64 protein-coding genes and 1 riboswitch (1 of these 65 only partly in view) are annotated in these 53,263 nt (G+C 64.3%); of the genes, 24 read left to right on the forward strand and 40 right to left on the reverse strand.

All coding sequences use genetic code 11. The annotated features are described in order from the left end of the window. Positions 1-149 precede the first annotated feature (149 nt). Positions 150-1,343 (forward strand): L,D-transpeptidase family protein, encoded by a 1,194-nt coding sequence (locus BJ6T_RS13190; protein ID WP_039229092.1) that lies wholly within the window; start codon positions 150-152, stop codon positions 1,341-1,343. Between the two features lie 57 nt (positions 1,344-1,400). Here BJ6T_RS13190 and BJ6T_RS13195 read toward each other — a convergent pair whose 3' ends face one another. Both BJ6T_RS13195 and BJ6T_RS13200 read right to left on the reverse strand, forming a co-directional pair. Further along, complete coding sequence (locus BJ6T_RS13195) at positions 1,401-2,363, reverse strand: D-2-hydroxyacid dehydrogenase family protein (RefSeq protein WP_014492867.1); 963 nt, start codon at positions 2,361-2,363, stop codon at positions 1,401-1,403. 133 nt (positions 2,364-2,496) lie between these two features. Further along, positions 2,497-2,712, reverse strand: coding sequence for a hypothetical protein (locus BJ6T_RS13200; RefSeq protein ID WP_014492868.1), 216 nt, complete (start codon positions 2,710-2,712; stop codon positions 2,497-2,499). 236 nt (positions 2,713-2,948) lie between these two features. Here BJ6T_RS13200 and ettA point away from each other — a divergent pair, with 236 nt between their 5' ends. Beyond that, positions 2,949-4,598: an energy-dependent translational throttle protein EttA gene (gene ettA / locus BJ6T_RS13205; RefSeq protein ID WP_014492869.1), complete on the forward strand. Its 1,650-nt coding sequence runs from the start codon at positions 2,949-2,951 to the stop codon at positions 4,596-4,598. A 7-nt stretch (positions 4,599-4,605) separates the two neighbouring features. Continuing rightward, entirely contained in the window at positions 4,606-5,832 is a 1,227-nt protein-coding gene (locus BJ6T_RS13210; RefSeq protein WP_028156295.1) for a lytic murein transglycosylase, read from the forward strand. 99 nt (positions 5,833-5,931) lie between these two features. Here BJ6T_RS13210 and BJ6T_RS13215 read toward each other — a convergent pair whose 3' ends face one another. Beyond that, positions 5,932-6,213, reverse strand: coding sequence for a hypothetical protein (locus BJ6T_RS13215; RefSeq protein WP_014492871.1), 282 nt, complete (start codon positions 6,211-6,213; stop codon positions 5,932-5,934). A gap of 211 nt (positions 6,214-6,424) precedes the next feature. Then, a complete protein-coding gene (locus tag BJ6T_RS13220; RefSeq protein ID WP_014492872.1) occupies positions 6,425-6,751 on the reverse strand; it encodes a hypothetical protein in 327 nt (108 codons plus the stop codon). Between the two features lie 135 nt (positions 6,752-6,886). Here BJ6T_RS13220 and BJ6T_RS48235 point away from each other — a divergent pair, with 135 nt between their 5' ends. The 3 genes from BJ6T_RS48235 (at position 6,887) to bfr (ending at position 8,237) form a co-directional block, all read left to right on the forward strand. After that, positions 6,887-7,183 carry a hypothetical protein gene (locus BJ6T_RS48235; RefSeq protein ID WP_028170644.1) on the forward strand — a complete coding sequence of 99 codons (297 nt, stop codon included), beginning with the start codon at positions 6,887-6,889 and terminating at the stop codon, positions 7,181-7,183. Positions 7,184-7,344: 161 nt separating this feature from the next. Continuing rightward, a complete protein-coding gene (locus tag BJ6T_RS13225) occupies positions 7,345-7,617 on the forward strand; it encodes a (2Fe-2S)-binding protein (protein ID WP_014492873.1) in 273 nt (90 codons plus the stop codon). Between the two features lie 131 nt (positions 7,618-7,748). Continuing rightward, positions 7,749-8,237 (forward strand): bacterioferritin, encoded by a 489-nt coding sequence (gene bfr, locus BJ6T_RS13230; RefSeq protein WP_014492874.1) that lies wholly within the window; start codon positions 7,749-7,751, stop codon positions 8,235-8,237. Positions 8,238-8,434: 197 nt separating this feature from the next. On the opposite strand, the gene BJ6T_RS13235 is transcribed toward bfr, so the two are convergent. Next, a complete protein-coding gene (locus BJ6T_RS13235; protein WP_014492875.1) occupies positions 8,435-9,037 on the reverse strand; it encodes an MSMEG_1061 family FMN-dependent PPOX-type flavoprotein in 603 nt (200 codons plus the stop codon). Between the two features lie 170 nt (positions 9,038-9,207). Here BJ6T_RS13235 and BJ6T_RS42535 point away from each other — a divergent pair, with 170 nt between their 5' ends. After that, positions 9,208-10,644 (forward strand): S8 family peptidase, encoded by a 1,437-nt coding sequence (locus tag BJ6T_RS42535; RefSeq protein ID WP_014492876.1) that lies wholly within the window; start codon positions 9,208-9,210, stop codon positions 10,642-10,644. Between the two features lie 45 nt (positions 10,645-10,689). Beyond that, positions 10,690-10,932: a hypothetical protein gene (locus tag BJ6T_RS13245; protein ID WP_014492877.1), complete on the forward strand. Its 243-nt coding sequence runs from the start codon at positions 10,690-10,692 to the stop codon at positions 10,930-10,932. 5 nt (positions 10,933-10,937) lie between these two features. Here BJ6T_RS13245 and BJ6T_RS13250 read toward each other — a convergent pair whose 3' ends face one another. From BJ6T_RS13250 to BJ6T_RS13260, 3 genes are all read right to left on the reverse strand, one after another. After that, a complete protein-coding gene (locus BJ6T_RS13250) occupies positions 10,938-11,291 on the reverse strand; it encodes a hypothetical protein (protein WP_014492878.1) in 354 nt (117 codons plus the stop codon). A gap of 165 nt (positions 11,292-11,456) precedes the next feature. Then, positions 11,457-11,798: an MmcQ/YjbR family DNA-binding protein gene (locus BJ6T_RS13255; RefSeq protein ID WP_014492879.1), complete on the reverse strand. Its 342-nt coding sequence runs from the start codon at positions 11,796-11,798 to the stop codon at positions 11,457-11,459. 18 nt (positions 11,799-11,816) lie between these two features. Then, positions 11,817-12,878 carry an alpha/beta fold hydrolase gene (locus BJ6T_RS13260; protein WP_014492880.1) on the reverse strand — a complete coding sequence of 354 codons (1,062 nt, stop codon included), beginning with the start codon at positions 12,876-12,878 and terminating at the stop codon, positions 11,817-11,819. A gap of 257 nt (positions 12,879-13,135) precedes the next feature. Here BJ6T_RS13260 and BJ6T_RS13265 point away from each other — a divergent pair, with 257 nt between their 5' ends. Together BJ6T_RS13265 and BJ6T_RS13270 are read left to right on the forward strand one after the other, a co-directional pair. Continuing rightward, entirely contained in the window at positions 13,136-13,402 is a 267-nt protein-coding gene (locus BJ6T_RS13265) for a DUF2277 domain-containing protein (protein WP_014492881.1), read from the forward strand. Between the two features lie 96 nt (positions 13,403-13,498). Beyond that, entirely contained in the window at positions 13,499-13,738 is a 240-nt protein-coding gene (locus BJ6T_RS13270) for a hypothetical protein (RefSeq protein ID WP_014492882.1), read from the forward strand. Here BJ6T_RS13270 and BJ6T_RS13275 read toward each other — a convergent pair. From BJ6T_RS13275 to BJ6T_RS13285, 3 genes are all read right to left on the reverse strand, one after another. Further along, positions 13,735-14,235, reverse strand: coding sequence for a collagen-like protein (locus tag BJ6T_RS13275; RefSeq protein ID WP_014492883.1), 501 nt, complete (start codon positions 14,233-14,235; stop codon positions 13,735-13,737). The genes BJ6T_RS13270 and BJ6T_RS13275 overlap by 4 nt on opposite strands. A gap of 112 nt (positions 14,236-14,347) precedes the next feature. Then, entirely contained in the window at positions 14,348-14,596 is a 249-nt protein-coding gene (locus BJ6T_RS13280; RefSeq protein WP_014492884.1) for a helix-turn-helix domain-containing protein, read from the reverse strand. A gap of 204 nt (positions 14,597-14,800) precedes the next feature. Next, positions 14,801-15,568, reverse strand: a complete 768-nt coding sequence (locus tag BJ6T_RS13285; RefSeq protein ID WP_014492885.1) for an SDR family NAD(P)-dependent oxidoreductase — start codon at positions 15,566-15,568, stop codon at positions 14,801-14,803. A 111-nt stretch (positions 15,569-15,679) separates the two neighbouring features. On the opposite strand from BJ6T_RS13285, the gene BJ6T_RS13290 reads away from it, so the two are divergent. Beyond that, positions 15,680-16,165: a hypothetical protein gene (locus BJ6T_RS13290; RefSeq protein ID WP_014492886.1), complete on the forward strand. Its 486-nt coding sequence runs from the start codon at positions 15,680-15,682 to the stop codon at positions 16,163-16,165. Between the two features lie 121 nt (positions 16,166-16,286). On the opposite strand, the gene BJ6T_RS13295 is transcribed toward BJ6T_RS13290, so the two are convergent. The 4 genes from BJ6T_RS13295 to BJ6T_RS13310 all read right to left on the reverse strand — a co-directional run bounded on the left by BJ6T_RS13295 (position 16,287) and on the right by BJ6T_RS13310 (position 18,336). Beyond that, complete coding sequence (locus BJ6T_RS13295; RefSeq protein ID WP_028170645.1) at positions 16,287-16,925, reverse strand: hypothetical protein; 639 nt, start codon at positions 16,923-16,925, stop codon at positions 16,287-16,289. A gap of 93 nt (positions 16,926-17,018) precedes the next feature. Further along, positions 17,019-17,270, reverse strand: a complete 252-nt coding sequence (locus BJ6T_RS13300; protein WP_014492888.1) for a hypothetical protein — start codon at positions 17,268-17,270, stop codon at positions 17,019-17,021. 238 nt (positions 17,271-17,508) lie between these two features. Then, on the reverse strand, positions 17,509-17,769 hold the full coding sequence (locus BJ6T_RS47140; protein WP_014492889.1) for a hypothetical protein: 261 nt from the start codon (positions 17,767-17,769) through the stop codon (positions 17,509-17,511). Between the two features lie 183 nt (positions 17,770-17,952). Beyond that, positions 17,953-18,336 (reverse strand): RidA family protein, encoded by a 384-nt coding sequence (locus BJ6T_RS13310; protein WP_014492890.1) that lies wholly within the window; start codon positions 18,334-18,336, stop codon positions 17,953-17,955. 505 nt (positions 18,337-18,841) lie between these two features. Between BJ6T_RS13310 and BJ6T_RS13315 the strand changes: the two genes are divergently transcribed. Further along, positions 18,842-19,276 (forward strand): hypothetical protein, encoded by a 435-nt coding sequence (locus BJ6T_RS13315; RefSeq protein WP_028152303.1) that lies wholly within the window; start codon positions 18,842-18,844, stop codon positions 19,274-19,276. A gap of 104 nt (positions 19,277-19,380) precedes the next feature. Here BJ6T_RS13315 and BJ6T_RS13320 read toward each other — a convergent pair whose 3' ends face one another. The 3 genes from BJ6T_RS13320 to BJ6T_RS13330 form a co-directional block, all read right to left on the reverse strand. Beyond that, positions 19,381-20,076 (reverse strand): glutathione S-transferase family protein, encoded by a 696-nt coding sequence (locus tag BJ6T_RS13320; RefSeq protein ID WP_014492892.1) that lies wholly within the window; start codon positions 20,074-20,076, stop codon positions 19,381-19,383. An 11-nt stretch (positions 20,077-20,087) separates the two neighbouring features. Further along, positions 20,088-20,480 carry a hypothetical protein gene (locus tag BJ6T_RS13325; RefSeq protein ID WP_014492893.1) on the reverse strand — a complete coding sequence of 131 codons (393 nt, stop codon included), beginning with the start codon at positions 20,478-20,480 and terminating at the stop codon, positions 20,088-20,090. 207 nt (positions 20,481-20,687) lie between these two features. Next, positions 20,688-21,341, reverse strand: coding sequence for a glutathione S-transferase family protein (locus BJ6T_RS13330; protein ID WP_014492894.1), 654 nt, complete (start codon positions 21,339-21,341; stop codon positions 20,688-20,690). A 166-nt stretch (positions 21,342-21,507) separates the two neighbouring features. On the opposite strand from BJ6T_RS13330, the gene BJ6T_RS13335 reads away from it, so the two are divergent. Continuing rightward, positions 21,508-21,945, forward strand: a complete 438-nt coding sequence (locus BJ6T_RS13335; protein WP_014492895.1) for a VOC family protein — start codon at positions 21,508-21,510, stop codon at positions 21,943-21,945. A 190-nt stretch (positions 21,946-22,135) separates the two neighbouring features. Then, positions 22,136-22,864 carry an SDR family oxidoreductase gene (locus BJ6T_RS13340; protein ID WP_014492896.1) on the forward strand — a complete coding sequence of 243 codons (729 nt, stop codon included), beginning with the start codon at positions 22,136-22,138 and terminating at the stop codon, positions 22,862-22,864. A 112-nt stretch (positions 22,865-22,976) separates the two neighbouring features. Here BJ6T_RS13340 and BJ6T_RS13345 read toward each other — a convergent pair whose 3' ends face one another. Further along, complete coding sequence (locus BJ6T_RS13345) at positions 22,977-23,489, reverse strand: mismatch-specific DNA-glycosylase (RefSeq protein WP_014492897.1); 513 nt, start codon at positions 23,487-23,489, stop codon at positions 22,977-22,979. 111 nt (positions 23,490-23,600) lie between these two features. Between BJ6T_RS13345 and BJ6T_RS43315 the strand changes: the two genes are divergently transcribed. Continuing rightward, positions 23,601-23,819 (forward strand): HTH-like domain-containing protein, encoded by a 219-nt coding sequence (locus BJ6T_RS43315; RefSeq protein WP_080593854.1) that lies wholly within the window; start codon positions 23,601-23,603, stop codon positions 23,817-23,819. Positions 23,820-23,940: 121 nt separating this feature from the next. Here the strand turns inward: BJ6T_RS43315 and BJ6T_RS45515 are convergent, their stop codons facing one another. The 8 genes from BJ6T_RS45515 to BJ6T_RS13385 all read right to left on the reverse strand — a co-directional run bounded on the left by BJ6T_RS45515 (position 23,941) and on the right by BJ6T_RS13385 (position 31,467). Further along, complete coding sequence (locus BJ6T_RS45515; protein ID WP_014492898.1) at positions 23,941-24,495, reverse strand: hypothetical protein; 555 nt, start codon at positions 24,493-24,495, stop codon at positions 23,941-23,943. Positions 24,496-24,618: 123 nt separating this feature from the next. Further along, a complete protein-coding gene (locus BJ6T_RS13355) occupies positions 24,619-25,671 on the reverse strand; it encodes a CBS domain-containing anti-phage protein (RefSeq protein ID WP_225894939.1) in 1,053 nt (350 codons plus the stop codon). A gap of 165 nt (positions 25,672-25,836) precedes the next feature. Continuing rightward, on the reverse strand, positions 25,837-27,735 hold the full coding sequence (gene thiC / locus BJ6T_RS13360) for a phosphomethylpyrimidine synthase ThiC (protein ID WP_014492900.1): 1,899 nt from the start codon (positions 27,733-27,735) through the stop codon (positions 25,837-25,839). Positions 27,736-27,900: 165 nt separating this feature from the next. After that, on the reverse strand, positions 27,901-28,509 hold the full coding sequence (locus BJ6T_RS13365; RefSeq protein WP_014492901.1) for a thiamine phosphate synthase: 609 nt from the start codon (positions 28,507-28,509) through the stop codon (positions 27,901-27,903). Next, positions 28,496-29,278, reverse strand: coding sequence for a thiazole synthase (locus tag BJ6T_RS13370; protein ID WP_014492902.1), 783 nt, complete (start codon positions 29,276-29,278; stop codon positions 28,496-28,498). Before BJ6T_RS13370 ends, BJ6T_RS13365 begins: the two co-directional genes overlap by 14 nt. A gap of 173 nt (positions 29,279-29,451) precedes the next feature. Further along, the gene (gene thiS / locus BJ6T_RS13375) at positions 29,452-29,649 is read right to left on the reverse strand and encodes a sulfur carrier protein ThiS (RefSeq protein ID WP_014492903.1); all 198 of its coding nucleotides are present in this window, start codon (positions 29,647-29,649) and stop codon (positions 29,452-29,454) included. Positions 29,650-29,656: 7 nt separating this feature from the next. Further along, entirely contained in the window at positions 29,657-30,667 is a 1,011-nt protein-coding gene (locus BJ6T_RS13380) for an FAD-dependent oxidoreductase (protein WP_014492904.1), read from the reverse strand. Next, positions 30,655-30,799: riboswitch (TPP riboswitch) on the reverse strand. Its footprint overlaps the gene before it by 13 nt. Before the next feature lie 134 nt (positions 30,800-30,933). After that, positions 30,934-31,467, reverse strand: coding sequence for a lytic transglycosylase domain-containing protein (locus tag BJ6T_RS13385; RefSeq protein ID WP_014492905.1), 534 nt, complete (start codon positions 31,465-31,467; stop codon positions 30,934-30,936). A gap of 229 nt (positions 31,468-31,696) precedes the next feature. Here BJ6T_RS13385 and BJ6T_RS13390 point away from each other — a divergent pair, with 229 nt between their 5' ends. Continuing rightward, positions 31,697-31,897 carry a hypothetical protein gene (locus tag BJ6T_RS13390; RefSeq protein ID WP_014492906.1) on the forward strand — a complete coding sequence of 67 codons (201 nt, stop codon included), beginning with the start codon at positions 31,697-31,699 and terminating at the stop codon, positions 31,895-31,897. 7 nt (positions 31,898-31,904) lie between these two features. Here the strand turns inward: BJ6T_RS13390 and BJ6T_RS13395 are convergent, their stop codons facing one another. Continuing rightward, positions 31,905-33,233 (reverse strand): ATP-binding protein, encoded by a 1,329-nt coding sequence (locus BJ6T_RS13395; protein WP_014492907.1) that lies wholly within the window; start codon positions 33,231-33,233, stop codon positions 31,905-31,907. A gap of 13 nt (positions 33,234-33,246) precedes the next feature. Further along, positions 33,247-34,011 carry a response regulator gene (locus BJ6T_RS13400; RefSeq protein WP_014492908.1) on the reverse strand — a complete coding sequence of 255 codons (765 nt, stop codon included), beginning with the start codon at positions 34,009-34,011 and terminating at the stop codon, positions 33,247-33,249. A 180-nt stretch (positions 34,012-34,191) separates the two neighbouring features. Between BJ6T_RS13400 and BJ6T_RS13405 the strand changes: the two genes are divergently transcribed. Beyond that, positions 34,192-34,779, forward strand: a complete 588-nt coding sequence (locus tag BJ6T_RS13405) for a hypothetical protein (RefSeq protein ID WP_014492909.1) — start codon at positions 34,192-34,194, stop codon at positions 34,777-34,779. 236 nt (positions 34,780-35,015) lie between these two features. Next, a complete protein-coding gene (locus tag BJ6T_RS13410) occupies positions 35,016-35,540 on the forward strand; it encodes a PRC-barrel domain-containing protein (RefSeq protein ID WP_014492910.1) in 525 nt (174 codons plus the stop codon). Positions 35,541-35,646: 106 nt separating this feature from the next. Here the strand turns inward: BJ6T_RS13410 and BJ6T_RS13415 are convergent, their stop codons facing one another. The 8 genes from BJ6T_RS13415 to BJ6T_RS13450 all read right to left on the reverse strand — a co-directional run bounded on the left by BJ6T_RS13415 (position 35,647) and on the right by BJ6T_RS13450 (position 45,223). After that, entirely contained in the window at positions 35,647-36,858 is a 1,212-nt protein-coding gene (locus BJ6T_RS13415; protein ID WP_014492911.1) for an ABC transporter substrate-binding protein, read from the reverse strand. Between the two features lie 288 nt (positions 36,859-37,146). Then, the gene (locus tag BJ6T_RS13420; protein WP_014492912.1) at positions 37,147-37,977 is read right to left on the reverse strand and encodes an ABC transporter permease; all 831 of its coding nucleotides are present in this window, start codon (positions 37,975-37,977) and stop codon (positions 37,147-37,149) included. Then, a complete protein-coding gene (locus tag BJ6T_RS13425; RefSeq protein ID WP_014492913.1) occupies positions 37,974-39,236 on the reverse strand; it encodes an ABC transporter permease in 1,263 nt (420 codons plus the stop codon). Before BJ6T_RS13425 ends, BJ6T_RS13420 begins: the two co-directional genes overlap by 4 nt. Before the next feature lie 34 nt (positions 39,237-39,270). Then, positions 39,271-40,329: an ABC transporter substrate-binding protein gene (locus tag BJ6T_RS13430; RefSeq protein WP_014492914.1), complete on the reverse strand. Its 1,059-nt coding sequence runs from the start codon at positions 40,327-40,329 to the stop codon at positions 39,271-39,273. A 56-nt stretch (positions 40,330-40,385) separates the two neighbouring features. Next, positions 40,386-41,510 carry an ABC transporter ATP-binding protein gene (locus tag BJ6T_RS13435; RefSeq protein ID WP_014492915.1) on the reverse strand — a complete coding sequence of 375 codons (1,125 nt, stop codon included), beginning with the start codon at positions 41,508-41,510 and terminating at the stop codon, positions 40,386-40,388. Positions 41,511-41,630: 120 nt separating this feature from the next. Then, positions 41,631-43,199: a DUF4403 family protein gene (locus BJ6T_RS13440; RefSeq protein WP_014492916.1), complete on the reverse strand. Its 1,569-nt coding sequence runs from the start codon at positions 43,197-43,199 to the stop codon at positions 41,631-41,633. A gap of 136 nt (positions 43,200-43,335) precedes the next feature. Further along, positions 43,336-43,974, reverse strand: coding sequence for a Vgb family protein (locus BJ6T_RS13445; RefSeq protein WP_028170647.1), 639 nt, complete (start codon positions 43,972-43,974; stop codon positions 43,336-43,338). Positions 43,975-44,002: 28 nt separating this feature from the next. After that, on the reverse strand, positions 44,003-45,223 hold the full coding sequence (locus BJ6T_RS13450) for a winged helix-turn-helix domain-containing protein (protein WP_014492918.1): 1,221 nt from the start codon (positions 45,221-45,223) through the stop codon (positions 44,003-44,005). Positions 45,224-45,373: 150 nt separating this feature from the next. Here BJ6T_RS13450 and BJ6T_RS13455 point away from each other — a divergent pair, with 150 nt between their 5' ends. Together BJ6T_RS13455 and BJ6T_RS13460 are read left to right on the forward strand one after the other, a co-directional pair. Then, a complete protein-coding gene (locus tag BJ6T_RS13455) occupies positions 45,374-46,168 on the forward strand; it encodes a DUF899 domain-containing protein (protein WP_014492919.1) in 795 nt (264 codons plus the stop codon). Next, positions 46,161-46,424 carry a hypothetical protein gene (locus BJ6T_RS13460; protein ID WP_014492920.1) on the forward strand — a complete coding sequence of 88 codons (264 nt, stop codon included), beginning with the start codon at positions 46,161-46,163 and terminating at the stop codon, positions 46,422-46,424. The genes BJ6T_RS13455 and BJ6T_RS13460 overlap by 8 nt, the downstream gene beginning before the upstream one ends. Positions 46,425-46,515: 91 nt before the next feature. Here the strand turns inward: BJ6T_RS13460 and BJ6T_RS13465 are convergent, their stop codons facing one another. Both BJ6T_RS13465 and BJ6T_RS13470 read right to left on the reverse strand, forming a co-directional pair. After that, positions 46,516-46,935: a c-type cytochrome gene (locus BJ6T_RS13465; protein ID WP_014492921.1), complete on the reverse strand. Its 420-nt coding sequence runs from the start codon at positions 46,933-46,935 to the stop codon at positions 46,516-46,518. Positions 46,936-47,045: 110 nt separating this feature from the next. Beyond that, entirely contained in the window at positions 47,046-47,753 is a 708-nt protein-coding gene (locus BJ6T_RS13470; RefSeq protein ID WP_014492922.1) for a L,D-transpeptidase, read from the reverse strand. A 275-nt stretch (positions 47,754-48,028) separates the two neighbouring features. Between BJ6T_RS13470 and BJ6T_RS13475 the strand changes: the two genes are divergently transcribed. The 3 genes from BJ6T_RS13475 (at position 48,029) to BJ6T_RS13485 (ending at position 50,621) form a co-directional block, all read left to right on the forward strand. Continuing rightward, positions 48,029-49,081 carry a glycosyltransferase family 4 protein gene (locus BJ6T_RS13475; protein ID WP_014492923.1) on the forward strand — a complete coding sequence of 351 codons (1,053 nt, stop codon included), beginning with the start codon at positions 48,029-48,031 and terminating at the stop codon, positions 49,079-49,081. A 35-nt stretch (positions 49,082-49,116) separates the two neighbouring features. After that, complete coding sequence (locus BJ6T_RS13480; protein WP_014492924.1) at positions 49,117-49,806, forward strand: class I SAM-dependent methyltransferase; 690 nt, start codon at positions 49,117-49,119, stop codon at positions 49,804-49,806. Between the two features lie 155 nt (positions 49,807-49,961). Further along, on the forward strand, positions 49,962-50,621 hold the full coding sequence (locus tag BJ6T_RS13485; protein ID WP_014492925.1) for a hypothetical protein: 660 nt from the start codon (positions 49,962-49,964) through the stop codon (positions 50,619-50,621). 374 nt (positions 50,622-50,995) lie between these two features. On the opposite strand, the gene BJ6T_RS13490 is transcribed toward BJ6T_RS13485, so the two are convergent. Continuing rightward, a complete protein-coding gene (locus BJ6T_RS13490; protein WP_014492926.1) occupies positions 50,996-52,660 on the reverse strand; it encodes an aminotransferase class III-fold pyridoxal phosphate-dependent enzyme in 1,665 nt (554 codons plus the stop codon). Positions 52,661-52,695: 35 nt separating this feature from the next. On the opposite strand from BJ6T_RS13490, the gene asd reads away from it, so the two are divergent. After that, positions 52,696-53,263, forward strand: the 5' portion of a protein-coding gene (gene asd / locus BJ6T_RS13495; protein WP_014492927.1) for an archaetidylserine decarboxylase. It continues 296 nt past the right edge of the window; only the first 568 of its 864 coding nucleotides appear in the window; its start codon is at positions 52,696-52,698; its stop codon lies off the right edge, out of view.

The following is a 53,263-nucleotide window of genomic DNA, read 5'->3' on the forward strand; positions in this document are numbered from 1 at the left end:
CCGTGATGCAACGGGGCAACTGTGTGTACCTGCATCACAAATCGCTAACTCAGGCACAAATCAGCCTGTAATGTCTTGAATGTGCCGCTATCTTCGGTCATCTGGCCGTTAACGGTCCGGATGGGCTCGGGGACTATACAAGAGCGATGATGATCAAACATTTTCTGACGATATGCGCTGCCGCAACAGTCGCTGCGGCGGGAACCTCGCTCGCACAGGCTCAGAGCTATCCGGTCCAGCAGGCGCCGAGCTATGGCGCTCCGGCCGAATATCGCCCCGGCGACCGCACGCCGAATTTCGACTCGCTGGACGATGAAGACGACGCGATGCCGCAGGCGTCGCTGCCGCCGCCCGGTCCGGCCGACGATCCGCGCTACGGCCGCCCGGCTGGCCCTCCGCCGGTCTATTCCGCCGCCCCGCCGCAGGGGCCGGTGATGTCGCCCGATGATCCGCGCTATGGCCGTCCAGCTGGTGCTCCGCCGGTCTATTCGGCGGCGCCGCAGGGTCCCGTGATGTCGCCCGACGATCCCCGCTATGGCCGCCCCGCCGGCCCGCCCGCGGTGATCTATGCCGATCGCCCGGGTCAGGCACCCGGCAGGGACGGCCTGCGTCCGCCGGAGGCCATTGGCGGCCCCGCCGCGACCGGGACGGTCCAGTCCGGTCAGGCGCCCGTCGGTGCCGACGGCCGGCCGATGACGATCGCTTCGCTGCCGCCCGAGGAGCAGCCCGACGCGGCTCCCGCGCAGCTGGCGCCGAACCTGCGCCGCCAGGAGGTCTCGTTCCAGACCAAGGAGCCGGCCGGCACCCTCGTGGTCGATACGCCGAACACCTATCTCTATTACGTGCTCGGAGGCGGCCGTGCGATCCGCTACGGCGTCCGCGTCGGCCGCGACGGCTTCACCTGGACCGGCGTGCAGAAGATCACCCGCAAGGCCGAATGGCCGGATTGGCATCCGCCGACCGAAATGATCGAGCGCCAGCCCTATCTGCCGCGCTTCATGGCCGGCGGCCCCGGCAATCCGCTCGGCGCGCGCGCGATGTATCTCGGCTCGACCGTCTACCGCATCCACGGCACCAACCAGCCTTCGACGATCGGCAAGTTCGTGTCGTCGGGCTGCATCGGCATGCTGAACGAGGACGTCTCCGACCTGTTCGACCGCGTCAAGGTTGGCACCCGTGTGGTGGTGATGCCGGGTGGCCCGCCGCCGGGAACGGCGACTGCCTCCGCTGCGCCGCCGCCGGGCGCCGCCGGTCCGGCTCCGATGGCCGCGCAGGCCGGCCCCGTCCCGGGCACCCAGCCGACGGTGGTGCCGCCGCTGCCCGCGCCGGTCACCGTGCGCTGAGCGCTGCGAGACAATTCAAATCAGTGAAGGGCGTGCCGTCGGCACGCCCTTTTCGTTTCAGGCCAGCTTGCGCGGCAGCTCGCGATCCCGGGTGAAGGCGTCGATCGCCTCGACCATCTGCCCGTAGTGGATGCGTAATCCGTCCTCGGTGGCGTAGCCGAGATGCGGCGTCAGCACGAGATTGTCGAGCTTGCGGAAGGGATGGTCGACCGGCAGCGGCTCGACCGAGAACACGTCGATGCCGGCGCCCGCGATCTTCCGCTGCTGCAAGGCCTCCAGCAGCGCCTGCTCGTCCACGATCGGGCCGCGCGCGGTGTTGACGAGGAAGGCCGTCGGCTTCATCCGCGCGAGATCGGCAGCCCCGACCAGTCCGCGCGAGCGATCGCTCAGCACCACATGGATGGTGACGATGTCGGCCTTGGCGAACAGCTCCTCCTTGGTGGCGTAGCCGACGCCGGCTGCCGCGCACTTCTCCGGCGTGAGGTTCGGGCTCCAGGCGATCACGTTCATGCCGAATGCTTTCGCGATGCCCGCCATCTTGCTGCCGAGCTTGCCGAGCCCGACGACGCCGAGCGTCAGTCCCTCGATCTCGACACCGGCAAAGGTCTGCCAGGGCTCGCCGGCATGCATGCGCGCATTCTCGCGGCCGATGCCGCGGGTCAGTTCGAGGATCAGGCCCATCGTCAGCGGCGCGGTCGGATCGCGGGAGTATTGCGTGCCGCCGACGGCAACGCCTTGCGCCTTCGCCGCCTCCATGTCGATCGAGGCGTTGCGCATGCCGGAGGTCAAAAGCAGCTTCAGCTTCGGCAGCGACGCGAACAGGCTCTTGGGGAACGCCGTGCGCTCGCGCATCGCGCAGATGATCTCGAAATCGGCCAGCGCGCTCGCCGCGGCCTGCTCCGAGGCAAAGGGATGGCTGAACACGGTGACGTCGACGCGGTCGGACAGTTTTTGCCAGTCGGCGACGTCGAGGGCGAGGTTGAAATAGTCGTCGAGAATTGCACAGCGTAGCCGCGTCATCAGCTTTCATCCATGGCGAGAGGTGACGGCGCCAGGCGGGGAGCGCCATCGTCGGAAGCTGGCCATGGTTGCGCGCAATCGCGCCCGCGCGCAAGCAGCTGACGTGTTCAAAAATCCGATAGGAGCGAAGGGGTCAGAGGTCGCGGGGCTTGAGGCGGAGCGGGGTGTCCATGCCGTGCTTGGCGCGCCAGGCGGGGCCGGGACCACGCATGTAGTGCAGCTCGGGGCGGTAAGGGTTGAAAGCGGTGGCGAAGAAGCGCTTCCAGAAGCCCTTGATCTCCGTGACGAGTCCGGAAGCGCTACCGGCTCGTGCCGGAACGGCTATGGAATTGGTCTCGATCAGAGCCATGATGCGGCCTCGCTGTTCTCCCCGCCGCTTCTGCCGCGGGTGGCGTCTTTTTCGGCGCCATGACGAGCTTTGGCCCACTTTATTAAAAAATGGTTTCAATTGTCCGGATCGGCGGCCGGATGGTGTCCATTCCGTATTGATCCGTGGTGAACGGAGGGAAAACATTGCCCTTTGAGGGCGGGATCGTTACATCGGCGGCAAGCAAATTTCCTCAAATCGAAGGTTTCACGGGACCGATGGCGCGCCAGTTCATCTATTTCATGCAGGGCCTGACCAAGAGCTATCCGACCCGGAAGGTGCTCGATAACATTCATCTGTCGTTCTACCCGGACGCCAAGATCGGCGTGCTCGGCGTCAACGGCTCGGGCAAGTCGACGCTGCTCAAGATCATGGCCGGCCTCGACAAGGAGTATAACGGCGAGGCCTGGGTCGCCCAGGGCGCCCGCGTCGGCTATCTCGAGCAGGAACCGCATCTCGATCCGGCGCTCTCCGTGCGCGAGAACGTCATGCTGGGTGTCGCCAAGCAGAAGGCCATCCTCGATCGCTACAACGAGCTGGCGATGAACTATTCGGAAGAAACCGCCGACGAGATGACCAAGCTGCAGGACGAGATCGAGGCCCAGGGCCTCTGGGATCTCGACAGCAAGGTCGACCAGGCCATGGACGCGCTGCGCTGTCCGCCCGACGATGCCGACGTCACGAAACTCTCGGGCGGTGAGCGCCGCCGCGTCGCGCTGTGCAAACTGCTGCTCGACCAGCCCGAGCTGTTGCTGCTCGACGAACCGACCAACCACCTCGACGCCGAGTCGGTGTCTTGGCTGGAAGGCCATCTGCGTACCTATCCCGGCGCGATCCTGATCGTCACCCACGATCGCTACTTCCTCGACAACGTCACGAGCTGGATTCTCGAGCTCGATCGCGGCAAGGGCATTCCCTACGAGGGCAATTACTCGTCCTGGCTGGTGCAGAAGCAGAAGCGGCTCGAGCAGGAAGGCCGCGAGGACGCCGCGCATCAGAAGACGATCGCCCGCGAGCAGGAATGGGTCGCGTCCTCGCCGAAGGCGCGTCAGGCCAAGTCCAAGGCGCGCTATCAGCGCTACGAGGAGCTGCTCAAGCAGGCGAGCGAGAAGCAGACCCAGACCGCGCAGATCATCATCCCCGTCGCCGAGCGGCTCGGTGCCAACGTCGTCGACTTCGAAGGCCTCAGCAAAGGCTATGGCGATCGCCTGCTGATCGACGATCTCACCTTCAAGCTGCCGCCCGGCGGCATCGTCGGCGTGATCGGCGCCAACGGCGCCGGCAAGACCACGCTGTTCAAGATGATCACCAAGCAGGAAACGCCGGACAAGGGCATGATCACGGTCGGCGAGACCGTGCATCTCGGCTATGTCGACCAGTCGCGCGACGCGCTCGACGGCAACAAGAACGTGTGGGAGGAGATTTCCGGCGGCAACGAGCTGATCCTGCTCGGCAAGAAGGAAGTGAACTCGCGCGGCTATTGCTCGTCGTTCAACTTCAAGGGCGCCGACCAGCAGAAGAAGGTCGGTGCGCTCTCCGGCGGTGAACGCAACCGCGTGCATCTCGCCAAGATGCTGAAGTCCGGCGCGAACGTCCTGCTGCTCGACGAACCGACCAACGATCTCGACGTCGACACGCTGCGCGCGCTCGAAGAGGCGCTGGAGGATTTTGCCGGCTGCGCCGTCATCATCAGCCATGACCGCTGGTTCCTCGACCGCATCGCGACCCACATCCTGGCCTTCGAAGGCGACAGCCACGTCGAGTGGTTCGAAGGCAACTTCCAGGACTACGAGAAGGACAAGATGCGCCGGCTCGGCCAGGACAGCATCATTCCGCACCGCGTGAAGTACAAGAAGCTGACGCGGTGATGAGGGCATGATGCGGCGGGCGCTCATAGCTGCGGTGATCACCATCATCTGCGGCCTGTCGCCCGCCCGCGCTGCCGACGCCGCCTTCACGCAGTTCATCGCCTCGCTCTGGCCGGAGGCGCAGGCCGCCGGCGTGTCGCGCGCGACATTCGATGAGCAGACGCGCGGGCTCGAGCCTGATTACAAGCTGCCCGATCTCATCCTGCCCGGGCGGCCGGCCACCGGTGCGCCGTCGCAGGCCGAGTTCGTGCAGGTGCCTGCCGATTACGTCAAGGAAGCCTCGATCGCGCGACTTGCGGGCGAGGGGCAGCGGCTGCTGCAAAAATATCGTCCGGCGCTGAGCGAGATCGAGAAGAAATCCGGCGTGCCGGCCACCATCATGCTCGCGATCTGGGGCCGCGAGACCGATTACGGCCGATACACGCTGCCTTACGATCTCGTGCGCGTGCTGGCGACGCAGGCCTATGTCGGGCGACGCAAGGACACCTATCGCAACGAGTTCATCCTCTCGCTGAAGATCCTCGGCGAGGGCGTGGTGACGCGCAAGGACATGCGCTCGTCCTGGGCAGGCGCCACCGGGCTCACGCAATTCCTGCCGTCCGAATATTACAAGCACGGTGTCGACTTCGACGGCGACGGCCGCATCGACATCTGGCATTCGGTGCCGGATGCTCTGGCCTCGGCCGCGCAGCAGCTCGTCAACAAGGGCTGGCAGAGCGGCGTGCGCTGGGCTTACGAGGTGCAGGCGCCGGCCAAGGTCGATTGCACCAGCGGCGTGCCCGAGGTGACGAAGCCGATCGGCCAGTGGCTGCGCGAAGGTTTTGTGCCGGTGCGTGGCGAGAAGCTGAGCGCTGCCGAGCAGGCGCAGCCGGCCTCGCTGCTGCAGCCGGAAGGCATTTACGGCCCGTCGTTCCTGACGACGAAGAACTACTTCGTCATCAAGGAGTACAATTTCTCAGACCTCTACGTGCTGTTCGTCGGCCATCTCGGCGACCGCATGACGAGCCCGCTGCCGTTCGCGACACAATGGGCGGCCTCCAGGCAGTTGCGCACCAAGGACGTCGAGACCATGCAGCGCGGGCTCACGCGCGTCGGGCTCTACAAGGACAAGATCGACGGCAAGGCCGGGATGCAGACGCGCGCGGCGCTCGGCGCCTACCAGAAGTCGGCAGGCCTCAAGGTCGATTGCTGGCCGAGCGAAGAGGTGCTGCGCTCGATCCAGGCGGCGCGGTAGCGGCCTCAACTCTTCGCCAAAGAAAAAGCCCGGCCGAGGTGCTCGGCCGGGCTTCGATCGCGGCGCGGATGCGCCATGCGATCGGATATTGCGATCAGATCAGTAGCAAACGCGAACCGGGCGGACGACCCAGCCGTAACCGTCCCAATAGCGCTGGCGCTGCCAGTAGCAGGGCGCGGGCGGCGGTGGCTCGGCCACGTAGACCGGTCCGCCATAGGCGGGACGGCTCGACGCGATGGCGCCACCGACGATGGCGCCACCGATCAGGCCGGCTGCGATGCCGGCGCCGACGCCGTCATGGGCCTTCGCGGACGGAGTGGCGGTCACCAGCGAACCGGCGATCGTCGCAACCGTGAGGGCGGCAACAAAAGTCTTCTTCATGCTCTTGGCTCTCCTGGGAGATGGACGTCCCTTGTTAGGAGCGTCCGGGTTTCAAAGGTTCACGCACACTCTGATGAAATCGACCGTGCAGCTAGGAAGCGCGCAATTGGTCAATCCACGGTAAACGCGCACGGAGCTGTGACGAGAAAAAGCGGTCTTTTTCAGGCCCGGAGATGAACGGCGCGTCCGTAGCGAACTGGTTCAGCGCGCCTCAGCCACAGACTCTGACGCGGCGGCTGCGCCAGGCGTAGCCATCCCAGAAGCGCTGCCGCTGCCAGACGCAGCCGTCACCGTAATAGTCGTCGGCGACATAGCCGGGACCCGGCGCGTAGTAGCGGGGCGGGTAATAGCCGGGGCCATAGGAGTAGCCCGGACCGGGTCCGTAATAATACGGAGAAGCCAGCGCGCCACCGACAATGGCGCCACCGATGATCCCGGCGGCCACGCCGGCGGCGACACCACGCTGTGCGTGGGCCGGTGTCCCGGCCGAGAGGGCCAGGGTGGCGACGGCGAGGACCGTCAGTAAGAACTTCTTCATTGGCTTGACCTTTCGCACAAACGGGCGGGAACTCTTTGGGGGGTAAAGTTCCATACTTCGTTTGAATGATCAATGAACGGCACCTTCGCCGCTGGCGACCAATTAATGGATCGCAGGTCCGCGAGGGAGACGACAATGGGCAACGCGATGATGAATACTTTGATCGCTGCCGGGGTCGTTTTCGCGATTGGGTATGGCTGGTTCACCCATCTCCAGAACCGCGGACGGCGCTCTCGCGCCGGTGCCGGCAATGACGGAGGGAGCGGCGGCGACGGCTATTCAGGGGCCAGCGACGGCTTCTCGCTGGGGAGTTGGTTTTCCAGCGACAGTTCCGGGAGCTCGAGCGACAGCTGTTCAAGTAGCGATAGCGGTAGCAGTGGCGGGGATTGCGGCGGTGGCGGCGATGGTGGTGGAGGCGGTGGCGGTGACTAGGTCCGCCAAAATCTTGATCCAGCGCAACGCCCTAATTTAGAGCCGTTCTAGGCTGTTTCCAGGCCAGTTTGGAATAGCTTCAAATACCGGTTTTTCCCTTTGCATCCGGACGCCCCCTTAAATATCGATGATGACGCATCACCGAAGGGCCTGCCGCTTCCATGATCGTTTGTTCCTGTAACGTGCTGAGCGATGACGACATCCGAGCCGCGGTCGCCGAGTCCGACGACGCTGTACGTCATGCCAAGCAGGTCTATGGATGCCTCGGTTGCAGCGCCGAATGCGGCCGCTGCGCCCGTACCATCAAGACCATCATCGACGAGGCGCTTGGTCCCTGTGCCAAGTCCTGCTGCTCGGGCTGCCCACACAGCCACACCGTGGCCGCCAATGACGAGACGGCCGAACTCACCCAGTTCGCCCTCGCGGCCTGCTGAAAACTTCCGCAATTTCGGCTGAGCTTTTCCCCGGCTGCGTCCCCGTGGCCGGTTGCTCTCGTCCCTAAACTGATTTAGAAGCGTTCTAAAGTCGGTTAGGGCCGATTTGGACGCAAGATTTGGAGTGCATCATGCAGGGCGACGCAAAAGTCATCGACTATCTCAACAAGGCGCTGCGCCACGAGCTGACTGCAATCAACCAATATTGGCTGCACTACCGCTTCCTCGACAATTGGGGCCTGCGGGACATGGCCAAGGTCTGGCGCAAGGAGTCCATCGAGGAGATGGAGCACGCCGACAAGCTCACCGAGCGGATCCTGTTCTTCGACGGCTTCCCGAACATGCAGGTGCTCGACCCCCTGCGCATCGGCCAGAACGTCAAGGAGATCATCGAGTGCGATCTCGCCGCCGAGATGAGCGCGCGGGCGCTCTACCAGGAGGCCGCCGGCTATTGCAACGGCGCCAAGGACTACGTCACGCGTGACCTGTTCGAGAAGCTGATGAGCGACGAGGAGCACCACATCGACTTCCTCGAAACCCAGCTCGACCTGATTGGCCGCATCGGCCTCGAACTTTACACGCAGAAGCACGTCGGCGGGCTCGAGGGCGAGGGGCACTAAGCTCGGGCGTTGGCCGCATGCTGGATGTGGTCCCCGCCTAGTGCGCAATTGCGCATGGCGCGCGGGGACCCATAACCACAGGGAGTAATTGCGGCGCGAGCTGGTATCTCCGGGACTTCGCCAAACCACTTCCTGTGGCTGTGGATCCCGGATCTGCGCTTCGCTTCTCCGGGACGACACTGTGATTGCAGCGCTACCTACAACTGCGTCTTGTAGCGCTCTTCCACGATCTCCTGGCTCTCCGGCTCCCCCAGGCCCGTCTGGTCGTGAATGACCTGGCCGATGCTGGGCATCACCGAGCGCTGCACCTTCTCCGGTGCCCACAGCTTCGAGCGCATCAGCGCCTTGCCGCAGTGGAAATAGACTTCGCTGACCGCGACGTTCAGCACCGCGCGCGGCGGCTTGCCGAATTCCACCATCGATGCGAGCAGATCCGGATCGGCCGAGAGCGTGCCGCGCCCGCCGACGCGCAGCGTCTCGTCGATGCCGGGGACGAAGAACAGCAGATGCACGAAGCCCGAGCCTTCGACGACGTTGCGGAAACTGTCGATCCGGTTGTTGCCGGCACGGTCGGGCATCAGCACCTGGTTGGGGCCGGCGACACGGACGAAGCCAACCCCTCCGCCGCGCGGCGATGCATCGACGCTGCCGTCGACGCCTGACGTTGCAAGCACGCAGAACGGCGACATCTCGATGAATTTCTTCGCATGCGCATCGATCGCGGGACGCGCCTTTGCGATCACGCGTGGGCTCGGCTTGGCATAGATGGTGGCGAGGTCTTCGGCGCAGAGATCGGTCACGAAGGTCTCCCTGATTGAGGGACACAGGATAGCATTCTCCGGCTCGACCGCTATCCCCGAAATAGCAGGTGCGGCCCGGTGTAGCCACGGCGCGGCGCAGGTGGCGTAGACCAGAAATTTCGCTTATAACGGGTGTCGTATTTTGTTGTTTTTCAAGCGAGGAATTCGTCATGGCCCCAACGCAGGCAATGCGGGTCGCGGGCGATCGGCCGCGCCGTCGCAAGCATGTCCCGGGACAATTGATCGTTCGGTTGAAGCCGGCCGCTGTCCGGCAGATCGCGGCGGTCTCGCTTCAGGCGGCCACGTCACGCGCGCTGATGGCTGCGATGCCCGACGACGTCAGAGGTCCGATCGATTTCCTGCACGACAATTTCGGGCTTCAGTCGATGAAGCCGCTGTTCGTGGTCGGCGACGATGAGACACCCGCGCAGCCCCAGGCGATGGCTTTGGCCGCGGTCCATCGCTCGATAGCACGCTCCGCAACGGCGCCGCCGCGGGAGGCGCTGGCCGGATTTCAGATCGTGCGGTTGAAGGACGGGAAGGTTGATGCAGGCATCCTGAAGCGCCTGCGCGCCTCCAGGGCGGTGGATCTGGTCGAGCCCGTTCCCAACCGGTGGCTCAGTGCCGCCGCCGATCCCATGAAGATCCGGCAGTGGGGCCTTCGCGCCATCAGGTGGTTCGATCGACCGCGGCCAGGTGCGGGGCGGGTTCATGTCGCTGTGCTCGATAGCGGTGTCGACGCCGGACATCCCGATCTCGTAGACGCGATCGAGGACTACAGGCACGACGGCAACGGAGCACGTGATTTTCTCGGTCATGGCACCCATGTCAGCGGCACGATCGCGGCCGTGGTCAATAATTCGGCCGGTATCGCAGGCCTGGCCAATTGCCGGTTGCACTGCTGGAAGGTGTTCGACGATCCCAAGCGCGCAGGCGACGACGAGAATTTCAACTTCGATTTCTACAGCAAGGCGCTTGCGGCCGCGCTCGATTCCAACATCAAGGTCATCAACCTCAGCATTGGTGGCGAGGACCATTCAAAGACGGAAGCGACGGCCTTCGCCGCACTAATCGATGCCGGCGTTGTCATCTCCACCGCGATGGGGAACGAGTTCGAGGACGGCAATCCGAAGGAATACCCGGCGGGCTACGCGGACACGATCGGAGTTGGCGCCGTCGACGAGTCCCATCGGCGCGCCTCGTTCTCCAATACGGGGAAGCACATCAAGCTGGTCGCGCCGGGCGTCAACATCCTGTCGACGGTGCCCCGGGTGAAGGCAAGCTTCGCCGACCATACCAGCTACGATTCCTGGCCCGGGACGTCGATGGCAACACCGCATGTGACGGGCGCCGCTGCACTCGTCTACATCAACAAGACGAAATCCAGGGCGGCCGGGCTTGCGGTCGCCAGTCGCCTGATCGCGACTGCGACCAAATTGCCGTCGATGCGAGGCAAGGATTTTACGCCGGAGTACGGCGCCGGCCTGCTGGATGTTGCCGCTGCGCTTGGCCGCGCGAAACCTGCAAGAAAATCGGGCAAGAAGGCTGCCAAGAAGACTGCCAAGAAAGCTGCAAAGGCGAAGCCGGCGAGAAAGGGACAAAAATAGATTCTGCGACCTTGATCGGGCGCCGCGAGCGGCTAGCTTCTCAGCATGTCCGTGCAATTCAAATTCCACGACCATGTCGATCAGCGCCGGCGGCGCATGATCATCAAGACGCTCGGCGATGCCGGCTATGCCGCCGAGAGCCTGTTTCCGGGACAGAAGCGGCAAAACCTCGCCGCGATCTTCACCGTCGCCGAAGCCGACGCCAAATCCGTTCGTGCCGCGCTCGACGATTTCGACGATGACATCGAATATGTCGAGGCCTCGCCCAAGCGAGACCTCAAGGCCTGAGTGGCCTACACCGCATCGGCCGGCACGAAGCAACTGATGATGATGGCGCCGCGGTGGTGGACGTACCACACAACGGCCTGGCCGACCGGATTGCCGCGATCGCGGATGATGGCGCGCTCAGGCACCTCCATCCACTGTCCCTCGATCGGTACCCAATAGGTGCCGCCTCGAACATCGTAGTCGGTGCGATGGCCGTCGGAGATGTCGCAGCAGGGCACGCCGTTCGGCGCGATCACGCTCTTGAACCAGGCGCGGATGTCGGGCGGCACATTGTCGTATTGGCCGTTATCGAACGCGGACGCGGCGCTCGTCTGCGCCATCGTCGCGGCCAGCCAAACGCACAGCGCGAGCCTGTGCATGCGATCCTCCGTCGCGTTCGATTCGTATCGTTGATGCGATTAAGCCCGAGCTGTCAGCGCAATGCATGCTCAAATAATATGCGGCGCGAGAGGCGCCGCATTTGATGCGTTGCGGTATGGGCGGCCGGCCAGACGCACGGTGCGGACCTGCGCGTACGGTCCTTCCTATCGCGTCTCGAGCGATGCAAGCAGCGATTTCGGCGCGACATTGCGCCATGCCATCTCGAGTGCGCTCCGCAACGTCACCTGGTCGATCTTCGCCAGCTTCACATTCGTGCTGCCGCTCCTGCCCCAGGCGCCGGGGACCGGACGAAACATCTCCGGTTCCGCGTCGACGAGCACGTCCTGCTGGTCAGGAGTGAGCTTTACCATGCCCCATTTTTCATCGGGATAGCCCAGCGTCGCGAACACGCGCTTGCCGACGCGAAAGTCGGCATGGCCGTGATGTGCGCCTTCGATGACGCCGGGAAGCGCCAGCGCAGCCTTGCGAAAGCGAGCGTTCGACATGCTGTCTTGCTGCTCGTCTCACATCGTCCGCTGCGGCGCGGTTTGCAGCAACTGCCTGATCTGCTCGACGTAGAATTTCGCGTTGCCGGTGGTGCCGTGGCCGCGCGTCTCGGTGCTCGCGGGGATCAGATACAGCTTGCCGTTCTTGACCCGCTTCATTGCGGCGTCCGTGATGCCGGTCTCCGGCGGGTTGCGCTCGTCGTCGGCGGAGTTGATCAGCAGCAGCGTCGCCTCGATCTGCTCGAGCTTGTCGCCGGCATTGTAGTCTTGCGAGGAGCCCCACTGGTAGAGGAAGTCGTTGGCATCGGACGTTATCGGTGTGGCCAGCCGTTCGTCGACGATCTTGTCGGCCTTGGCCGCGGTCGGCGCCTGCTGCTGATAGGCGAGCGTGCCGCCGATGCTGGCGATGCCGTAGGCGGTGATGGCGTATTTCATCATGCGCGGCTGGCTGGTGTAGTTGCCACCGTTGTAGTCTGGATCGTTGCTGATGGTGTCGAGCATGATCCGCCGCATCATCCAGTTGCGTGAGGCCATCTCCGTCGGCTGCGAGGCCATCGGCACCAGCGCGTCCATCTCCCGCGGATATTTCTCGCCCCACAGCCAGGTCTGCATGCCGCCCATCGAATTGCCGATCACGAGCCGCAGATGCTTGACGCCGAGGCCTTCCTTCACGAGGCGATGCTGCGCCTCGACCATGTCGTCGTAATTGTATTTCGGGAAGCTCGTCTTCATGCCGTCGGACGGCTTTGACGATTTGCCGTGGCCGATCGCGTCGGGAATGATGATGTAATATTTGGACGCGTCGAGCGGCTGTCCCGGGCCAAACAACTCGCCGGCGAAGGCGGGCGACAGCATGCTCGCGCCCGAGCCGCCGGTGCCGTGCAGCACCAGCACGGGCTGGCCTGAGGGCTCACCGACGGTGGTGTAATGCAGCTTCAGCTCCGGCATGGTCTCGCCGGTGTGGAACTTGAAGTCCTTGGCGATCCAGTCGCCTTGCTTCGGCGCTGGATAATCGGCGGCCATGGCCGGCATTGCAATGGACAGCAGGATGGCCGCTAGCGCCGCGCAAGACGTTTTCATGTTTTTCTCTCCCCATGCGGCTCATGGTCGGCGGCCGCGTTGGACGCGATCTTATCAGCTGGTCACGGAGGATCGAGACCGGACCTATCATCGCCCCCGAAAAACATTCCCCGATGGTGCGGCGCGCAAGGGGAATAATTGCGGATCAGATATGGCTGGTCCTGCCTATGACACGGCCGCTCCCGGGATGTAGGATTTCGGCCTCGCCGATCGTCCTCAGGGGAACACCGCCAGGAAATAGCTACGGGAGAGCCTGCATGTGCCGCAACATCAAGACGTTGTTCAACTTCGAGCCGCCGGCGACGGAGGACGAGATCCACGCCAGCGCGCTCCAGTTCGTGCGCAAGCTTTCCGGTTTCAACAAGCCGTCGCAGGCCAATGAAGAGGCCTTCGACCGCGCGGTGGCGGAGGTCTCGGAGGCTGCGCGAAAGCTCCTGACCTCGCTGCATACCCATGCGCCGGCGCGCGACCGAGAGGTCGAGGCGGAGAAGGCCAAGGAGCGCTCGCGGCTGCGGTTCGGTTAGCCGGTCTCCTGCGTCCGTTCCGTGATCTGGCTCACGGTGAGAGCGGCCTCTACCTGCATGATGTCTGCCGGGGTTTTGACAGCCCGGAGCACGACCATGAGCCGCCCCCTTATCCCTCTCAAAGCAGGTGCCGTCACCTTCACCGTGCTGTGGACCGCATGGATGATGTGGTGGAGCGGCTCCTACAGTAGCGTCAACCTCGTCATCCTGACGCTGCTCGGCACGCTGGTCGGCTATCTCTGGTACCGCGCCATGCGCTGGCAGTTCGAGCGCATGGGCATGCTGCCGTGCAAGGATGAATCCTCTGGGGCATCGAAGCAACTTCCGCCCGGCTAGTCCTTGTGGCCGCGCTTCTTCTTTTTCTTCTTCTTCCTGTGATCGTCGCCTTCGCCGTCGTCCGCGTCGTCATCGACGATCGCCTCGTCAACCTCAAGCACGGCGGCTTCCAGCGCCTCGCGCTCGGCGGCTTCGCGCTCGCGCTGGCGGCGGCGCTCGTCCCAGGCGTCGAAGAGTTGATCGAGCCACGGCAGCAGCTGCTCGATCGACGGCAGCTGGCCGGGCGGTCCGGGCTCGCCGCGAGGGCCTTGCGGCCCCGCCGGCCCCTGCGGCCCGGCCGCGCCCCGCGCGCCGGCTTCGCCGGGCTTGCCCGGCAGGCCGGCCTTGCCCTGCGCTCCGGCTTTTCCGGCCGCCCCGGGCTTGCCTTGCGGTCCCGGCTTGCCGCGCTGGCCGTCCGGGCCACGCCGGCCGGGATGCCCCTGCGGCCCCGGCCGTCCGGGTTCGCCCTGCCGTCCGCGCGGACCTTGCGGTCCCTGCCGTTTCTGTTCGTCTGCCACGCCACCGCTCCCTCGACCGGAAGCAAGCTACTTAGCGGCGTTTGACGACAGCAGCAATTCCGCCGGCGCTTCGCGCCGGGCTTGATCAACACCAATCGTGCCACGTCGCGTGCTAGTCGTGATACGCGGGCACGTCGATGCCGGACGCCGCATAGATCCTGATCTTGTTGCGCAACGTGCGCACCGACAGGCCGAGCACGCGCGATGCGCGCGTGCGGTTGCCGTCGCAGCGTGCGAGCGTCTGGAGCACGAGCTCGCGCTCGACCTCGTCGACGGTCGCGCCGATCAACAGCGGAACGATTTCGTTAGGGGCAAGAAATTGCGCGCCCGGATCGGACGCAGCGACATGAACAGTGGTCATCAACACACCTCCCGATCAACGCCCGCTTCCATCTTTGGAAGCGATCGAGAACCAACGGCCCCCTAGCCGTAGATCTACGGTGGGCGGGTTTGGTTAATCAAAGGTTAATCGCGGGCGATCGCACCAATTGACCTTGGGATTGCCGCGAAGGTGCCGCGATTGGCACGGGATGCATAGCGATGCGGGCCGATTTTGCGCGCCCGCTCACACCGTCCGGTACCCGCCGTCCACCATCACGATTGTCCCCGTGACATAGGCCGACAGATCCGACGCCAGGAAGATCGCGGGGCCCACGATGTCGTCGGGCTTGCCGGTGCGCGCCAGCGGGGTGTGATCGACGAAGGCCTGCACCAGCGCCGGATTGGTCGCGCGCACGTTGGCGTTGATGTTGGTCTCGATGAAGCCCGGCCCGATTGCGTTGACGCGCACGCCTTCCTTGCCGAGCTCGACCGCAAGTGCCTTGGTGAAGCCGAGCACGCCGTGCTTCGAGGTCGTGTACGCCGCCGAGCTCGGCGTGCGCAGATGCACGAAGGACTGGATCGAGCCGATATTGACGATGCGGCCCTTGGCGGCCCGCAGCGGCGCGAGGAACGCCTGCGTCACGTTGAAGACGCCGTTGAGGTTGAGCGAGATGATGTCGTTCCAGTCCTTCGCCACGGTCTCCGTGTCCGCGGTGAAGGCGTTGCGGCGGGTGATGCCGGCATTGTTGACGAGGATCGAGACCTGGCCGACCTTGTCGGCGACCTGCCTGGCGAGTGCAAAGCAGTCGTCACGCTTCGTCACATCGAGCGCAAAGCTCTCGGCCTTGCCGCCGGCCTTGCGGATCTCCTGCGCGGCCTCCGCGACCGTGTCGGCGTTGACGTCGAGCAGCACCACTTGCGCGCCCTCGCGGGCGTAGCCGGCCGCGATCGCCCGGCCGATGCCGGATCCGGCGCCCGTGATGACGGCGATGTGGTTTGCGAGCAATGCCATGACAATTTCCTCCCGGATTCGTTTCGAAGTTTCATGAAAGGCTAACTCGAAATTAAGGGGTCGGAAACGGCCGGCTTGGCATACTGATCTTCATTGCTAAACGTTGCGCGCATGATCGGACGGCTTGAATCCTGGAAACTCGCTCTCGAACGCCTGCGGGCGGCGCAGCCGGCCGACTGGGCCGAGGCAGGCCGGCTCGTCGCCGAGATCGTGCGCATGAGCACGGATGCCACGCTGCGCCAGGCGGCCGAGCAGGCGCTTCCGGTGCTGCGCCAGGCCGCGGACAATGACGATCACAGCGTCACGCTGGCGGCCCAGCGCCGCGTCGGCGTGATCCTCGAGGTCGTCCATGATCTCACTGCGCCGCGCTTCGGCCGTCGCAACGCCATGCCGAAGCAACTCTCGAGCGAAGATCGTGCCCGCAGGATGCTCGGCCTGCCGCTCGCCGTGCAGCTCACCTGCGACGACATCAACCAGGCCTACCGCCGCGCTGCCAAGGGCAAGCATCCCGACCAGGGCGGCAGCGCGCAAGCCTTCATCGACCTCGCCGCCGCACGCGACATCCTGATCCATCCCGGCGCGCACAAGGACGCGTAGGGAGGCGACATCTCGTAGGGCGGGCAAAGGCGCACTTGCGCCGTGCCCACCGTCTTCGTGATGGTTGAAGAATGGTGGGCACGCTTTGCTTTGCCCACCCTACGGAGTGAGTTCGCGGCGCTCAGCTCTTGTTCACGCAGCTCGGATAGGGCGCGGCTTCGCCTGACACGATCGGGCAAAGGGCGATCGGGTTGAGATCGTTCAGGCGCGTTTGCCAGCGTTCGTCCCTGACCGGCGGCTCGTCGGTCTCGGGGCCGCGCTCGGCCCATTGGATGGTGTAATAGTCGGTGCTGCCCTTCAGCGTGATCAGCAGCACGGTTTCGCTGTGCCGGGTGGGGCCGCTGTCGATGCGGCCGCAACCGATCACGGCAGCGAAAGCCTCGAAGCGGCCGAACGTCATGGCGCCAAGCGGCTGTGCCGCAAAACTGTCGGGGCAGGCCGATCTGAAGCCGCCGGCGATCGTGCCCGCGAAATTTTCGGGCGATGCATCCGGCTTCAGCGTCATGCCCTTCTCGCCGGTGACCGTGATCATCTGCGTCCAGCGTTCTGGCGTCTCGCCCTTGACGACGGCTTCGCGGATGTAGTGGTCGCCTTTGGTGTTCTCGAACACCACCGCGAAATTCGACGGCATCGCGAAGCTGACGAGCTGGCCGAAGATGGACGAGATCACGCGGAAGGATTGCGGGGCCTGCGCCGGCGCCGCGGAGACGAACGCGAACGACAAGGCGAAGATGGCTGCCGTCGTGGTGAGCGTGCGCATCGACTGATCCCGCAGGAATTGGATGGAAACGCGAACGGGCAAGGATGCTAGCATCGCATCCTTGCCCGACCCTTGTCGTCCGCCGATCGAATCTTACCAGGTGCAGTGACCGGCCTTCAGCGCATTGTCCTTCAGCACGAGCGCGTCGAGGAAGGTCGGCACGGTCGTGCTGGCGCGGTGATAGCCGGCCGGCCACGGCGCGGTCGGGATGCTCTCGTCCCAGATCTGGCAGAAGCCGGTGTCCTGCCAGCGGATCAGGTGATAGCTGGCTTCGGCAGGGCTCGCGGCGACGAAGGCAGTGACGGCAAGACCGGCAGCAGCACACAGCACGGAAATACGACGCATGATCAGCTCCTCAAATGAAAGATGTGATGCGCCTCCCGACAATGAAGGGAGGGGTTGTGTGGAGCGCTTTTGGGGATGCGCCCCGGACAAGATGTGAGTAGTTCCGTCGGCTGATCAGGTTCAAAGCGTGCGCGCAGGAAATGCGTCATTTGAGCCTCAAAAGCGAGCGCGCGGCTGCAAAGGAAAAGGGCGGGTCGCTCGCGCGGCCCGCCCTCAAAATCAAATTCGTCGGTGACGCTCAGAGCGTGCAGCGGCGCTCCGAGCGCATCTTGATCTGGAGATCCGAAGCCGCGGTGAAGGTCGGGACCGGCTTGCTGACGACCTTGTAGGTCGACGCGCCCCACTGGAACGGCTTGTACTTCAGCTCCTCGTTCCAGACCTGGCAGATGCCGGTGTTGTCCCAGCGGATCACGTAATAGCCGGCTGCTGCCGACGCCGGCACGGCAAACACGGAAGAGGCGATGCCGGCAACGGCACAGAGGGCGAGCACGCGACGCATGAAAAATCTCCTTGTCGGGAAGTGTGACCCGAAAATTCGTGCGGTAAAAGCAGGTCCCTGGCAAGCCGAGGGGCGGCCGTTTCACGGATATGTCAGAGGGAGCCGTGCACTTGGTTCGGCCGAGTGCTCGGCAAGACACATACGCCAAGGCACATGCGGCAAGACACATGTGCTAAGCGTGGCTCATTTCGCCAGTGATGCAACCGCCTCGATCTCGATCAGCATTTTCGGATCGGGCAGTGCGTGCACGACGCAGGTGGTGCGCGCCGGGTAGGGCGGCGGGCCGAACGCGCCGGCATAGAGTGCGTTCATCGCGGCGACGTCGGAGGCGCGCGTGAGCAGAACGTTGACCTTGACGAGATCGCGGACCGTCGCGCCGGCTTCGTCCAGCACGCGCCTGATGTTGACGGCGACGTTGGCGAACTGCGCATCGAAGCCGTCCGGCAGCGCGCCATTGCCGTCGAAGCCGGGAATGCCCGAGACGAACAGGAGATCGCCGGCACGCGTGGCAAAGGACAGCGGCGGCGCCTTGACGTGCGGCGGGGGTGCGAAATGCTGGATCGACATGGGATCACCTCGGATGGAACGGTCGCGTCGCCCGCACGAGCGTAGCGACATGCGGGGGAGTTGCAATCGGCATTGGGGAAGGCGGGCAAAACAAAAAACGCGAAAACAACCCCATGCACAGTAGAAATCGTCAGCGTTTAAAATTCGGTATAGCCGAACAATTCGCTTGCTCCGTCGGGCAAAACAGGGGCAGGATGGCATCATGGCGGTGGTGCTCGTTTGCGAGGACTCTTCCTTCGCCTCGCCCCGCTTGCGGGGAGAGGTCGACGCGCTCGGCAGCACACTTGCGCGCCTGAGCGCGGCGGGTGAGGGGGCCGCGAGTCCAACTCCTACCGCTTATGCCGAAGCAGCCCCTCACACCAACCCTCTCCCCGTAAGAACGGGGCGAGGGAGCGCACCGCACACGCCCCACATCGCTCCATCATGTTGCCGCCGCGATCCATCGGATACATTCGCCGCATCTGATTCGAATCCTCCCTTGAAAAATAGCCCCCGGAGACGCCCCATGAAGCTCGCTACCACCTTCCGCGCCGCGCTGGTCGCCATTGCCGCTCTTGCCGGCCTTTCGACCTCGGCGATGGCCGACGGCGGCACCGTGGTGCTGACGATCTACAAGGCGGGCTGGATCATCGGCGGTTCGGGCGGCTCGGGCGTGCTGAACTTCCGCGGCCGCTCCTATGGGCTCTCGACCGGCGGGCTCGACTACGGCCTCGTCTTCGGCGGCTCCAAGACCGTGCTGCGCGGCCGCGTCTCCAACATCAACCGCCCCTCCGACGTCGCCGGCGTCTATGGTGCGGCCGGTGCCGGCCTTGCCGTCGGCCGCGGCGCCCGCGCCATCGTGCTGACCAACCAGAAGGGCGCAGTGCTTGAGCTGTCGGGCTACCAGACCGGCCTGATGGCGAATGCGGACCTGAGCGGGCTCGCGATCACGATGCGGTAGGACGCGAGGCATCAACGCCGTCATTGCGACAAAGCGAAGCAATCCAGAATCCGTCCGCGATAACAGTCTGGATTGCTTCGCTGCGCTCGCAATGACGGAATGAACTACTTTCCACTCACCGCCGCATGAATCCGCTCGCAATGCGCGACGAGATTCTTGTGCGCATCGACGAAGGCCTTCAGCGGCGTCGGGATCGGAAAATAATAGATGTTGGCGATGAAGCCGTAGATGCCGGCATCACAGCTGGTCGGCGTCGCGCCGTGGACGAAGCCCGCGGCGGGAACGATCTCCGCCAGCACTTCCAGATCGGCCAGGCCCCGCGCGTAAGCCTGCTCGGGCGTGTAGCGGCCGATGCCCTGGTAATGATAGCGCTGCGAATTATACGCCTTCGCCTTCTCCAGTCCCTTGGCAGTGAGTTGCGGATGCTGCGCGATGAAGGCGTCGCGGAATGCCGGATAGAACCGATCGTCCTTCCAGCGCGAATACGACATCACCCAGTAGAGATCGTCCAGCATGCGGGTGACAAAATGATTGGTCCGCCGCGCGTCCTGCGACAGCGCGGCATCGATGGTCAGGCGATATTTGGCGATCGCATGCGCAATGATGGTCTCGCTGTCGCCGATGGTCTCGCCGTCGTCGACGACGTAAGGCAGCTGCCCGCGCGGCGCGGCAGAGGCATCGAAGACGTGCTCGTGCACGAACGGCACGCCTGCGAGCTTCAGGAACGCGTAGAGCTTGAGGCCGTAACCGTTGTTGTCGGCGACGCCGAACAGTTCCGGGTAGGAATAGAGCGTCAGCATGGTTGCTCCCTTCAGCGCGATGGCACCTTGGCGTGTTGCTCGGTCGTGGCCGCTTGCACGGCCTTGCCGGCGCGGATCATCAGGAACGCGCCGGAAGACCCAGGCAGCTGCCAGCGCCCGTCGATCTCGGTCGCCTCGGCGTTCACCGTGCCTTCGTAATGGACCGTGTCGTAGCCGTAACCGGGCGGCTCGTAGTGTTTGACGAACGAGACCGCGTTGCCGGAGCGCTGCCCCGCGATCGAGGCGTTATGGGTTCGCTGCGGGCATCGCGGGTTCGAGCAGGGCTCGGTCACGCTTCCGCTGAGCGCGCCGCCGGTTTCGACCAGAGTTGCGGTGAAGGTGACCATTCCGGTGCCCGGTTGAATGTAGCTGCCATCCCAGACGCCGGAGAGATCGTCGCTCATGGCAGTGCCTTCCTGGGATGATGCGGGCCGGTTGATATCAGGCTCTTCCACCTCAAGTGGTATCGCCGGAGCGACGGGCTGGCAACAGTCCTTGCGCATAGTCCTTGCGCATTGTGCGCAGCGTCATTCGATCGGAGGACGCCCGGCGTCGCCCGTTCGACGTATGAGATCGGAGTGATGTACCGGCTTCGGTGAGAGGCGCGGCCTCTATTGGCCGGTCGATGCGGCGGTGAACACCGCAAGCTGCGCATCGAACGCCCGCCGGAACGCAGGCCGCGCTTCGCCGCGGGCGACGTAGGCGGAGAGGTCGGGATATTCCTCCAGCAGGCGAGACGCGTTCAACCGGCGCAGCACCGTCACCATCATGAGATCGCCGGCGCTGAACGCGCCGTCGAGCCACTCGGTCCCGCCGAGGCAACGGGACAATTCGCCGAGCCTGATACGGACGCGATCCTTCAGGATCGGCAGGCGCTCCTCGTACCAACTCTTGTCGCGCTCGAACAGCATCGCCATCCCGAACTCGACGATCGGCGGCTCCAGCGTGTTGAGCGCGGCAAACATCCACGCGATCGCGCGGCTCCTCGCATTCGCATCCTTTGGCAGCAATCCATCATGGCGTTCGGCGATATGGAGCACGATCGCGCCCGACTCGAACAAGGCGAGATCGCCGTCCTCATAGGTCGGAATCTGCCCGAACGGATGCAGCGCAAGATGGGCGGGGTCCTTCATCGCCGCGAACGACACGAGGCGGACGCCGTAGGGCCGGCCCACTTCCTCCAGCGCCCAGCGAACCCGCATATCGCGCGCCTGCCCCTTGCCGCGGTCGGGCGAGCTTTCAAAGGCTGTGATGGTGGGAAGCATCTGGCGGCTCCGGGAGTGATCGGGTTGCAATCAAAGAACGAATGGCCGGCTCGGGTTCCGACAGGGACGCCGCAAAAAGTCCTGCGCCCGTGTCGGAACAGCGTTCCGCCGCTCGTCCTCGGAGCGATGGTCGCGCGTCCGGTCCAAGACAAAAGGATACAGTTTCATGACGTCAATCACGCCGTTCCTCTGGTTCGCCAACAACGTCCCGGAAGCCGTCGCCTTCTACAAAGCGGTGTTCCCCAACGCAAAAGTCGAGACCGTCAGCGACTCCATGGCGGTGTTCGAACTCGAAGGCCAGCGCTTCCACGCGCTCAACGGCGGGCCGCAATACCGCTTCACCGAGGCGGTCTCGTTCTTCATCAGCGTGGAGACGCAAGCCGAGGTCGACTACTTCTGGAGCCGCCTCACTGCCGATGGCGGCGAGGAATCCAGCTGCGGCTGGCTCAAGGACAAATTTGGACTGTCCTGGCAGGTGATCCCGTCAGCGCTCGGCCGCTATCTCGGCGATCCCGACCGCACCAGAGCGAACCGCGTCATGCAGGCGATGCTGCAGATGCAGAAGATCGTGATCGCGGATCTGGACAAGGCGTATGCGGGGTGAAGGACGGACGGCGCCGTAGGGTGGGCAAAGGCGCGCTCTTCGCGCGCCGTGCCCACCGTGCTGCCAGATTTGTGGAGAGATGGTGGGCACGGCGCAAGAGCGCCTTTGTCCACCCTGCGAAGCCGGCGATCCGCATCGCCAATTCGCCTTGCATCGCTATACTGCCGACCATCAGCAGGATGGTGACCCCATGGGAAACGAATTGGAAGGCAAGGTTGCTGCCGTGACCGGGGCCGGATCGGGCATCGGGTTGGCGAGCACTGAAGCAATGCTGGCCGCGGGCGCGCGCGTGGTGATGGTCGACCGCGACGAGGCCGCGCTGACGGCGCTCGGCAACAAGCATGGCGACGCCGTGATCCCGCTGGTCGTCGACCTCCTGGATCCCAGGGACTGCGCATCCTTGCTGCCGCGCGTCCTGGAGAAGGCAGGCCAGCTCGACATCCTGCATGCCAATGCGGGCACCTATGTCGGTGGCGATCTGGTCGATGCAGACACTACAGCCATCGACCGGATGCTGAACCTGAACGTCAACGTCGTGATGAAGAACGTGCACGACGTGCTGCCGCACATGATCGCGCGCCGGAGCGGCGACATCATCGTCACGAGTTCGCTGGCGGCGCATTTTCCGACGCCCTGGGAACCGGTCTATGCGTCGTCGAAATGGGCGATCAACTGCTTCGTCCAGACGGTGCGGCGCCAGGTCTTCAAGCACGGCATTCGCGTGGGCTCGATCTCGCCCGGCCCGGTCGTCACCTCCCTGCTCGCGGACTGGCCGCCCGAGAAGCTGAAGGAAGCCAGGGACTCCGGCAGCCTGCTGGAGGCCAGCGAGGTCGCTGAAGTGGTGATGTTCATGCTGACCCGGCCGCGCGGCATGACCATTCGCGACGTGGTGATGCTGCCGACCAATTTTGATCTTTAGGACGCATGCTCTTGTAGGGTGGGCAAAGGCGCGCTCTTCGCGCGCCGTGCCCACCGTTCTACCGGATTTGTGGAGAGTTGGTGGGCACGGCGCAACGGCGCCTTTGCCCACCCTACGCAGCGATCCATGCCGCCAGCTCGCGCCACGGCTCCAGCGTCCAGTGACCGGACGCAGCGCCGGAGGGCGAGGGCAGCACGAAAATCTCCGGCAAACCTGCATCGCGCGGCTGCCGCCCAAGCGCAATCACGCTCGACGGCCTGCCATAAAACAAGCTCGCCGCCTTCTTGCTCGTGAACGCAATCGTCATCGGCCGATATTTTTCGATCTTGGCCCTGAACCCCGGCACGTCGATCGTTTCAGCCGCGATCTGGTGATCCATCCCGGCGCCTGACTTGGAGAGATCGGTGAAGCCGATCCCGAGCTCGATCAAGCCTGCGAACTCGCCCGGCTGATAACGCCGCGGCGTGATGCCGGCCTCATGGATCGCGCGCCAGAAGCGGTTGCCGGGATGGGCGTAGTAGTGCCCGAGTTCGGCCGAGCGCGTGCTGGCGGCGGTGCCGACGAAGACGAGCAGGAGCTTGGGACGGAGCTGGTCGGGGAGGCGGTGAGGGGAAGAGGCGGGCAAATCAATAGCTTATAGGTTGCCGATTGCATATGAAAGCTCAACTGGTCACTAATGTGCTTATTCCACTCGTGACAGCAACAAACAGATCAAGCGGTAGGGGGGGAGCTTCCCGTGACCATTCAGGAGTTGGCGGACCAGTTGCGCCAAGACTATTTCACCTCTGAAGAAGGCAAGAAAGTAATAGCCATTCACTTGTTCGGAATTCGGTGGGCGCGCGAACTCGAAGGGATGTCTTGTAAGGAAGTTGCTGTCAGAGCTGGAATCCACGAATCGTATGGAACGGAGATCCGAAAGGGAGCTAATTTAGCCGATTATGTCTCCATTCGATGAGCTGTCGACGAATCTCAAGCTTGGGCGGTTCTAGCCCGCATGAGTAGAGCGACATGCGGGACAACAAAGACCTCGGATGTCGTTGCGCTCACCCCGACTACGCTTGCTTGCCGACAAACTCTCATTCAAGTCCAGGTGGTCGCTCCTCAAATCTTCCTTTGTCAAAATACTCTCGCACATCCGTATCGAGTGGCTCGATCGCCCAAAAATGCCGTCTGTCACGTGCAATGAGGTTGACGTGGTAGTTCTCGTGATAGTCGTCTGGGTCGCCGCGGCTTTGTTCTTCCATTCTCCTGTTCATCAATGGCAAGCGCTTCGCGTGGTCTTGAAAATTGAAAAGCGCATCAGCCTCGATGCGCTTGTATTGAGCGTGGCGTGAAACCCAGACTTCGTATCTTGCCCCAGGCAAATAGTATCCAAGCCGCTCAAGCCACAGTCGATGCCTGGCCCAACGTTGTCTGATAGCCCCGGAGCCCACATAGATTAGCGGGCTAGATAGAGAACTTGAATATCGAATTGCAAATGGGGGCGACAGCCTCACCAGATAGATTGCATTCTTCCAATCCCATGGTGTCTCAAGCGAAGAGTTTCGGCAGTACAGTTTTATGTTCCTCCAGTCGTTCTCAATCAGAGGAATTTCGGTTGCCATCCACCATGGGGGAAGCTTGATTGACATTTGGGGCGTCCCGGCGCGAGTAGGGAAATTGAGAATCAGAATCAGCGATATGCGGGTCCACCACTAACAGTCTCGGGTATCCCTTTGCTCATCCCGGCTGCGCTTGCTGACTCCTGACGATGCTTATTGAGACAGAATGATATTTTGAATCTTGTTTAGGAACGCTTTGAAGTCGCGCAAGCTTTCTAGTTCTTTAGGAAGCACTCCATCTGAGTCAAAGTGCATCACGTCGTTGCGAACTTTTCGTATGTTGTCTAAGTCCTTGCAGAAACTCACTCTGTCAATTGCAAGGCCAAACTGCTTCCAGCGATCCGGGTTCTCTAGTAGTCTTAAATATTCGCCGAATGCCAGATCATCGGGGCCGTTGATTTGTCGAGAGCTGTCGCCGGGATCTCGAATCCCTACCAAATCTTCAGTACTAAAACGATCCGCTATCAGGCCCCGCAGCAGGTTCTCGATTTCGCCGAGAAGAAGGAAAGGCTCTGCAAGCAGCTGGAATTGCTCACTCAAGTCACTGGCGGTGATTATCCCGGTTATCCTGCCATCCTCGCTTCTTACCAATACATATTGGTGCGTCACGATAACTGGAATCGCATCAAAGATAGAGAAGCTGCTTCGCATTTCGTGATGGGGCTCCATAAAATCGCGAGCGCGTTCTCCGGGCTTCGATAACGCGAGCCGAGATCCGATGGAGGTCCAAGTGATGACACCTTTAACCTCTCGATCGCTAGTCATCACTGGAAGTTGGGAAAAGTTCTTTAGGAGTAGGAGCGCGACAACCTCAGCTAACGTACCATCTGGCTTTACGCTAACGATGGATTGGTTCGCGGGACCCAGTTTACTGATTCTGTACGTAGGGTCTCTCCGAACCCAATCGGCATTTGTGACCGCGTCTGGTCTCGCTTCTGCTTCAACTGCAGCCACGACTTCTTCGCCCAGCCGCGATGGCGCGACTTGCTCCACGTCCTCGACCAATGGAATCAGTTGGAGTTGCGAGTCAATGAAGTTTGACTCAAAGTCCGGTATCGTTAGGAGTCTGTAGTTCTCTAACTCACGGCGAATTTGACGAACTATCGAATATCCACGTCGTTGGGCGCCAAACCAAGATAGAAACTCTCGCGTTGTGACAGGTGGAGGCGGTTCACCGCTCGCGGCCGCTTCCGCAACCTTTGCCAAGTAGGGATTCATGGGTAGGCACAAACCAATATTGAAAATGCAATTTTTAGCATAGTAGAGTTATTAAAAATTAGCAACTAAAAATTGAAACAGCCGAGCGTCGGCTCGGCTGTTTCACTATCAAGGTTGCTCCGAGGCTAGCAAGGAGTCGTGATAAAGAACCCCTCACAACACCCGATTGCTCTCCTTCACCTTCTCCGCATCCAGATAAACGCTGCTGCCCATCTCCTTGAACTTCTCGCTCATCCTAGCCATCCCGTCCTCGGCGGTGCCGCTGATCGACATGCCCACGCTGTTCGGATCATTCAGCGTCGCCGCGTAGTCGCGGACGTCTTGCGTGATCTTCATCGAGCAGAACTTTGGCCCGCACATGGAGCAGAAATGCGCGACCTTGTGGGCTTCCTTCGGCAGGGTCTCGTCGTGGAAGTTCTTGGCGGTGTCGGGGTCGAGGCCGAGGTTGAACTGGTCGCTCCAGCGGAAGTCGAAACGGGCGCGGGAGAGGGCGTCGTCGCGGAGCTGGGCGGCCGGGTGGCCCTTGGCGAGATCGCTCGCATGCGCGGCGATCTTGTAGGTGATGACGCCCACCTTGACGTCGTTACGGTCGGGCAGGCCGAGATGCTCCTTCGGCGTGACGTAGCAGAGCATGGCGCAGCCGAACCAGCCGATCATGGCGGCACCGATGCCCGAGGTGATGTGGTCATAGCCCGGCGCGATGTCGGTGGTCAGCGGTCCAAGCGTGTAGAACGGCGCCTCGCCGCATTCCTTGAGCTGCTTGTCCATGTTGATCTTGATCTTGTGCATCGGCACGTGGCCGGGGCCCTCGATCATCACCTGGCAGCCCTTGTCCCACGCGATTTTCGTGAGCTCGCCGAGCGTCTCCAGTTCGGCGAACTGCGCGCGGTCGTTGGCGTCGGCGATCGAGCCGGGGCGCAGGCCGTCGCCGAGCGAGAACGAGACGTCATACTTGCGCATGAGGTCGCAGATCTCGTCGAAATGGGTGTAGAGGAAGCTCTCCTTGTGATGCGCGAGGCACCACTTCGCCATGATCGAGCCGCCGCGCGAGACGATGCCGGTGACGCGGTTGGCGGTGAGGTGAATGTAGGACAGGCGCACGCCGGCGTGGATGGTGAAGTAATCGACGCCTTGTTCGCACTGCTCGATCAGCGTGTCCTTGTAGAGCTCCCAGGTCAGCTTGACGGGATCGCCGTTGCACTTCTCCAGCGCCTGATAGATGGGAACGGTGCCGATCGGCACCGGCGCGTTGCGCAAAATCCATTCACGGGTGGTGTGGATGTTGCGGCCCGTGGAGAGGTCCATCACGGTGTCGGCGCCCCAGCGGATCGCCCACACCATCTTCTCGACCTCTTCCTCGACCGACGAGGTCACCGCCGAGTTGCCGATATTGGCGTTGATCTTGGTCAGGAAGTTGCGGCCGATGATCATCGGCTCGAGTTCGCTGTGGTTGATGTTGGAGGGGATGATGGCGCGGCCGCGCGCGATCTCGCTGCGCACGAACTCCGGCGTGATGAAGGCGGGGACAGAAGCGCCGAAGCTTTCGCCGTCGGCGAGCGCGGCCTCGGCGCGCTCGAGCTGCTGCTTGCGGCCGAGGTTTTCGCGGGCGGCGACGTAGATCATCTCCTTGGTGATGATGCCGGCGCGGGCGAATTCGAGCTGCGTGATCTTGTGGCCGTCCAGCCCGCGCAGCGGCTTGTGATAGGCCGAGAAGGCGCGCGCGGCCTTGTCGGTGGAGACGCTGCCATTGTCCTCCGGCTTGATCTGGCGCCCCTCATACTCCTCGACGCCGCCGCGTTCGAGCACCCAGGCCTTGCGGCCGCGGGCGAGGCCGGCGTTGACGTCGATCGTCACGGACGGATCGGTGTAGGGGCCCGAGGTGTCATAGACCGGCAGGTTCGGCTCGCCGGCGCCTTCCGAGAGGATGATTTCGCGCAGGGGCACGCGGATGTCGGGCGCAGCGTCCGGAGACGCGAAGATCTTTCGCGACGAGGGCAGCGGGCCGGTGGTGACGGCGGGGACGGTCTTTTCGGGGTTGGAGCGGATGTTCATGGGGTCCTCCGGTTTAATTCTGTTGTGCGTGCGTTTGAGCGACGGCGGTGAATTCTTGCTCCGTCATTGCGAGGAGCACTTGCGACGAAGCAATCCAGACTGCCTCTGCGGAGAGACTCTGGATTGCTTCGCTTCGCTCGCAATGACGGGTGGAGAGAGCGTGCATCATGCCGCCTCCGCAGGTAGGCCGAGCCACTGGCGCACTCGCGCATCCGGGTCGGCGTTCTGCGTGACATCGGAAACCACGGCGATGGAATCGGCGCCGGCGGCAAAAATCTCCGCGGCGTGCTCGAACTTGATGCCGCCGATCGCGACCAGCGGGATGCTGCCGATCCGCTTCTTCCATTCCGTGATCTTCGGAATGCCCTGCGGCTCGAAGCGCATCGATTTCAGCGTGGTGAAGAAGATCGGGCCCAGAGCGACGTAGTCGGGGTCCGCGGCGAGCGCGGTCTCGAGCTCCGCGTCGTCATGGGTGGAGATGCCGAGCGACAGGCCGGCCTCGCGGATGGCTTGGAGGTCCGCATCGGCAAGGTCCTCCTGGCCGAGATGCAGATATTTTGCGCCGGCGACGACAGCCGCGCGCCAATAGTCGTTCACGACCAGCTTGGCCTGCGTGTCCTTCGTGATCGCCAGCGCGTCGGTGACGATCTGGAGCGCGTCGGCGTCGTTGAGGTCTTTCGCGCGCAGCTGGATGGTGCCGACGCCGAGCCTGGTCAGGCGTTCGACCCATTTGAGGCTGTCGACGACGGGATAGAAGCGATCAGGATACGGCATGCCAGAACGGGGTCCCAACGACAGGGGTGGAGGGGGAGGCGAAGTCGCGGGCGTTCGTCAGCCCGGCTTCGTAGGCGGTGCGGCCGGCATCACAGCCGAGACGGAAGGCATTGGCCATCGCAACGGGATCGGCGGCCTTTGCGATGGCGGTGTTGAGCAGCACGGCGTCGTAGCCGAGCTCGAGCGCCTCGGCCGCATGCGACGGCGCGCCGATGCCGGCATCGACCACCAGCGTGATGTCGCGCAGCCGCTCGCGCAGCAGTTTCAGCGCGTCGCGGTTGGTGATGCCGCGGGCCGAGCCGATCGGCGCAGCCCAGGGCATGACGACCTTGCAGCCGGCATCGACCAGGCGGTTGGCGACCGAGAGATCCTCGGTGCAATAGGGGAACACTTCAAAGCCGTCCTTGATCAGGATGGTGGCGGCTTCGACCAGACCGACGACGTCGGGCTGCAGCGTGTCGTTGTCGGCGATCACTTCCAGCTTGATCCAGGACGTGCCGAACAGCTCGCGCGCGAGTTTTGCGGTGGTCACGGCTTCGCGCACGCTGCGGCAGCCGGCGGTGTTCGGCAGCACGCTGACGTCGAGCTCACGGATCAGATTCCAGAACGCGTCCCCGGTCTTGCCGCCGGCGGCCTCGCGGCGCAGCGACACCGTGACGATGTTCGAGCCGGAGGCACGGATCGCCGCCTGCATGATCGCGGGCGAGGGATACAGCGCGCTGCCGATCAGCAGGCGGGAGGGGAAGGTTTTGCCGTAGAAGGTCACCATGTGGGAGGTGTCTCCATGATTGATGCTGTCATCCCCGCCTAGTGCGCAATTGCGCACGGGGGCGGGGATCCAGTATTCCAGAGGCCGTGCCGTGATACGGCGAAGCCACGGCGTACTGGATCGCCCGGTCAAGCCGGGCGATGACAGCGGAGTATTTGGAGAGAGCAGCATTTTCACCCTCCCTGCCGCGGCGTGATGATCTCGATCTCGTCACCGGCTTTCAGTGCCGTCTCGGCCCAGCGGCTTTTCGGCACGACGTCGTAATTGAGCGCGATGGCGAAATGGGTGCCCTCGTAGTCGAGCTCGCTGAGCAGCGCGTCGACGCTGGCCGAGTTCACCTCGCGCTGTTCGCCGTTTACGATCACAAGCATTGGACGATCACGCGCATTGCATCACCTCATTGTCGATCTGGCCGCGCTGGACGTATTGCAGCGTCAGTTCGGCGAGCGCCGGCGCGATCAGGAAGCCGTGGCGGTAGAGGCCGTTGACGGCGATCCTCTCGCCACGAATGCCGATGCGCGGCAGATTGTCGGGGAAAGCGGGTCGAAGGCCCGAGCCGAATTCGACGATCCGCGCCTCGCCGAAGGCCGGATGCACGGCATAGGCCGCACCCAGCAGCTCCAGCGCGGAGCGCACGCTGACGCCGGTGTCCTCGGCCTCGATCGAGGTCGCGCCCAGCATGAACAGGTTGTCCTCGCGCGGGATGACGTAGAGCGGCCAGCGCGGATGGATCAGCCGCACCGGGCGCGCCAGCCGCACCTCGCCGGTCTCGATCAGAATCATCTCGCCCTTGACGCCGCGCAGCTCGCCCTGCTCGTCGCGCGCGCCAAGGCCGCGGCAGTCGATCACGATGCCGTCGAGGTCTTTGGCGGAGACGTCGCTATCAAACTTGATGGTGCCGCCGGCGGCGCGGATGCGCTCGTGCAGCTTCGGCAGCACGCGGCGCGGCTCGACATGGCCCTCGGTCGGGAAGAACAGCGCGTCGCGGAAGCGGCCCTCCAGCGACGGTTCGAGCTCGGCGAGGCCGGTCGCATCGAGCCGGCGGTGGCCTTCGGTCATCCGCGCAAAACGCTCGAAATCGTTGCGCTCGCGCGGGTGAGCGACGACGAGCGAGCCATTGAAGGGCGTGTCCGGCAGCTCGCGCCGCCAGATGTCCAGGGAGCGCTGCCCGAGCCTGGAGATGATGGGTTCGGCGACCTCCGCCTCGCACCAGGGCGCGAGCATCCCGCCGGCCCAATGGCTGGTGGAATCGGTCATCGCGGCGTCACCGCGCTCGTGTAACGTCACGGCATGGCCGGCCTGCGCGAACAGCAGCGCCTGCCACGCACCTGCAATGCCTGCGCCGATGATGGATACCGGGGAATCCGGTCGCTTGGTGGTCTGCAACATCCCTGTCCCTTCGCCGGCATGACCCGGATCAGGTTCAAAGGGTCACCGCGGTCCTGGGCCGGCTTGCTGAAGTGCAGGCTTGCCCATTTAGCGGTATCTCAGCTCCTCCTCGGAGCACCCCTCGGAACGGCTCTAATGTATGCCAGTGGGACGGGGTGGTCAACGCGTTAGCAACAAGGCTGTCATTCCGGGGCGATGCGAAGTATCGAACCCGGAATCTCGAGATTCCGGGTTCAGTCCTGCGGACTGCCCCGGAATGACTGCGGTTAGTGAGGAACCTGCGCCCGCGCATTGCGGACGCCCTGGGCCAGCTTCTTATGCGGCGCCGTCCCGAAAATCGGCTGCGGATTGCCGTTCGGCTCGAGCCAGATGTCGCCCATATTGGCGACCTGCACGGCCTCCTGACGCTGCCGCTTTGCAACGTAGTAATAGCCGCCCGCGAAATAACGCACGGCTCGGGCGTGGTCGCCATTGGCGGCGCGGTAGGCGCCGGCGAGGTATTTGACGGCGTAGGTGAGGTTGGTGTTGGGATCGCGCAGGCCTGCGGCGTCGCCGGTGTAGCCGACCCCGCGGGCGGTCGCGAGCTTGATCTGCATCAGGCCGATGGTGCCGCCGCGGCCGATCAGGCCGGGCTGATAGCGGCTCTCGCGCATGATGACGCGATGCACCAGCGCTTCGGGCACGCCGTTGGCGCGGGCATGGGCCGCGACCATTTCGGCATATTCGGCTTCGCCCGCGAATGCGGCCTGCGGCAACATCAGTCCGGCCGCAGCGAGCACTGCAATACACAAAATTTTCATTGAATTATTCCTCGGCAGAACGAACCTGCACCCTGCGCGTTAGGCCGAGGGAACACGGCGATGATGTGGCGAAACGCCGCCAGCGGCGATTTTCGCGGGGCCGTCGTTTTTACGACTCAAACCCAGGTTAGGATCGCAGCTGGCGATGTGCGTTACGCGACAGCAGGTCTGTCCATTCGTGCATTCGCCCAAAAATCGCTACTCAAAACCAGCATTCGGGAGGACGTCCATGACCCGAGCAAACATCGGCGACATCCCCAAGCAGAACCCCTGTGCGCAATGTGGGGCACCGATCCCGTCTCCGGACTGGATCGAGCCGGGCGAAGGCCGCGTTTCCTATCTCTGGAAATGCCACGCCTGCGGCTACCGCTTCGAGGCGGTGGCGATCTTCCATGAGCATCCGATCGAGCATCCGCCGCTCGCCGCCTGAGGCGTGCTTACGCCGCCCGCCGCGGCTGCTGCCACACCGGCAATTGCATCCGTACGATCAGCCCGTGCGGCGCGCGGTCGTGCAACGATAATTCGCCGCCATGAGCAATCGCGATCGCGCGCGCGATCGACAGGCCGAGCCCGAAGCCGGTATGCTCGTCCATGGTGCGCGCGTCGTCGCCTCGCGCGAACGGCTCCAGCATCTCCTGCTTGCGCGCGTCCGAGATGCCGGGGCCGTCGTCCTCGACGTCGATCACGAGCCTGGTGCCTGATACGTCGAGGCGGATCGTCACTTCGGCGCCGAAGCGCACCGCGTTCTCGACGAGGTTGGTAACGCCGCGGTGCAGATCGTCGGGCCGCGCGGCGGCCGTCGCCGAAGCGGGGCCGTCATAGTGCACGGCATGACCCATGTCGCCGAACTGGTCGGCGATGACCTGGAGCGTGCTGGCGATGTCGACCAGCGTCACCGCCTCGATCTTGCGGTCGTTGCGCAGCAGCGACAACACGGACTCCAGCATCGAGCGCATCTGGTCGAGATCGATCAGCATGCGCCTGCGGTTGCCCTCGTCCTCGATGAATTCGGCGCGCAGGCGCAGCCGGGTGATCGGCGTTCGCAGGTCGTGGCTGATCGCCGCCAGCATCCGGGTGCGATCCGACATCAGCCGCGCGATCCGCTCATGCATGCGGTTGAGCGCGCGCGCGACCGAGCGGATCTCCTCCGGGCCGCGCTCGGGCAGCGGATCGGCCGTCCCGTCCAGGCTGAAATTCTCGGCGGCCCTCGCAAACGAGGACAGCGGCGCGGCCAGCGCGTAGGCCGCCCACAGGCCGAGCATCGTGACGCTGATCAGCGCGAACAGCAGCGTGATCATCCAGGGGCCGCCCCAGAACCGCGGCGGATGCGGGCCCTGCTCGACGCGGCCTGCGATCACGCTGCCGTCGGGAAGCTCGACCGCGACGCGGTGCACGCCGAAATTCGGGGCCAGCGCGATCACCTTGTACTGATGGCCGAGATGCCGGCGCACGTTGCGCAGATGCGGGCCGTCCCTGTCGTCGGCGACGGAGAAGGTCCCCGGCGCGAGGAGCTCGATGCCGGCCTTCGGAAATGCACGCACGATATTGGCGAGGATGCGCGGCCGCTCGCTCGCATCCGTGCCGTTGAGCAGCAGGGCCGCGTCCGCGAGCTGATGGGCGGCGTCGGGCGGCGGCTCGGCCCGGTCCGGCCGGCTGATCAGGAAGCTGGCGGTGAGGATCAGATGCAGCGCGACGATCGACGCCACCACCAGCGCGGCGATCTGTCCGCCGATGCTTTTGAGGTGGAAGAAGCGGAACGGCGTCATGACGACCGCTCCACTAGCTGCTCAGGGTCGCCGCGACCGCTTCATTGCCAGCTGCCTCAGTCCCGGCCGCTTCGGTTCTGGGCGTGAACAGATAGCCGCCGGAGCGCACCGTCTTGATGATGGTGGGATCGGCCGGATTGGGTTCGATCTTGCGGCGGATGCGGCTGACCAGCACGTCGATCGAGCGCTCGAACGAGCCGGTGTTGCGCCCTTGCGTGAGGTCGAGCAGGCTGTCGCGCGACAGCACGCGGCCGGGCCGTTCGCAGAACGTCCGCAGCAGATCGAACTCGGCGCTGGTCACCGCGACGCGCGCGCCTTCCGGATTGCGCAATTCACGCAGGCGCAGATCGATGCGCCAGCCCTCGAAGACGAGCGTGGAGGCGCCCTCGATCGAGCTTGCCGCCTGGGCAGCGGCCTGACGGCGCAGCACCGCGTTGATGCGCGCTAGCAGCTCGCGCGGGTTGAACGGCTTTGGCAGATAGTCGTCCGCGCCCATCTCGAGGCCGACGATGCGATCGACGTCCTCGCCGCGCGCGGTCAGCATGATGATCGGCGTCTGCGCCTCCGAGCGTACCTTGCGGCACAGGCTCAGGCCGTCCTCGCCGGGCAGCATGACGTCGAGGATGATGAGGTCGACCCTGTGATCGACCAAGGCACGCGACATCTCCCGGCCATCGCTCACAGTGGTGACGTTGCAGGCGTTGTTGCGCAGGTACTTTGCAATCAACGTCCGGGTTTCGCGGTCGTCCTCGACGACCAGGATGTTGGGATTGGCCATGCGCTTTGTTTGTCCAAGATTCGGGCCAAATGGCGAAGATATTTGTTTCGGATTGTTTCTGCCTGTCCGGGCGCAACAGCAGGCAATACCCGGGCAGGGAAGCGGCAAGGTCTCGTTAAGGCCGCCAACCATACCGTGGCGGTGTCGCTTACGAAACCCCGCAAAAGCCACGGAGCCATTATGACCTCGATTTCGGCGGCCTCCGCCGGTAACTACCAGTCGCCCCTGCAGCGGCTTCAGCAGCAATTGCAATCGGACGTTTCCGACGGCACGATCTCGTCGTCGGACCAGTCGGCGCTCTCGACCGCGCTGACCGACATCGACACCGCCTTGCAGTCGAGCCGATCCGGCGATCAGTCGAGTGGCACGCGTCCCTCCAAGGACGAGGTGAAGTCGAAGATCGACGATCTCATCGCCAACGAAGTGTCGAACGGGACGCTGACCTCGGACCAGGCGGACGAACTGAAGAACGTGTTTCAGTCCGCTTTCGCCAAGGGGCCCGGCGGCGCCGGCGGTCCCGGTGGTCCGGGTGGTCCCGGTGGTGCGGGCGGACCGCCGCCCGGTCCGCCGCCGGATGACAGCTCGTCGGATTCGTCCTCGACGGACTCGACCAGCAGCACGTCGACCAACACGACCACGGCGGACATTCTCCAGCAATTCCTCCAGGCGCTCCAGCAGTCGCAATCATCGAGCGCGTCCTACGGTGCCAACGGCAGCTCATTCGGCGGTTCGGATTTCTCCGCACTTCTGATCGACTTCAAGAGCTGACCTGAGCGACGCAGGTCGGCGCGTTCCTCGCCGCGATCGTGCTTCACCCAGGGCGCATGATCGTCGGCGGGGAACTGTGCATCAGGAACGTTCCTCATCGAACGTTCCTGAGTGACGCAGGAACTTCATCGCGGCGCAGCGCCATCATCGCGTGACGAAATTGCCGCAGAAAAGGAACTGCGGATGATCGCCGCTGTTCTCTCCGCATAAGCTTTCTGTTGAAGGAGAGGACAACAATGTTGATGAAATCGATCGCCGCCGGCCTTGCCGGCACCGCACTGCTTGCGACCGTTGCGTTCGCGCAAAACCCGACCGCCACCACCGACAAGGCAGCGCCCGCGGCCACAACCACCACGACGACGACGACCGCGTCGGGCGAGTGGCGTGCCTCGAAGATGTCGGGCCTGAAGATCTACAACGACGCCAACGAGAACATTGGCTCGATCAACGACCTGCTGATGGATAAGAGCGGCAACATCAAGATTGCCGTGATCGGCGTCGGCGGCTTCCTCGGCATGGGCGAGCATCTGGTCGCCGTCCCCTACGAGAAGCTGAAGTTCGTCAACGAGGCCGTCGCCTACACCGGCACGGGCGCGAAGCCTGCGGCGACCACGACCACTGGCGCTGCGACCGGCACCGAGAAGACCACGACGACCACGACGACCGCTTCGTCCACGTCGAAATGGTATCCGGACCATGCCGTGTTCAATGCCAGCAAGGACGAGCTGAAGAACATGCCCGAGTTCAAGTACTCGGAGTAATGCTGCTCACGTGACGGCCGAAACGAAGCGCGCCCGGTTTTCACCGGGCGCGCTGTCGTGTCTTTCTTCTCACCTCTCCCTGCACGCGGGGAGAGGGAGAAGATTCTCAGTGCGTCACCAGCGGGCAGCCACCCTTGTCGAGGGGACGGAAGGCTTCGTCGCCGGGGACGGTGGCGATCAGCTTGTAGAGGTCCCACTCGCCCTTGGACTCCTCCGGCTTCTTCACCTCGAACAGATACATGTCGTGCACCATGCGGCCGTCGATGCGGATCTTGCCGTTCCTGGCGAAGAAGTCGTTGACCGGCGTTTTGCGCATCTGTTCCATCACCTTCGGCGCCTCGTCGGTCTTGGTGGCCTCGATCGCCTTCAGATAGTGCATGGTCGCCGAGTAGAGACCGGCCTGGATCATGGTCGGCATGTGACCGACCTTCTCGTTGAACCGCTTCGAGAAGGCGCGCGTCTCCTCGTTCATGTCCCAGTAGAACGCGTCGGTGACGATCAGGCCTTGCGTCGCCTTGATGCCGAGCGAATGGGTGTCGGTGATCTCCTGGAGCAGCGCGATCATCTTCTGGCCGCCCTGAACGAGTCCGAACTCGGCCGCCTGCTTCAGCGCGTTGGTGGTGTCGCCGCCCGCGTTCGCCAGCGCGACCACCTTGGCCTTGGAGGCCTGGGCCTGCAGCAGGAAGGACGAGAAGTCCGAAGAGTTGAGCGGATGGCGGACCTCGCCGAGCACCTTGCCACCGCTCTCCTTGACCACGTTGGCGGCGTCGCGCTGCAGCGCCATGCCGAAGGCGTAGTCGGCGGTGACGAAGAACCACGTGTCCTCGCCGCGCTTCACCATCGCCTTGCCGGCGACGTTCGACAGCGCATAGGTATCGTAGGTCCAGTGCACCGTGTTGGGCGAGCAGGCGACGCCGGTGATGTCGGACGAGCCGCCGCCGGAATTGATGTTGATCTTGTTCTTCTCGCGCGTCAGCGCCGAGATCGGCAGCGCCACCGAGGATGTTGGCACGTCGAAGATCGCGTCGACCTTGTCGTTGTCGTACCAGTTGCGGGCGATGTTGACGCCGACATCGGGCTTGTTCTGGTGATCGGCGGCGACCACTTGCACAGGCTTGCCGGCGACCTTGGCGCCGTAATCGGCGACCGCCATCTCGACGGCGGCGAGCGAGCCCTTGCCGGTCGCGTCCGCATAGAGGCTCGACATGTCCGTGAGCACGCCGATCTTGACGACGTCGTCGGAGATCTGCGCGTGAGCCGTGCCTGATGTGGCGGCGAGAGCAAGACCGGCCGCGACAGCGGCGATGAGTTTTTGCATGTGTTTCTCCCTCAGCGTTGTTGTTTGGGTTTTGTTGCGGGGACCGTTGTAGCGACAATCGGTCGCGGCGGCAAAGCCCGAGATGCGCGAGGAGGGTTGAGAATAAGTAGGGGGCTGCGGTGTTCTTACCCTCTCCCCTTGCGGGAGAGGGTGGCTCGCCGCGATAGCGGCGAGACGGGTGAGGGGTTCTCTCCGTGCGCTATTCACTAGCGTTGTGTGCGCGGAGAGAGACCCCTCATCCGGCGCTTCGCGCCACCTTCTCCCACAAGGGGAGAAGGAAGAAGAAGATCAGGCGCTGCTGCCCTTGAGCCGTTCGTTGCGTCGGCGCAGGCCTTCCAGGGTGGCGAGCAGGATGACCGATACTGTCGTCAAGATCACCGCCGCTGCCGTGATGGTCGGGCTGATGTTCTCGCGGATGCCGCTGAACATCTCGCGCGGCAGGGTGCGCTGCTCCGGACCCGCCATGAACAGCACGATCACCACCTCGTCGAAGCTGGTCGCGAAGGCGAACAGCGCACCCGACGCAAGGCCGGGCAGGATCAGCGGCAGGATCACGCGGCGGAACGCATAAAGCGGCGAGGCGCCGAGCGAGGCAGCGGCGCGTGCCAGATTGGTGTCGAAGCTTTGCAGCGTCGCGCCGACCGTGATCACCACAAAGGGCGTCGCCAGCGCGGTGTGGGCCAGGATCAAGCCGAGATAACTGCCGGTCAGTCCGATCGGCGCGAAGAAGAAATACAGGCCGACCGCGGTGATGACGCCGGGCACGACGACCGGCGACAGCACGAAAGCCAGCACGAGCGGTTTGAACCGGCTCTTCCATTGCGCCAGCCCGAGCGCGGCCAGCGTGCCAAGCACCATCGACAGCAGGGTCGAGGCGACGCCGATGATCATGCTGTTCTTCAGCGAGTTCATCCAGCGCGGTGAATTGATGAAGTCGTCGTACCAGCGCAAGGAGAGGCCCGGCAGCGGATAGGTGAGGTACGAGCCCGAGCTGAAGGACAACGGCATGATCGCAAGGATCGGGGCGATCAGGAAGATGAACACCAGCGTGGAGATGACGATGGTCGCGATCCACGCGATGCGCTGGCTGGGCGTGAGGAGGGAAGAATGATCGCTCAATTCTTCATTCCTCCCGTGACCTGCTGTCCCTGCACCAGCTTGCCGTAGACGAGCGCGAGCAGAACAGTGGCCAGCAGCAGCACCGCACCCAACGCGGAAGCAAGGCCCCAATTGGCCGTCTCGGTCGTGTAGAGCGCGATGAAGTAGCTGATCATCTGATCGGCGGCGCCGCCGACGAGGGCCGGCGTGATGTAGTAGCCGAGCGCCAGGATGAAGACGAGCAGGCTTCCCGCGCCGATGCCGGGCAGGGTCTGAGGCAGGTAGATCCGCAGGAAGGCAGTGGTCGGTGGCGCGCCGAGCGAGGCGGCGGCACGCATGTAAGCAGGCGAGATCGCCTTCATGCTGCTGTACAGCGGCAGGATCATGAATGGCAGGAGAACGTGGGTCATGGCCACGCAGACACCGAAGCGGTTGTAGATCAGGCGCAACGGCTCGTCGATGATGCCAAGCCAGTGCAGGCTGTCGTTCACGACGCCCTTGCTCTGCAACAAGACGATCCAGGCGCAGGTGCGGACCAGAAGCGACGTCCAGAACGGCAGCAGGACGAAGATCATCAGCAGGTTCGACCGGCCCGGCGGCAGCGCCGCCAGCAGGTACGCCACCGGGAAGCCGAGGATCAGGCAGAGTGCCGTGACGCCGAGGCTGATGAGGAAGGTGCGGGCGAAGACGTTGCGGTAGATGGCCTGGTCCGGCGGCGCTGCGACGATCGCACCATCGACGTTCCGCGTCAGGTCGAGCGCCGCCAGCAGATAGAAGCCGGTCACCGGACCACTGGCATCCTTGATCGTCGTCCAGGTCGTGCGTTCGCGCCAGGCCGGGTTGATCTTGCCCAGTGTCGCCCTGGCGGTGCCGGGCTCCGGCGCCGCCTTCAGATTGCGTGCCGTACTGGTCAGGATCGTACGAAAACCGTTCAGGGCATAGTTGAGCCGCTTGGCTGCGATGGCGATGGTGCCGGAGGCGCGCGCTGCCAGGATGTCGCTTGCCAGCGCTGCAAAGGCCTTTTCATCCGGCAGGTCCTTGCCGTCCCAGTCGGCGAGAGCCGTGACGGTTTGCGGCAGGACCTGACGCACCTCGCGGTCATCGACGGCGCGCCACAGCATGCCGGCGATCGGGCCTGCGAAGGTGAAGAGCAGGAAGACGAGAAGCGGCAGCACCAGCGCCAATGCCCTGACCTGGCGTGTCCGCTCCGCACGCCTCAATCGGCGCTTGAGCGGCACCTCGGTCGACGCATTGGCGCCGGGCAAGCGCGCATCCGTCATTGGTCGAGCCTTGGATCGAGCCTTGCGGGGCGCGTTATTTCGCGGCCCATTTGTTGAAGCGTTCGGTCAGGCGGTCGATGTTCTCGAGCCAGAAGCCGACGTTGATCTCGACCGCGTTCTTGATGTTGTCAGGCGCTGTCGGCAGGTCCTTCAGAACCGCGGGCGCGAGCAGGCCGGCTGCGTCCTTGTTCGAGGTGCCATAGGCGATGTTCTGCGACAGTTTTGACTGGTTCTCCGCCTTGCCTGCGAAGTCCAGGAACTTGTAGGCCGCGTCCTTGTTCGGGCTGCCCTTCAGGATGACCCAGCTGTCGAGGGTGAAGAGCGCTCCGTCCCATACGATGCCAAAATTCTTCTTGTCGTTCTTGTTCGCGGTGTCGATGCGGCCATTGTAGACCGAGGTCATCGCCACCTCGCCGGAGGCGAGCAATTGCGGCGGCTGGGCGCCGGCCTTCCACCAGACGATGTCGCCCTTGATGGTGTCCAGCTTCTTGAACGCGCGCTCGACGCCCTCGTCGGTCGCCAGCACCTTGTAGACGTCCTTCGGTGCGACGCCATCGGCCATGAGGGCGATCTCGAGCGTGGTCTTCGGGCCCTGACGCAAGGCACGCTTGCCCGGAATCTTCCTGGTATCGAAGAAGTCAGCCCAGCCGTTGGGGGCCTGCTTCAGCTTGTCCTTGTCGTAGCCGAGTACGAAATCGTAAAGGATGGCGCCGACGCCGCAGGGATTGACTGACGGCGGTATATAGGCGGCCTCGCCGCCGATTTTGGAATAATCCATCTTCTCGAACAGGCCTTCCTCGCAGCCGACCGCGAGTTCGTCGCTCTCGACCTGGACGAGGTCCCAGGTGGCGGCACCTCCCTGCACCTTGGCGCGCAACACGCCGACGCCGCCGTCCCAGGACTCGTCGTTCATCGCGACGCCGGCTGCTTTCTTGAACGGCTCGAAATAGACCTTCTTCTGGGCATCCTGATAGGCGCCGCCCCACGACACGACGGTGAGGTCACGCGCCTGCGCGACCGTGGCCAGCGCGGCGCTGGCGCTGAACGCCACGGCGAACCCCAGAGCAATCTTGCCAGTCTTGCGCTTCAGCATGGTCCTTGTTCCTTCTTCATCTGCGTTGCGTTGAGGTTGATCGATGCCGGTCCGGATCAGACGGGATCGAGGGCCAGGCAGTCCTCGGGACGGAAGGTGATGAATACGCTTTCACCAGATCTTAGATTGCCATGTCTCAATCCGTCATGCGTCCCCGGCTGAAGCTTGACCATGAACTCCCCGTTGCCGGCGACATCGAGCACGGCCAGCGCGTGGTCGCCGAGATAGATGGTGTTCTGCACCTTGGCCGGCAGCCGGTTCGGTCCCTCGCTGGAGGTTCCATCCGGGATGATGGCGATCCGCTCCGGCCGCACCGACAGGGAGGTCGATGCGCCCGCGCCGGATACATTGACCGCCCGCGCGGTCACGGCGCCGCCACCAGCCAGCGTGACGCGGCAATAGTCCTTCTCGACCGTCTCGACGGTGCCGGCCAGCACGTTGTTCTCACCGATGAAGTGAGCGACGAAGCTGTTCACCGGATGCTCATACAGCGCGTCGGGCCTGTCGATCTGCTGCACGATGCCGTCGTTGAACACGGCGATGCGATCCGACATGGTGAGCGCCTCGCTCTGATCGTGGGTGACGTAGACGACGGTGATGCCCATCGTCTCGTGCAGTTGCTTGATCTCCAGTTGCATCTGCTCCCGCAGGCGCTTGTCGAGGGCGCCCAGGGGCTCGTCCATCAGCACGAGCTGCGGATTGAAAACCAGCGCGCGGGCCAGCGCCACGCGCTGCTGCTGACCGCCGGACAGCTGCCCGGGCCGCCGGTGCGCCAGGGTTTCCATCTTGATCATGCGCAACGCCGCGTTGACGCGCTCCTGCGCCTCGGCCTTGGCCGTGTTGCGAACGGATAGCGGGAAGGCAATATTCTCCGCGATCGTCAGGTGCGGGAACAAGGCATAGTTCTGGAACACCATGCCGATGTCGCGCTTGTGCGGCGGCACGTTCTTGATCGGCCGTTCCGCGAGGTAGATTTCGCCATGGGTCGGAACCTCGAAGCCGGCCAGCATCATCAGCGTGGTCGTCTTGCCCGAGCCCGACGGGCCGAGCAGGGTGATGAACTCGCCCTTCCTGATTTCGAGATCGAGGTTCTTCACCACGAGGTGCTCGCCATCGTAGGTCTTCTGAATGCCGGAAAAGCGCACCAGCGCCGGCGCAGGCGTGACCATGCCGGCTTCCATGTTGTCCTCGCGTTGTCCCCTGCAGTGCTGTCAGCACCTCGTTCGAGGTTGCGGGAAACAGCTTAGCATCCTCCGACGAGAATGCCAGCGGCGCGCGCGGGTCCGGCGAATGAAGACGCGCTACATCCCCGACAGCTTCGTCACGTAGACGTTCAGCGAGCCGCCGGCTTCGGCGACGATGCGCAGCGTCCTGGAATCGAAGGCGATGTCGGCGAGAGTCAGGCTGTCGATCTTGGCGTCGACCTTGAGGCCGTCCTCGCTCTTCTGGTAGTCGGCGATCGCGGCCGCGATCTTCTCGCGCGCATTGGCGGCGATCGGCTTCAGGTCGAGCGTCGCTTTCTGCACCAAGGCCTGCTGCATCTGCGGCACCACCGCGCGTGCGGCCGCGCCGAGCAGGCCGAAGGCGGCCTCGGACTCCACCGCGAGCTGGATGTCGGCGAGCCGCAGCGTCTGCTGTGCCTGGTCGAGCATCGGTCGGCCCCAGATGTGCACGGTCGCTTCGGCGCCGAGACCGAGCCAGCTCTTCTTCTCCTTGGCACGCACCAGCAGCGAGATCAGGAGACGATCGCCCGACGGAACCACGTTGACGCTTTTCACGGTGACGTCGACCGGGCCGGAGCCGTCCTCGGGATAGGTGTGGCCGACCATCTGCGCCGCGATCAGCTTGTTGATCTCGGTGAAGGGCACGTCGATCGGCACGCCGATGTTCACGCCGGTGCCGGTCGGCGGCACGATCGAGATCTTGTCGGGGAAAGGACAGTCCGGCTTGGTCGACGTCGAGGTCACGCGCGTCTCTAGCTCGAGGCCGAGCAGCAGCGTCACGTTCTGCGCGTCGACGCGCGGCTGCGCCGCGATGGCACGGGTCGGTTTCATCTCGAGCCAGAGCGGCGGCAGCGCGGCCGAGGAGCCCGAGCCCTGCAGCGGGATCGAGCGGCAGGCCTTGGTCCATTGCTGCTTCGCATTCTCGCGCAGCGACGGATCGTTGCGGATGCGCTCGGAGACGATGTTGATCTGCTCGCCGACATTCTTGTCGATCAGCGGCTTCACCTGCGCCGGCACGTTGACCTTGGCGCCGGAGACGTTGAGGTTGGTGTCGCCGAGATTGACCTGGGCGCCGAGATTTGGCTCGAGATGCCAATTGGCCGCGAGCTTCGGGCGCGAGGTGACGACCACGTTGCCCTTGATCTCGGCGCTGGCGTTCAAATTCTTGATGTTGACCGCGCCGATCCGTTTCGCGGCGTCGCCGCCGAGCACGCTGCCGAGCGCGTCGCCGAGCGCGCCGGTGGCTTTCGACGACAGCGAGCCCGTCACGTTCAGCTTGCCGCTGAGCGGCGTCGAGATCGTCAGCACGTCCTTGTCGCCGGCAGCCGCCATCGGCCCGCGCACGGCGGACCAGCCGATGTCGGCATTCTCCAGGATCTGCGAAATTGGATTATCGGCCTTGCCGGCGAAATTGCGCGGCGCGGCTTTCTCGGCCTGTTCGCGGATCGCCGATATCGCGATCGCAACCGGCGCCACCACGATCGAGCTCTTCGCGACCGGCGGCAGCGGTGGCAATTGCGCGACCGGCGGCGCAGTCGTCGCCGCGCGCGGCGACAGCCAGTCCATCGCCTTCAGGCTGACGAAAAACGACGCCGCGAGCACCACCACGGCGATCAGGATAGTCTTCAAGTTCAGCGTCAGTCGCATCAATCCCCCAAGCCACCCAGGGTCGGAAGTCTACAGGGCAGGCGAGGGGGCGCTAGAGCGCACCGGTGGGGTGGAATTGCGGCGAACAGATTAACGGTTGCGGCAGCATCGGTGCGGCGTATCCGTCATCGCGCATCTAGCTGCGCCGCGGGCGGCGGACCGCCCTCACATTGCCGCGATCGCCACCGCCGCAGAAGAAGCGGTCGCCGCCGTCGGACTCCAATCCTGAAACCATCGTCCCGGCGGGCAGGTCGAGTTGCTCCAGCACCTTGCCCGTTTCAGGATCGATCCGGCGCAAATCGCTTTCCTCGCCCTCCCAGGTGCCATGCCAGAGCTCGCCGTCGACCCAGGTGACGCCGGTCACGAAGCGCTTGCTTTCGATGGTGCGGAGGATCTTCCCTGTTTCCGGATCGACCTGATGGATCTTGCGCTCGCGATACTGACCGACCCACAACGAGCCCTCCGCCCAGGCCAATCCGGAATCGCCGCCGCCGCCCGGAGCCGGAATCGTGCTGATCACCTTGCCGGTGGCGGCGTCGATCTTCTGGATGCGATCCTCGGCGATCTGGAACAGGTGCCGGCCATCGAACGCCGTCCCCGCATGCGCGGCGACATCGATCGAGCGTGCGATCCTGCCGTCGGCCGGATCGACCGCATTCAGCTTGTCGCCGGACGCGAACCAGACATGGGTGCCGTCATAGGTGACGCCATGCACGGCCTCGACACCCGCAAAGGGTCCGTACTCCCTGACGATCTCGGCGGCGGAACGCTTCATATGCTTGGTCCCTGTGATGTGATCCAATTTACGCCTTCAGGAGCGGTCCGGGGAGTAACAAGCCTGTCGGGAAACCCGGGACGGGCGGGGTCATCCAGCGCCGTGCCCGGCCGTGTCCGAACGATTGCACCTTGTTCGACCGCGCCAGCTCGTCGAGGGCCCGCTGCACCGTGCGCGCGCTCGTCCCCAGCGCCAGCGCGAGCGCCGAGCTCGACCAGGGCTCGCCGTCGGAGAGGACGGCGAGCACCGCGGCGTGCTTCTCCTCGACGGGACGCGCCAGCACGAGGACGTCGCGCGTCTTGCGCGGCGCCAGCACAAAACCCTGCTTCGTCGCGCTGATGTCGGCCAGCGGCTTGAGCTGGGTGCGGAGCCGCCCGATCTCCACGCGCAACCGCGCGCGATGCGATTCGTCGGCGTGCTTCGCCCGGAATGCGCCTGATATCAGCGCCTCTCGCGAGACGTCCGCGGGCCATGCCTGCGCCAGGAGGCGGGCGAGCGCGAACAGCACCGGCCGCGTTCCGAGCGAGACGATGCGGCCTTGCCTGCGCAGGGCATGATGAAAGGTGTCCACGACGAGCGCCGTCGAGGTCGCCAGCCTCTCGACCTCCCCGAGCAACAACGGGTGCTCGCTGCCGCGCGCGATCAGGCGCGCCGCCGGCGTGTCGAGGATGAGGTTCGCGCTGTCGACCTCGGCCACCAGCGCCGGGATCTTCGCCTGTCGCGCTGCGTGAGCCGCGCGGTTGAGGGCCGCGCGCGCATCTTTCGCTCTCAATCGTCTGATGGCGATGCCGGCGACCACGAGCTCGCGGACCACTTGCGATGCAGGCGGGAGCGGGGAGGGGCTGAGCTCGGCCAGCGTGCGCTCGGCTTCGTCGAGCTGCCCGACGAGGAGGAGGCGTCGCGCCTCGATGTGGCCCGCATGGGCTGCATTGGCGAGATCGCCGTGCTGTTCGAGCGTTGCGCGGGCCGCCGCGAGCGTTTTCACCGGCCAGCTCAGGTCGCGCGAGACGAGCGCGATCTCGGCTTCGGCCACCACGCATCTTGCGCGCGCCACCGCCTCTCTCGGACCGAACGCGCGTGCGGCGCTCCGCAGCAGCGTCTTCGCTTTCGCGAGATCGCCGAGCTGCGCCATCGCGATGCCGCGCAGCGCCAGCGACGGCGCATCGTTGCGCAGCGCAACGCGGTTGAGCGCGCCGAGCGGATCGCCGGCCTCCAACGCGCGCGCGGCGGCCGTGATCAGCGACTCCATTCAAATCCCGCCACACTTGTTACTCCCACTGCGCAACCGCTTGGTGCCAGAAATCGTTGACGACCGACAATGTGCGGTAAGGGGCGAGCGGTTCCGCGTCTGTCGTAGCGCGACGCGGAATGACCGCCCGGACAAGAGGAATGGAGAGCCATGATGACATCAGCAGACAATGCAGGAACTAACGGGCAGGCCGCCATGCAAACACCGCCGGTGGTGTCGCCGCAGGACTGGGAGGCCGCCCGTCAGCAACTGCTCGTGAAGGAAAAGGCGCATACCCGTGCCCGCGACGCCCTCGCCGCCGAGCGCCGGCGCATGCCGTGGATGGAAGTCACCAAAACCTATGCGTTCGAGGGGCCCGGCGGCAAGATCAGTCTGGTGGATCTGTTCCAGGGCCGGCGGCAGCTGGTCGTCTACCGGGCCTTCTTCGAGCCTGGCGTGTTCGGCTGGCCCGATCATGCCTGCCGGGGCTGCTCGATGGTGGCCGACCAGGTCGCCCATGTCTCGCATCTGAACGCCCGCGATACCACGCTGGTGTTCGCCTCGCGCGCGCCGCAGGCCGACATCATCAGGCTGAAGCAGCGGATGGGCTGGACCATGCCCTGGGTCACCGTCACCGACAGTTTCGATGCCGATTTCGGCGTCGACGAATGGCACGGCACCAACGTGTTCTACCGCGACGGCGACCGCATCTTCCGCACCTACTTCATCAAGAGCCGCGGCGACGAGCAGATGGGTGGCACCTGGAACTATCTCGATATCACGCCGCTCGGCCGGCAGGAGGTCTGGGAGGACTCGCCAAAGGGCTATCCGCAGACGCCGACCTACAAATGGTGGAACTGGCACGACAGCTACACCGAAGGCGCTGCGCCCGACAGGAAATGGGTGGAGATCTCGGACGCCGGCGAGAAGGCTTTTCGCGAGGAGGCCGCGGAAGGCCGTGACTAGTCCCGCCGACGTGGCCACCGGCGCGAGCCGCGATGGCGTGGTGGCCGCACGCCACCTCGCCAGATGGCTGGCCCTGGCGGCGACGCCGACCTTCGCGATCATGGCCGTGCTGACGGCCGTGCTCGGCGGCCCGGCCGACATGCTGTGTGCCGCCGGGTACGGCTCCGTGCTGAGCGGGATGGTGCCGATGTATCTGCTGATGAGCGCGATTCATTCAGCGGCGTGGCTGAGGCTGATCGCGGAGCGGCGGCGGTAAAGGGCTTTGCTCCGGTGCGAACGCCTCGTCCTTCGAGACGCCGCGTTCCCCAGGGTCCGCAGGATGAGGCTTGCGACAAATCTCTGTCCTGCTACTGCCCGCCCACCGCCTGCAGATAGGCAACCACCTTGGCCGCGTCCTCCACGGAGACGCCGCCATATGGCTGCATCTTGTTGCCGGACACGACCTCATCCGGCTTGACCATGAAGCGGGTCAGCTTGTCCTTGTCCCAGACGAAGCCGGCGTCCTTCATCGATGGAGAGTAGTTGTAGTTCGGCAGCGAGCCGGCCTTGCGTCCCAGGATCTTGTTGAGATTGGGGCCGAGGCGATTGTCGCCATCCTTCACCGAGTGGCAGGTCCGACAGGAATTGTTGAAAGCCTGCTGGGCCGCCTCGTCGTTCGCCGGCTGCTGGGCGAGCGAGGAGGGCGCAGACAGGAGCAGCGTCAAGGCGCCGGTAGCTGCGATCGGGCGCAGCCATGTGCCTGGCGACATTTGCTGGCGTGATCGCATCTGCGCCTCCGAACAGCGCTTCTCCAAGCGAGGCCGCCCGGAGATCATGATGCCAACGAAAACGGCCCCGGTGGGTTCCGGGGCCGTTTGCGTCACAATGTCCTGTCGCGTCAGCGCGTCGCGGCGCCGAGGTCCGCGCGGCGTTCCGTCATCGGCAGAACAATCACCTTGGTGCCGACGTTGACGCGGGAGTAGAGGTCGGTGACGTCATCGTTGGTCAGGCGGATGCAGCCGGACGAGACGTGCTTGCCGATCGTGTCGGGGGCGTTGGTGCCGTGGATGCGGTAGATGGTGCCGCCGAGATACATGGCGCGCGCGCCGAGCGGATTGCCGGGGCCGCCGGCCATGTGGCGCGGCAGATAGGGCTGGCGGGCGATCATTTCCGGCGGCGGGGTCCAATCCGGCCACTCGGCCTTCTTGGTCACCGACTGCACGCCGGACCAGGTGAAGCCGTCGCGGCCGACGCCGATGCCGTAGCGAACGGCCTGGCCGTTGCCGAGCACGTAGTAGAGATAGGTGTTGGGCGTATCGATGATGATGGTGCCCGGCGCCTCACGCGTCGCGTAGGAAACGGTCTGGCGGCGGAAGCGGGCCGGCATCTCGACTGCGTCCTGATCCTGGGACGGCGCGGCCTGGTAAGGCGTCGCCTGATACGGCTGGTAAGGCTGCGGCGCGGCCATCGGCGGCAGCGGCTGGAAGAAGGGGAAGAGCTGCACCGGCGCAGCCTTGGCCGGACCGGCAAATGCGATTGCGGAGATCGCGACGGCGCTGAGCGCGACGGCGCGCGAATACGTCTTGAACGTGTCCAGATTGATCATTGATCGCCCCTGTTTGATCGGTGTTTCTTGATCACCGCGGCACCGTTTCGGTGCTCCGTTGCCTAATTCACTAACGGCAAAACGTTTCGGGAGCTTTGCGCGGAAAACCGAAAACGGTTTCATGGCGGAAAGGATTTGTTTCATGACGGTTTCGTGGCGGCGCGGACCCGTTAACCTACAAAACAGCGGGCCGACACTTCTGTGACGTCACACGCTTGAAATATCCGTGGTTGATGGTCCTAAGCCGAGAATCATCAAACTCTCGGGATTTCCCCATGCGGGTATTAATCGCGACTGACGCCTGGCATCCGCAGGTTAACGGTGTGGTCCGGACGCTGACCTCGCTGGCGAACGCGGTGAAGGCGCTCGACGTCGAGATCGACTTCCTGACACCGGACGGCTTTCGGTCCTGGCCGCTGCCGACCTATCCGGGCCTGCGCATCGCGCTGCCGAGCGGTAAGGAGATCGCGCGGCGGATCGAGAAGGCTGCGCCGGAGGCACTGCACATCGCGACCGAGGGGCCGATCGGCTGGGCCGCGCGCGCCTATTGTCGCCGGAACCGCCTTGCCTTCACCACCTCCTACACGACGCGCTTTCCCGAATACGTCTCGGTACGGACCGGCATCCCTGATGCCGTCGGCTATGCCGTGCTGCGCCACTTCCACGACGCCGCCGCGATGACCATGGTGGCGACGCCCTCGCTGCGGCAGGAGCTCTCCGAGCGCGGCTTCAAGCGGCTCGGCTTCTGGACGCGCGGCGTCAACACCGAGCTGTTCCATCCGGACAGTCCGGCCAAGCTCGATTTGCCGGGCCCGATCTTCATGACCATGGGCCGCGTCGCGGTGGAGAAGAACCTCGAGGCGTTCCTCTCGCTCGATTTGCCCGGCACCAAGGTCGTCGTCGGCGACGGCCCGCAGAAGGCGGCGCTCGAGAAGAAATATCCGGACGTGGCCTTCCTCGGCGAGAAGAAGGGCGCGGATCTGACCGCGCATCTCGCCGCTGCCGATGTCTTCGTCTTCCCGAGCCTGACCGACACGTTCGGCGTGGTGCAGCTCGAGGCGCTCGCCTGCGGCACGCCGGTTGCCGCGTTTCCGGTGACGGGCCCCAAGGACGTCATCGCCGATCACCCGATCGGCGCGATCGATCATGATCTCCGTACCGCGTGCCTGCGCGCGCTCACCATGTCGCGCGAGACCTGCCGCAACTTCGCGCTGGAGCGTTCCTGGGAAAACAGCGCGCGTCAGTTCGTCGGAAACCTCACCTCACTTCAGCCCAGCCGCATCCTGCGCGCCTCGCCGGTCATGGCGCGGCGGCCGGTGCGCGGCTGATCTGCAACGTTTGACCCACAGCGAGAACCTCATCGATGGCTAAGATCATGAACCTTGACGGTACCCAGCAGCTCGACCTCACCCGTGGCACGGTTGAGCAGGCCTATGACCGCTGGGCGCCCGTCTACGATCTCGTGTTCGGCGGCGTGTTCGCCAAGGGCCGGCAGGCGGCGATCGCGGCCACCAACAAGATCGGGGGCCGCGTGCTCGAAGTCGGCGTCGGCACCGGCATCTCGCTGCCGCTCTACGCGCCGCATCTGCGCATCTTCGGAACCGACATTTCGGAAGCGATGCTCGACAAGGCGCGCCAGCGGGTCAGCGAAGGCAAGCTGAAGAACGTCGAGGGCCTCGCGGTGATGGATGCCGAGAAGCTCGAATTCCCCGACAATTCCTTCGACGTGGTGATGGCGCAATACGTCGTCACCGCCGTGCCGAACCCCGAGAAGGCGCTGGACGAATTCGCCCGCGTGCTGCGTCCCGGCGGCGAACTGATCATCCTGACCCGCGTCAGCGCCGACACCGGCATGCGCCGCTTCATCGAGCAGAGGCTCCAGCCGGTGGTGCGCCCGCTCGGCTTCCGCACCGCCGAGTTCGCCTGGTCGCGTTATACGAAATGGCTGGCCGGCGCCCATGGCATCGAGCTGGCCGAGCGCCGCCTGATTCCGCCGCTCGGCCATTTCTCGCTGGTGCGCTTCCGCAAGGTCGACGTCGCCAAGGCAGCCTGAGCAAGGCTGCGCAAGAGCGGCGGCGCGAGCCGCCGCTCACGCGTTCACGTGCGTCATCGCGCCGCTGCACATCGTCACATGACAAAATGATGATGTCACACGGCATACATCGAATCCCTGTAAATTCAGAACCCGAAAGCATTTTGGGGGAGAGCATGATCAAGAATTATCTCGAGCAGCTGCGGATCCAGCGCTGGGACGACCATCGCTACTATCACCACAGCCGCATCAATCAGAGCCTGCACTTCGTCAGCGCGCTGAGCTTCCTCTTCGCCTATGTCTGGCTGTTCGTCGATCCGATGATCTCCGCGCTGGTCGGCTGGCTGGTCTCGATGACCTCGCGCCAGGCCGGTCACTTCTTCTTCGAGCCGCACGATTACGACCACATCAACCAGGCGACGCACGAGTACAAGGAAGACATCAAGGTCGGCTACAACCTTCAGCGCAAGGTGGTGCTGATGGCGATCTGGGCGCTGTCGCCGCTGGTGCTGGTCGTCGATCCGACGCTGTTCGGCCTGTTCACGCCCTGGGCGAGCGCAACCGATTTCATGCGGCAGGTCGCCAAGATCTGGCTCGTGATCGGCGGCGGCGGTCTGCTGTTCCGCACCGTGCACCTGTTCTTCATCCGCGACGTCGAGACCGGCCTGGTCTGGATGACCAAGATCCTGACCGATCCCTTCCACGACCTCATGCTCTATCGTAGCGCGCCGCTCGCCCTGATGCGCGGCGAGCTGATGGACCCCGGCCTGCACCTCAACCCCGAGCACACGCTGGGCCTCATCTCCGAGCCCACGCTCGAAGAGCAGCACGCCTGAGCGCACAGCGCACACAAAGCACTCCGATGTCAGTTTGCTACGTCATGCCCGGCCTCGTGCCGGGCATCCACGTCTTGGGAGCTGCGCACGCGGTACTTCCTTCACCTCTCCCCGCGTGCGGGGAGAGGTCGAATTGGCGCGAAGCGCAAATTCGGGTGAGGGGGGCTATCCGCGGGGGAGCCAGCAGCGGGTCGTGCGCCAACTCTCACCGACTGCGCGGAGAGTCCCCCTCACCCCGACCCTCTCAGCGCGAGCGTAGCTCGTCGCGGCCCCGCATCCGCCTTCGCCAAGGCTTCGGCGGACAAGGGCGGGGAGAGGGAGAAGGGACGGCGGTGTTCGGGGTGGGCGCTGTGCAGCGAAGGCCTGGCGAGGCCTCAGCGCCCGAAGCGCTTGGCCAGCATCTCTTTCAAAATCTGCCGCTTGATATTCTTGTTGGTGAACACGCCGTCGTGCCACCAGAAGCCGTCGGCTTTCATCTTCTCGGCGGCGCGGACGAAGCGCTCGGCGACTTCGGTGAAATCGGCGTCGGTGTAGTTCAGGCTGAAGATCAGCCGGCCGGTGCCGACCCAGCTCAGCGCCAGGCCCTCGGCGCGCAGATAGTATTGCAGCATCCAGTTGTAACGGGACGGGGTGGTGTATTTCACCGTCCAGATCGACGAGAAGTTGGCGAACCGCACCGGCAGGTCGGCGTCCGTCATCATCCGGTTGAGCTTTTCCGCGCGGCCGTTCCAGGTCGTGTCCAGCCCGTCATAGATGGCACGGAAGTTCGGACTGGCGAGGCGGCTCAAGAACTCGTCCATCGCTGTCATGACGTAGGGGTGCGAGTTGAAGGTGCCGCGGGCGAAGCAGATGTCGGCGGGGCGATCGTCGCGGAAGCGGCGCATCAGCTCGCGTTTGCCGCAGACGACGCCGACCGGCAGGCCGCCGGCAAGGCTCTTGCCGTAGGTTACCATGTCGGCCCTGACGCCAAAGTATTCCTGGGCGCCGCCGGCGGCGAGACGGAAGCCGACGAAGACCTCGTCGAAGATCAGCGCGATGCCGCGCTCGGTGCAGACTTCGCGCAGCTTGTTGAGCCATTCGGTATACGCCGCGCGGTCAAAATTGCCGCCGCGGGAGGAATCGACCAGCGAGGAATCGCCGGGCGCGTTGCCGTTCGGATGCAGGCCCTGCAACGGATTGACCAGCACGCAGGCGATGTCCTTGCGCGTGCGCAGCACGTGCAACGTCTTCTCGGACATCTCGGCGAGCGTGTAGGTCTCGTGCGCGGGAATCGGATTGCCGACGCCGGGCTGCACGTCGCCCCACCAGCCGTGATAGGCGCCGGCGAAACGGACCAGATGCGTGCGCTTGGTGTGGTAGCGCGCGAGCCGCACCGCCTGCATCACGGCTTCGGTGCCGGACATGTGGAACGAGACCTCGTCGAGGCCCGAGATCTGGCAGAGCCGCTGCACGTTCTCGAGGATGACGGGATGGTAGGGGCCGAGCACGGGGCCGAGCGCGTGCGCGCGCTTCTCCGAGCCCTCGATGCACTCCTTGTAGAAGTCGTTGCCGAAGATGTTGACGCCGTAGGACCCGGTGAGGTCGTAGGAGGTGTTGCCGTCGACATCCGTGACGGTGACGCCGCTGGACGATTCCATGAAGGTCGAGGTGCCCAGATGCTCGCGGACGAGGCGCGAGAACTGGAACGGCACGCGGTAGGTCTCGGTGAAGTGCAGGTCGGAGATCTTTTCCGCCGCTTCCTTCGTCATCGCGCGGCCCTTGGGGTAGCGCTCGGCGTAAAGGCTGGCGAGGCGGAAGAAGGCGTCCTTGCGCTGCTTCACCACGTTATCAGGCGCGCCGTCGCAGCCGAAATACTGATCGCCCTCGAACTCGTAGAACGGGAGCAGCTTTGCCACCCGGCGGGACATCTTGGAGTGCCCGGCGAGCGACCGGTGCTTGGCGCGGGACAGTTCGATCCGCGCCTTGAGCTTCGGGAAGACGGCGGCAGCGGACGCTGCGGCGGCCACGGAAAATGAGAGAATCGGGAGTGTCGTTTCCATGACAACAAGCGCTAATACTGCGAGCTGACAGATTCATGACAGTCAAAGCCCTCATCGCCTCTTTCACCCAGCAGGAAGACCTCAACTTCCTGTTGACCAACCGCATCCCCCGCGCGGCCCTGACCCGCTTCATGGGCTGGTTCTCCAAGATCGAGAACCCGCTCGTCAGGGACTTCTCGATCGCACTGTGGAAGCTGTTCTCCGACCTCGATCTGTCGGAGGCGCGCAAGACCCACTTCAAGAGCCTGCACGACTGTTTCACCCGGGAGCTCAAGCCGGGGTTGCGGCCCTTCGATCCCGCCCCTTCCATTGTCGCCAGCCCCTCGGACGGCATCGTCGGCGCCCATGGCCGGATCGCCGACACCGAACTGTTCCAGGTCAAGGGCGCGCCCTATTCGCTGCTCGACCTGCTCGGCGACTCCGCTCTCGTGGATCAGCACCGCAACGGCTCCTTCGTCACGCTGCGGCTGACATCGAGCATGTATCACCGCTTCCATGCGCCATATGATGCGCATATCGAACGCGTCACGCTGATCCATGGCGACGTCTGGAACGTCAACCCGATCGCGCTGAAGCGGGTCGAGCGTCTGTTCTGCAAGAACG

This window comes from Bradyrhizobium japonicum USDA 6, assembly GCF_000284375.1.
GTDB lineage: Bacteria > Pseudomonadota > Alphaproteobacteria > Rhizobiales > Xanthobacteraceae > Bradyrhizobium > Bradyrhizobium japonicum.

Coding starts and splice junctions, on each gene's coding strand:
- BJ6T_RS13335 (WP_014492895.1), top strand. CDS start 21,508: ATGACGTCAATCACGCCGTTCCTCTGGTTCGCCAACAACGTCCCGGAA.
- BJ6T_RS13440 (WP_014492916.1), bottom strand. CDS start 43,199: ATGCGACTGACGCTGAACTTGAAGACTATCCTGATCGCCGTGGTGGTG.
- BJ6T_RS13450 (WP_014492918.1), bottom strand. CDS start 45,223: ATGGAGTCGCTGATCACGGCCGCCGCGCGCGCGTTGGAGGCCGGCGAT.
- BJ6T_RS13410 (WP_014492910.1), top strand. CDS start 35,016: ATGTTGATGAAATCGATCGCCGCCGGCCTTGCCGGCACCGCACTGCTT.
- BJ6T_RS45515 (WP_014492898.1), bottom strand. CDS start 24,495: ATGTCAATCAAGCTTCCCCCATGGTGGATGGCAACCGAAATTCCTCTG.
- BJ6T_RS13330 (WP_014492894.1), bottom strand. CDS start 21,341: ATGCTTCCCACCATCACAGCCTTTGAAAGCTCGCCCGACCGCGGCAAG.
- BJ6T_RS13400 (WP_014492908.1), bottom strand. CDS start 34,011: ATGGCCAATCCCAACATCCTGGTCGTCGAGGACGACCGCGAAACCCGG.
- BJ6T_RS13380 (WP_014492904.1), bottom strand. CDS start 30,667: ATGTTGCAGACCACCAAGCGACCGGATTCCCCGGTATCCATCATCGGC.
- BJ6T_RS13285 (WP_014492885.1), bottom strand. CDS start 15,568: ATGGCATTGCTCGCAAACCACATCGCCGTCATCACGGGCGCCGGATCC.
- BJ6T_RS13250 (WP_014492878.1), bottom strand. CDS start 11,291: ATGCACAGGCTCGCGCTGTGCGTTTGGCTGGCCGCGACGATGGCGCAG.
- BJ6T_RS13485 (WP_014492925.1), top strand. CDS start 49,962: ATGATCAAGAATTATCTCGAGCAGCTGCGGATCCAGCGCTGGGACGAC.
- BJ6T_RS13300 (WP_014492888.1), bottom strand. CDS start 17,270: ATGCGTCGTATTTCCGTGCTGTGTGCTGCTGCCGGTCTTGCCGTCACT.
- BJ6T_RS48235 (WP_028170644.1), top strand. CDS start 6,887: ATGGGCAACGCGATGATGAATACTTTGATCGCTGCCGGGGTCGTTTTC.
- BJ6T_RS13465 (WP_014492921.1), bottom strand. CDS start 46,935: ATGCGATCACGCCAGCAAATGTCGCCAGGCACATGGCTGCGCCCGATC.
- BJ6T_RS13200 (WP_014492868.1), bottom strand. CDS start 2,712: ATGGCTCTGATCGAGACCAATTCCATAGCCGTTCCGGCACGAGCCGGT.
- BJ6T_RS13480 (WP_014492924.1), top strand. CDS start 49,117: ATGGCTAAGATCATGAACCTTGACGGTACCCAGCAGCTCGACCTCACC.
- BJ6T_RS13245 (WP_014492877.1), top strand. CDS start 10,690: ATGTCCGTGCAATTCAAATTCCACGACCATGTCGATCAGCGCCGGCGG.
- bfr (WP_014492874.1), top strand. CDS start 7,749: ATGCAGGGCGACGCAAAAGTCATCGACTATCTCAACAAGGCGCTGCGC.
- BJ6T_RS13265 (WP_014492881.1), top strand. CDS start 13,136: ATGTGCCGCAACATCAAGACGTTGTTCAACTTCGAGCCGCCGGCGACG.
- BJ6T_RS13190 (WP_039229092.1), top strand. CDS start 150: ATGATCAAACATTTTCTGACGATATGCGCTGCCGCAACAGTCGCTGCG.
- BJ6T_RS13390 (WP_014492906.1), top strand. CDS start 31,697: ATGACCCGAGCAAACATCGGCGACATCCCCAAGCAGAACCCCTGTGCG.
- BJ6T_RS13320 (WP_014492892.1), bottom strand. CDS start 20,076: ATGCTGACGCTCTATTCCTACCCGGAACTGTTCGGCGTCGCCGACAAC.
- BJ6T_RS13435 (WP_014492915.1), bottom strand. CDS start 41,510: ATGGAAGCCGGCATGGTCACGCCTGCGCCGGCGCTGGTGCGCTTTTCC.
- BJ6T_RS13370 (WP_014492902.1), bottom strand. CDS start 29,278: ATGGTGACCTTCTACGGCAAAACCTTCCCCTCCCGCCTGCTGATCGGC.
- BJ6T_RS13470 (WP_014492922.1), bottom strand. CDS start 47,753: ATGATCAATCTGGACACGTTCAAGACGTATTCGCGCGCCGTCGCGCTC.
- BJ6T_RS42535 (WP_014492876.1), top strand. CDS start 9,208: ATGGCCCCAACGCAGGCAATGCGGGTCGCGGGCGATCGGCCGCGCCGT.
- BJ6T_RS13405 (WP_014492909.1), top strand. CDS start 34,192: ATGACCTCGATTTCGGCGGCCTCCGCCGGTAACTACCAGTCGCCCCTG.
- BJ6T_RS13270 (WP_014492882.1), top strand. CDS start 13,499: ATGAGCCGCCCCCTTATCCCTCTCAAAGCAGGTGCCGTCACCTTCACC.
- BJ6T_RS13430 (WP_014492914.1), bottom strand. CDS start 40,329: ATGCTGAAGCGCAAGACTGGCAAGATTGCTCTGGGGTTCGCCGTGGCG.
- BJ6T_RS13225 (WP_014492873.1), top strand. CDS start 7,345: ATGATCGTTTGTTCCTGTAACGTGCTGAGCGATGACGACATCCGAGCC.
- BJ6T_RS13325 (WP_014492893.1), bottom strand. CDS start 20,480: ATGAGCGACGATCTCTCCGGCGTCTGGGATGGCAGCTACATTCAACCG.
- BJ6T_RS13340 (WP_014492896.1), top strand. CDS start 22,136: ATGGGAAACGAATTGGAAGGCAAGGTTGCTGCCGTGACCGGGGCCGGA.
- BJ6T_RS13255 (WP_014492879.1), bottom strand. CDS start 11,798: ATGTCGAACGCTCGCTTTCGCAAGGCTGCGCTGGCGCTTCCCGGCGTC.
- BJ6T_RS13395 (WP_014492907.1), bottom strand. CDS start 33,233: ATGACGCCGTTCCGCTTCTTCCACCTCAAAAGCATCGGCGGACAGATC.
- BJ6T_RS13290 (WP_014492886.1), top strand. CDS start 15,680: ATGATCGGACGGCTTGAATCCTGGAAACTCGCTCTCGAACGCCTGCGG.
- BJ6T_RS13195 (WP_014492867.1), bottom strand. CDS start 2,363: ATGACGCGGCTACGCTGTGCAATTCTCGACGACTATTTCAACCTCGCC.
- thiC (WP_014492900.1), bottom strand. CDS start 27,735: ATGAACATCCGCTCCAACCCCGAAAAGACCGTCCCCGCCGTCACCACC.
- BJ6T_RS13385 (WP_014492905.1), bottom strand. CDS start 31,467: ATGAAAATTTTGTGTATTGCAGTGCTCGCTGCGGCCGGACTGATGTTG.
- BJ6T_RS13310 (WP_014492890.1), bottom strand. CDS start 18,336: ATGTCGATCCAGCATTTCGCACCCCCGCCGCACGTCAAGGCGCCGCCG.
- BJ6T_RS13415 (WP_014492911.1), bottom strand. CDS start 36,858: ATGCAAAAACTCATCGCCGCTGTCGCGGCCGGTCTTGCTCTCGCCGCC.
- BJ6T_RS13425 (WP_014492913.1), bottom strand. CDS start 39,236: ATGACGGATGCGCGCTTGCCCGGCGCCAATGCGTCGACCGAGGTGCCG.
- ettA (WP_014492869.1), top strand. CDS start 2,949: ATGGCGCGCCAGTTCATCTATTTCATGCAGGGCCTGACCAAGAGCTAT.
- BJ6T_RS13280 (WP_014492884.1), bottom strand. CDS start 14,596: ATGACCACTGTTCATGTCGCTGCGTCCGATCCGGGCGCGCAATTTCTT.
- BJ6T_RS13455 (WP_014492919.1), top strand. CDS start 45,374: ATGATGACATCAGCAGACAATGCAGGAACTAACGGGCAGGCCGCCATG.
- BJ6T_RS13210 (WP_028156295.1), top strand. CDS start 4,606: ATGATGCGGCGGGCGCTCATAGCTGCGGTGATCACCATCATCTGCGGC.
- BJ6T_RS13365 (WP_014492901.1), bottom strand. CDS start 28,509: ATGCCGTATCCTGATCGCTTCTATCCCGTCGTCGACAGCCTCAAATGG.
- BJ6T_RS13220 (WP_014492872.1), bottom strand. CDS start 6,751: ATGAAGAAGTTCTTACTGACGGTCCTCGCCGTCGCCACCCTGGCCCTC.
- BJ6T_RS13445 (WP_028170647.1), bottom strand. CDS start 43,974: ATGAAGCGTTCCGCCGCCGAGATCGTCAGGGAGTACGGACCCTTTGCG.
- BJ6T_RS13295 (WP_028170645.1), bottom strand. CDS start 16,925: ATGCGCACGCTCACCACGACGGCAGCCATCTTCGCCTTGTCGTTCGCG.
- BJ6T_RS13260 (WP_014492880.1), bottom strand. CDS start 12,878: ATGAAAACGTCTTGCGCGGCGCTAGCGGCCATCCTGCTGTCCATTGCA.
- BJ6T_RS47140 (WP_014492889.1), bottom strand. CDS start 17,769: ATGCGTCGCGTGCTCGCCCTCTGTGCCGTTGCCGGCATCGCCTCTTCC.
- BJ6T_RS13475 (WP_014492923.1), top strand. CDS start 48,029: ATGCGGGTATTAATCGCGACTGACGCCTGGCATCCGCAGGTTAACGGT.
- thiS (WP_014492903.1), bottom strand. CDS start 29,649: ATGCTTGTGATCGTAAACGGCGAACAGCGCGAGGTGAACTCGGCCAGC.
- BJ6T_RS13490 (WP_014492926.1), bottom strand. CDS start 52,660: ATGGAAACGACACTCCCGATTCTCTCATTTTCCGTGGCCGCCGCAGCG.
- BJ6T_RS13215 (WP_014492871.1), bottom strand. CDS start 6,213: ATGAAGAAGACTTTTGTTGCCGCCCTCACGGTTGCGACGATCGCCGGT.
- BJ6T_RS13315 (WP_028152303.1), top strand. CDS start 18,842: ATGAAGCTCGCTACCACCTTCCGCGCCGCGCTGGTCGCCATTGCCGCT.